Origin of the sequence: Streptomyces sp. NPDC057486 (genome assembly GCF_042802415.1) — a bacterium.
Taxonomy (GTDB): Bacteria; Actinomycetota; Actinomycetes; order Streptomycetales; family Streptomycetaceae; genus Streptomyces; species Streptomyces yanii.
Genome location: NZ_JBHVEE010000016.1, coordinates 1 through 57,671 on the forward strand (window position 1 = coordinate 1; position 57,671 = coordinate 57,671).

47 protein-coding genes and 1 riboswitch (1 of these 48 running past the window's edge) are annotated in these 57,671 nt (G+C 69.2%); of the genes, 16 read left to right on the forward strand and 31 right to left on the reverse strand.

Annotation, left to right across the window (positions count from 1 at the left end; genetic code table 11):
* Positions 1-46: 46 nt before the first annotated feature.
* The 9 genes from gatB to ACFU6I_RS10610 form a co-directional block, all read right to left on the reverse strand.
* Positions 47-1,555 carry an Asp-tRNA(Asn)/Glu-tRNA(Gln) amidotransferase subunit GatB gene (gene gatB / locus ACFU6I_RS10570; protein ID WP_345510193.1) on the reverse strand — a complete coding sequence of 503 codons (1,509 nt, stop codon included), beginning with the start codon at positions 1,553-1,555 and terminating at the stop codon, positions 47-49.
* A gap of 16 nt (positions 1,556-1,571) precedes the next feature.
* Positions 1,572-1,811 (reverse strand): hypothetical protein, encoded by a 240-nt coding sequence (locus ACFU6I_RS10575; protein WP_384363741.1) that lies wholly within the window; start codon positions 1,809-1,811, stop codon positions 1,572-1,574.
* On the reverse strand, positions 1,808-3,310 hold the full coding sequence (gene gatA / locus ACFU6I_RS10580) for an Asp-tRNA(Asn)/Glu-tRNA(Gln) amidotransferase subunit GatA (protein ID WP_266981238.1): 1,503 nt from the start codon (positions 3,308-3,310) through the stop codon (positions 1,808-1,810). The genes ACFU6I_RS10575 and gatA overlap by 4 nt, the downstream gene beginning before the upstream one ends.
* A gap of 5 nt (positions 3,311-3,315) precedes the next feature.
* Positions 3,316-3,612, reverse strand: coding sequence for an Asp-tRNA(Asn)/Glu-tRNA(Gln) amidotransferase subunit GatC (gene gatC / locus ACFU6I_RS10585; protein WP_327244220.1), 297 nt, complete (start codon positions 3,610-3,612; stop codon positions 3,316-3,318).
* A gap of 235 nt (positions 3,613-3,847) precedes the next feature.
* Complete coding sequence (locus tag ACFU6I_RS10590; protein ID WP_384363856.1) at positions 3,848-5,947, reverse strand: putative bifunctional diguanylate cyclase/phosphodiesterase; 2,100 nt, start codon at positions 5,945-5,947, stop codon at positions 3,848-3,850.
* Between the two features lie 371 nt (positions 5,948-6,318).
* Positions 6,319-8,514, reverse strand: coding sequence for an NAD-dependent DNA ligase LigA (ligA, locus tag ACFU6I_RS10595; protein ID WP_384363743.1), 2,196 nt, complete (start codon positions 8,512-8,514; stop codon positions 6,319-6,321).
* Between the two features lie 29 nt (positions 8,515-8,543).
* Positions 8,544-9,569 carry a methionine synthase gene (locus ACFU6I_RS10600; protein WP_384363745.1) on the reverse strand — a complete coding sequence of 342 codons (1,026 nt, stop codon included), beginning with the start codon at positions 9,567-9,569 and terminating at the stop codon, positions 8,544-8,546.
* Between the two features lie 84 nt (positions 9,570-9,653).
* Positions 9,654-10,343: an SDR family oxidoreductase gene (locus ACFU6I_RS10605; protein WP_327244223.1), complete on the reverse strand. Its 690-nt coding sequence runs from the start codon at positions 10,341-10,343 to the stop codon at positions 9,654-9,656.
* 28 nt (positions 10,344-10,371) lie between these two features.
* A complete protein-coding gene (locus tag ACFU6I_RS10610; RefSeq protein ID WP_384363747.1) occupies positions 10,372-10,911 on the reverse strand; it encodes a TIGR00730 family Rossman fold protein in 540 nt (179 codons plus the stop codon).
* Positions 10,912-10,989: 78 nt separating this feature from the next.
* Here ACFU6I_RS10610 and ACFU6I_RS10615 point away from each other — a divergent pair, with 78 nt between their 5' ends.
* Positions 10,990-11,325 (forward strand): DUF427 domain-containing protein, encoded by a 336-nt coding sequence (locus tag ACFU6I_RS10615; RefSeq protein WP_345510201.1) that lies wholly within the window; start codon positions 10,990-10,992, stop codon positions 11,323-11,325.
* Positions 11,326-11,746: 421 nt separating this feature from the next.
* On the opposite strand, the gene mnmA is transcribed toward ACFU6I_RS10615, so the two are convergent.
* Positions 11,747-12,883, reverse strand: coding sequence for a tRNA 2-thiouridine(34) synthase MnmA (mnmA, locus tag ACFU6I_RS10620; RefSeq protein WP_384363750.1), 1,137 nt, complete (start codon positions 12,881-12,883; stop codon positions 11,747-11,749).
* 61 nt (positions 12,884-12,944) lie between these two features.
* Between mnmA and ACFU6I_RS10625 the strand changes: the two genes are divergently transcribed.
* The gene (locus ACFU6I_RS10625) at positions 12,945-13,661 is read left to right on the forward strand and encodes an N-acetylmuramoyl-L-alanine amidase (RefSeq protein ID WP_384363752.1); all 717 of its coding nucleotides are present in this window, start codon (positions 12,945-12,947) and stop codon (positions 13,659-13,661) included.
* On the opposite strand, the gene ACFU6I_RS10630 is transcribed toward ACFU6I_RS10625, so the two are convergent.
* The 3 genes from ACFU6I_RS10630 to ACFU6I_RS10640 all read right to left on the reverse strand — a co-directional run bounded on the left by ACFU6I_RS10630 (position 13,654) and on the right by ACFU6I_RS10640 (position 15,507).
* Positions 13,654-14,823: a cysteine desulfurase family protein gene (locus tag ACFU6I_RS10630; RefSeq protein WP_384363754.1), complete on the reverse strand. Its 1,170-nt coding sequence runs from the start codon at positions 14,821-14,823 to the stop codon at positions 13,654-13,656. The genes ACFU6I_RS10625 and ACFU6I_RS10630 overlap by 8 nt on opposite strands.
* 145 nt (positions 14,824-14,968) lie before the next feature.
* Entirely contained in the window at positions 14,969-15,283 is a 315-nt protein-coding gene (locus tag ACFU6I_RS10635) for a DUF4190 domain-containing protein (RefSeq protein ID WP_384363756.1), read from the reverse strand.
* 62 nt (positions 15,284-15,345) lie between these two features.
* Positions 15,346-15,507 (reverse strand): hypothetical protein, encoded by a 162-nt coding sequence (locus ACFU6I_RS10640; protein ID WP_266981258.1) that lies wholly within the window; start codon positions 15,505-15,507, stop codon positions 15,346-15,348.
* 127 nt (positions 15,508-15,634) lie between these two features.
* Here ACFU6I_RS10640 and ACFU6I_RS10645 point away from each other — a divergent pair, with 127 nt between their 5' ends.
* Entirely contained in the window at positions 15,635-16,294 is a 660-nt protein-coding gene (locus ACFU6I_RS10645; protein ID WP_384363758.1) for a TetR family transcriptional regulator, read from the forward strand.
* A gap of 59 nt (positions 16,295-16,353) precedes the next feature.
* Here ACFU6I_RS10645 and ACFU6I_RS10650 read toward each other — a convergent pair whose 3' ends face one another.
* The 8 genes from ACFU6I_RS10650 to ACFU6I_RS10685 all read right to left on the reverse strand — a co-directional run bounded on the left by ACFU6I_RS10650 (position 16,354) and on the right by ACFU6I_RS10685 (position 25,528).
* The gene (locus ACFU6I_RS10650; protein ID WP_384363760.1) at positions 16,354-17,343 is read right to left on the reverse strand and encodes a helix-turn-helix transcriptional regulator; all 990 of its coding nucleotides are present in this window, start codon (positions 17,341-17,343) and stop codon (positions 16,354-16,356) included.
* Between the two features lie 20 nt (positions 17,344-17,363).
* Positions 17,364-18,230 (reverse strand): thioesterase family protein, encoded by an 867-nt coding sequence (locus ACFU6I_RS10655; protein WP_384363762.1) that lies wholly within the window; start codon positions 18,228-18,230, stop codon positions 17,364-17,366.
* Positions 18,231-18,425: 195 nt separating this feature from the next.
* A complete protein-coding gene (locus tag ACFU6I_RS10660; RefSeq protein ID WP_327244238.1) occupies positions 18,426-19,097 on the reverse strand; it encodes a trimeric intracellular cation channel family protein in 672 nt (223 codons plus the stop codon).
* A gap of 18 nt (positions 19,098-19,115) precedes the next feature.
* Entirely contained in the window at positions 19,116-20,393 is a 1,278-nt protein-coding gene (locus ACFU6I_RS10665) for a dipeptide ABC transporter ATP-binding protein (RefSeq protein ID WP_384363858.1), read from the reverse strand.
* Positions 20,394-20,437: 44 nt separating this feature from the next.
* Entirely contained in the window at positions 20,438-21,520 is a 1,083-nt protein-coding gene (locus ACFU6I_RS10670; protein ID WP_384363860.1) for an ABC transporter ATP-binding protein, read from the reverse strand.
* A gap of 23 nt (positions 21,521-21,543) precedes the next feature.
* The gene (locus tag ACFU6I_RS10675) at positions 21,544-22,545 is read right to left on the reverse strand and encodes an ABC transporter permease (RefSeq protein ID WP_384363764.1); all 1,002 of its coding nucleotides are present in this window, start codon (positions 22,543-22,545) and stop codon (positions 21,544-21,546) included.
* Positions 22,546-22,666: 121 nt separating this feature from the next.
* Positions 22,667-24,430: an ABC transporter substrate-binding protein gene (locus tag ACFU6I_RS10680; RefSeq protein ID WP_384363766.1), complete on the reverse strand. Its 1,764-nt coding sequence runs from the start codon at positions 24,428-24,430 to the stop codon at positions 22,667-22,669.
* A 105-nt stretch (positions 24,431-24,535) separates the two neighbouring features.
* Positions 24,536-25,528, reverse strand: a complete 993-nt coding sequence (locus ACFU6I_RS10685; protein WP_384363768.1) for an ABC transporter permease — start codon at positions 25,526-25,528, stop codon at positions 24,536-24,538.
* A 104-nt stretch (positions 25,529-25,632) separates the two neighbouring features.
* On the opposite strand from ACFU6I_RS10685, the gene ACFU6I_RS10690 reads away from it, so the two are divergent.
* Positions 25,633-25,764, forward strand: coding sequence for a hypothetical protein (locus ACFU6I_RS10690; RefSeq protein ID WP_266981277.1), 132 nt, complete (start codon positions 25,633-25,635; stop codon positions 25,762-25,764).
* A 155-nt stretch (positions 25,765-25,919) separates the two neighbouring features.
* On the opposite strand, the gene ACFU6I_RS10695 is transcribed toward ACFU6I_RS10690, so the two are convergent.
* The 3 genes from ACFU6I_RS10695 to ACFU6I_RS10705 form a co-directional block, all read right to left on the reverse strand.
* Positions 25,920-26,696 (reverse strand): enhanced serine sensitivity protein SseB C-terminal domain-containing protein, encoded by a 777-nt coding sequence (locus ACFU6I_RS10695; RefSeq protein ID WP_384363770.1) that lies wholly within the window; start codon positions 26,694-26,696, stop codon positions 25,920-25,922.
* 391 nt (positions 26,697-27,087) lie between these two features.
* Entirely contained in the window at positions 27,088-27,858 is a 771-nt protein-coding gene (locus tag ACFU6I_RS10700) for an enhanced serine sensitivity protein SseB (RefSeq protein ID WP_384363772.1), read from the reverse strand.
* 146 nt (positions 27,859-28,004) lie between these two features.
* The gene (locus tag ACFU6I_RS10705) at positions 28,005-28,700 is read right to left on the reverse strand and encodes an AAA family ATPase (RefSeq protein ID WP_384363774.1); all 696 of its coding nucleotides are present in this window, start codon (positions 28,698-28,700) and stop codon (positions 28,005-28,007) included.
* Positions 28,701-28,858: 158 nt separating this feature from the next.
* A riboswitch (glycine riboswitch) is annotated at positions 28,859-28,956 on the forward strand.
* A 141-nt stretch (positions 28,957-29,097) separates the two neighbouring features.
* Here ACFU6I_RS10705 and gcvT point away from each other — a divergent pair.
* From gcvT to ACFU6I_RS10745, 8 genes are all read left to right on the forward strand, one after another.
* Positions 29,098-30,213: a glycine cleavage system aminomethyltransferase GcvT gene (gene gcvT, locus ACFU6I_RS10710; RefSeq protein WP_384363776.1), complete on the forward strand. Its 1,116-nt coding sequence runs from the start codon at positions 29,098-29,100 to the stop codon at positions 30,211-30,213.
* A gap of 69 nt (positions 30,214-30,282) precedes the next feature.
* Positions 30,283-30,660: a glycine cleavage system protein GcvH gene (gcvH, locus tag ACFU6I_RS10715; RefSeq protein WP_037690095.1), complete on the forward strand. Its 378-nt coding sequence runs from the start codon at positions 30,283-30,285 to the stop codon at positions 30,658-30,660.
* 20 nt (positions 30,661-30,680) lie between these two features.
* Positions 30,681-31,940 carry a serine hydroxymethyltransferase gene (gene glyA / locus ACFU6I_RS10720; protein ID WP_037690096.1) on the forward strand — a complete coding sequence of 420 codons (1,260 nt, stop codon included), beginning with the start codon at positions 30,681-30,683 and terminating at the stop codon, positions 31,938-31,940.
* Positions 31,941-32,096: 156 nt separating this feature from the next.
* Positions 32,097-33,479, forward strand: a complete 1,383-nt coding sequence (locus ACFU6I_RS10725) for an L-serine ammonia-lyase (RefSeq protein ID WP_384363778.1) — start codon at positions 32,097-32,099, stop codon at positions 33,477-33,479.
* A gap of 1,877 nt (positions 33,480-35,356) precedes the next feature.
* Positions 35,357-42,589: a DNRLRE domain-containing protein gene (locus tag ACFU6I_RS10730; protein ID WP_384363862.1), complete on the forward strand. Its 7,233-nt coding sequence runs from the start codon at positions 35,357-35,359 to the stop codon at positions 42,587-42,589.
* A 50-nt stretch (positions 42,590-42,639) separates the two neighbouring features.
* A complete protein-coding gene (locus ACFU6I_RS10735; RefSeq protein WP_384363780.1) occupies positions 42,640-42,852 on the forward strand; it encodes a hypothetical protein in 213 nt (70 codons plus the stop codon).
* Positions 42,853-43,219: 367 nt separating this feature from the next.
* Positions 43,220-44,182 (forward strand): helix-turn-helix transcriptional regulator, encoded by a 963-nt coding sequence (locus ACFU6I_RS10740; RefSeq protein ID WP_384363782.1) that lies wholly within the window; start codon positions 43,220-43,222, stop codon positions 44,180-44,182.
* Positions 44,183-44,610: 428 nt separating this feature from the next.
* Positions 44,611-45,648, forward strand: coding sequence for a terpene synthase family protein (locus tag ACFU6I_RS10745; protein WP_384363784.1), 1,038 nt, complete (start codon positions 44,611-44,613; stop codon positions 45,646-45,648).
* On the opposite strand, the gene ACFU6I_RS10750 is transcribed toward ACFU6I_RS10745, so the two are convergent.
* Positions 45,636-46,901, reverse strand: a complete 1,266-nt coding sequence (locus tag ACFU6I_RS10750) for a PucR family transcriptional regulator (protein WP_384363786.1) — start codon at positions 46,899-46,901, stop codon at positions 45,636-45,638. The genes ACFU6I_RS10745 and ACFU6I_RS10750 overlap by 13 nt on opposite strands.
* 181 nt (positions 46,902-47,082) lie before the next feature.
* Here ACFU6I_RS10750 and ACFU6I_RS10755 point away from each other — a divergent pair, with 181 nt between their 5' ends.
* Together ACFU6I_RS10755 and ACFU6I_RS10760 are read left to right on the forward strand one after the other, a co-directional pair.
* Complete coding sequence (locus ACFU6I_RS10755) at positions 47,083-48,573, forward strand: long-chain fatty acid--CoA ligase (protein ID WP_384363789.1); 1,491 nt, start codon at positions 47,083-47,085, stop codon at positions 48,571-48,573.
* A gap of 371 nt (positions 48,574-48,944) precedes the next feature.
* Complete coding sequence (locus tag ACFU6I_RS10760) at positions 48,945-50,432, forward strand: carboxylesterase/lipase family protein (protein WP_384363791.1); 1,488 nt, start codon at positions 48,945-48,947, stop codon at positions 50,430-50,432.
* Between the two features lie 205 nt (positions 50,433-50,637).
* Here the strand turns inward: ACFU6I_RS10760 and ACFU6I_RS10765 are convergent, their stop codons facing one another.
* Entirely contained in the window at positions 50,638-50,853 is a 216-nt protein-coding gene (locus ACFU6I_RS10765) for an EF-hand domain-containing protein (protein WP_037690105.1), read from the reverse strand.
* 142 nt (positions 50,854-50,995) lie between these two features.
* Here ACFU6I_RS10765 and ACFU6I_RS10770 point away from each other — a divergent pair, with 142 nt between their 5' ends.
* Positions 50,996-51,634 (forward strand): GNAT family N-acetyltransferase, encoded by a 639-nt coding sequence (locus ACFU6I_RS10770; protein ID WP_384363793.1) that lies wholly within the window; start codon positions 50,996-50,998, stop codon positions 51,632-51,634.
* A 20-nt stretch (positions 51,635-51,654) separates the two neighbouring features.
* Here ACFU6I_RS10770 and ACFU6I_RS10775 read toward each other — a convergent pair whose 3' ends face one another.
* From ACFU6I_RS10775 to ACFU6I_RS10795, 5 genes are all read right to left on the reverse strand, one after another.
* A complete protein-coding gene (locus ACFU6I_RS10775; RefSeq protein ID WP_384363795.1) occupies positions 51,655-52,866 on the reverse strand; it encodes a beta-propeller fold lactonase family protein in 1,212 nt (403 codons plus the stop codon).
* The gene (locus tag ACFU6I_RS10780; protein WP_384363797.1) at positions 52,866-53,678 is read right to left on the reverse strand and encodes a polysaccharide deacetylase family protein; all 813 of its coding nucleotides are present in this window, start codon (positions 53,676-53,678) and stop codon (positions 52,866-52,868) included. Before ACFU6I_RS10780 ends, ACFU6I_RS10775 begins: the two co-directional genes overlap by 1 nt.
* Positions 53,679-54,102: 424 nt before the next feature.
* Positions 54,103-54,618: an ATP-binding protein gene (locus ACFU6I_RS10785; RefSeq protein WP_384363799.1), complete on the reverse strand. Its 516-nt coding sequence runs from the start codon at positions 54,616-54,618 to the stop codon at positions 54,103-54,105.
* 251 nt (positions 54,619-54,869) lie between these two features.
* Positions 54,870-55,637: an enoyl-CoA hydratase/isomerase family protein gene (locus ACFU6I_RS10790; RefSeq protein ID WP_266981313.1), complete on the reverse strand. Its 768-nt coding sequence runs from the start codon at positions 55,635-55,637 to the stop codon at positions 54,870-54,872.
* Between the two features lie 87 nt (positions 55,638-55,724).
* On the reverse strand, positions 55,725-56,975 hold the full coding sequence (locus tag ACFU6I_RS10795) for an Ig-like domain-containing protein (RefSeq protein ID WP_384363801.1): 1,251 nt from the start codon (positions 56,973-56,975) through the stop codon (positions 55,725-55,727).
* 616 nt (positions 56,976-57,591) lie between these two features.
* Here ACFU6I_RS10795 and glgX point away from each other — a divergent pair.
* Positions 57,592-57,671, forward strand: partial view of a glycogen debranching protein GlgX gene (glgX, locus tag ACFU6I_RS10800; RefSeq protein WP_384363803.1) — the start only. Its footprint extends 2,200 nt past the window's final position; only the first 80 of its 2,280 coding nucleotides appear in the window; its start codon is at positions 57,592-57,594; the stop codon falls past the right edge of the window.

The following is a 57,671-nucleotide window of genomic DNA, read 5'->3' on the forward strand; positions in this document are numbered from 1 at the left end:
CAACGGGTGCACCGCCCCTTCATCTGCGTGCGGCGGCAGGAAGGGCTCAGCCTTCGACGCCGAGCTTCTCCAGGATGAGTTCGCGGACGCGGGCCGCGTCCGCCTGGCCGCGGGTGGCCTTCATGACCGCGCCGACGAGCGCGCCCGCCGCCGCGACCTTGCCGCCGCGGATCTTGTCCGCGATGGCCGCGTTGGCGGCAATGGCCTCGTCGACGGCCGTGCCCAGCGCGCCCTCGTCCGAGACGACCTTCAGGCCGCGCTTCTCGACGACGGTGTCCGGGTCGCCCTCGCCCGCGAGGACACCCTCGATGACCTGGCGCGCCAGCTTGTCGTTGAGGTCGCCGGAGGCGACGAGCTCGGTCACCCGGGCGACCTGCGCCGGGGTGATCGCCAGCTCGTCCAGGGCGGTACCGGTCTCGTTGGAGTGACGGGCCAGCTCGCCCATCCACCACTTGCGGGCCTGGTCGGACGGGGCACCCGCCTCCGTCGTGGCGACGATCAGGTCGACCGCGCCCGCGTTGAGGATCGACTGCATGTCGAACTCGGAGACGCCCCACTCCTCGCGCAGCCGGTTGCGGCGTACGCGCGGCAGCTCGGGAAGTCCCTTGCGCAGCTCCTCGACCCAGTCGCGGGCAGGAGCGACAGGCACCAGGTCCGGCTCCGGGAAGTAGCGGTAGTCCTCGGCGTTGTCCTTGATGCGGCCGGCCGTGGTGGAGCCGTCCTCCTCGTGGAAGTGCCGGGTCTCCTGCACCACCGCGGCGCCGGAGTTCAGCACCGCGGCGTGGCGCTGGATCTCGTAGCGGGCGGCACGTTCGACGGAACGCAGCGAGTTCACGTTCTTCGTCTCGGAGCGCGTACCGAACGTCTCGGTGCCGTTCGGGCGCAGCGACAGGTTCACGTCGCAGCGCATCTGGCCCTGCTCCATGCGGGCCTCGGAGACGCCGAGCGCCTTGATGAGTTCGCGCAGCTCGGCGACGTACGCCTTCGCGACCTCGGGGGCACGCGCGCCCGCTCCCTCGATCGGCTTGGTGACGATCTCGATGAGCGGAATGCCCGCGCGGTTGTAGTCGAGCAGCGAGTGGGACGCGCCGTGGATACGGCCAGTGGCGCCGCCGACGTGCAGCGACTTGCCGGTGTCCTCCTCCATGTGGGCGCGCTCGATCTGCACCCGGAAGGTCTCGCCGTCCTCCAGCTGGACGTCCAGATAGCCGTTGTAGGCGATCGGCTCGTCGTACTGCGAGGTCTGGAAGTTCTTCGGCATGTCCGGATAGAAGTAGTTCTTCCGGGCGAAGCGGCACCACTCGGCGATCTCGCAGTTGAGCGCGAGACCGATCTTGATGGCGGACTCGACGCCGATCGCGTTGACGACCGGGAGCGAACCGGGCATGCCGAGGCAGGTCGGGCAGGTCTGCGCGTTCGGCTCCGCGCCCAGCTCGGTCGAGCAGCCGCAGAACATCTTGGTCTTGGTGCCGAGCTCGACATGGACCTCAAGGCCCATGACGGGGTCGTACGTCGCGAGGGCGTCCTCGTACGGCACCAGGTCAGTGACAGTCACGGTGAAACTTTCCCTCTCAACCCAGCAGTACGTCGTCGTCGCCCAGGCGCTTCAGCTCCCGGAAGAGCAGAGCGATGCCGGTGGCGATGGCGGCAGCGGAGACGACGGCGTCGACCAGCCGGAGCGTGTCGTGCTCGGAGCGTGCCTTCTTGGCCTGCTTGAGCACGCCGACCGCGCCGAAGGCGGTGGTGCCGATGGACAGGTACGTACCGGTCTTGGACTTCTTGAAGCCCTTGGCCTTGGTCAGTGCGCTCAAAGTGACGGAGCCTCCTCCAGCAGCGGGTGCCCCCACTTTTCCACGAAGGCGGCCTCGACTGCGGCCCCGACCTTGTACAGCCGGTCGTCCTTCATGGCAGGGGCGATGATCTGCAGACCGACGGGCAGGCCGTCCTCCGGTGCCAGACCGCAGGGCAGCGACATGGCGGAGTTGCCGGCCAGGTTGGTCGGGATGGTGCACAGGTCGGCCAGGTACATCGCCATCGGGTCGTCGGCACGCTCGCCGATCGGGAAGGCGGTGGTCGGGGTCGTCGGGGAGACGATGACATCCACCTGCTCGAAGGCCTTCTCGAAGTCCCGCGTGATGAGCGTGCGGACCTTCTGCGCCGAGCCGTAGTACGCGTCGTAGTAGCCGGAGCTCAGTGCGTACGTCCCCAGGATGATGCGGCGCTTGACCTCGTCGCCGAAGCCGGCCTCGCGGGTGAGCGCGGTGACCTCCTCGGCGGACTTCGTGCCGTCGTCGCCGATCCGCAGGCCGTAGCGCATGGCGTCGAAGCGGGCCAGGTTGGACGAGCACTCGGACGGCGCGATCAGGTAGTACGCCGACAGACCCAGGTCGAAGGACGGGCAGTCCAGCTCGACGATCGTGGCACCGAGCGACTTCAGCAGCTCGACCGACTCGTTGAAGCGCTGGACGACACCGGCCTGGTAGCCCTCGCCGGAGAACTGCTTGACGACACCGATGCGCATGCCGTCGACGCTGCCGTTGCGGGCGGCCTCGACGACGGGCGGGACCGGGGCGTCGATGGACGTCGAGTCCAGCGGGTCGTGTCCGGCGATCACCTCGTGCAGGAGGGCTGCGTCCAGGACCGTGCGGGCGCAGGGGCCGCCCTGGTCGAGAGAGGACGAGAAGGCGACCATGCCGTAGCGGGAGACGCCGCCGTAGGTGGGCTTGACACCAACGGTCCCGGTGACGGCGGCGGGCTGGCGGATGGAACCGCCGGTGTCCGTACCGATGGCGAGGGGGGCCTCGTACGACGCGAGGGCGGCCGAGGAGCCACCGCCGGAGCCGCCCGGGATGCGGGTGAGGTCCCACGGGTTGCCGGTCGGGCCGAAGGCGCTGTTCTCGGTGGATGACCCCATGGCGAACTCGTCCATGTTGGTCTTGCCGAGGATGACGACGTCGGCCGCCTTCAGCTTCTTGGTCAGGGTCGCGTCGTACGGCGGGACCCAGCCCTCGAGGATCTTCGAGCCGACGGTGGTCGGCATGTCCTTCGTGGTGAAGATGTCCTTGAGCGCGAGCGGGACGCCGGCCAGCGGGCCGAGCTTCTCGCCCGCCGCCTTCTTCGCGTCGACGGCGCGGGCCTGCGCGAGCGCGCCCTCACGGTCGATGTGCAGGAAGGCGTGGACCTTCTCGTCGACCGCGTCGATCCGGGCCAGGTGCGCCTCGGTGACCTCGACGGCCGTGAGTTCACCGGAGGCGATCTTCGCGGCGATCTCGGCGGCGGTGAGCTTGATGATGGAGCTGTTGTCCGTCATGACTTCTAGTCCTCCCCCAGGATCTGCGGCACCTTGAAACGCTGCTGCTCCTGGGCCGGGGCGCCGGAAAGCGCCTGCTCGGGGGTGAGCGACGGACGGACCTCGTCCGCGCGCATGACGTTGGTCAGCGGCAGCGGGTGGGAGGTCGGCGGTACGTCTTGGTCGGCGACCTCGGAGACGCGGGCGACCGCGCCGATGATGTCGTCGAGCTGACCGGCGAAGTGATCGAGCTCTTCGCCCTTCAGCTCCAGACGCGCCAGCCGGGCGAGGTGGGAGACCTCCTCGCGCGTGATGCCAGGCATGCAGCGATCCTCAGGGGTGAGTGTTGTGGTTTTGGCCCCAATCCTATGGGGTCCGCCGTGGGAGGGGCCGCCACCCGCGGAACACTCGGCTCCGTTCTGCGCGTATCGGGGCCGGTCGGGCCCGTCGAGAAGGTCCCCCGTGCGTGTGAGGCGTCCTCGATGCCGTGGGGGAGAACGAGGACAGGACGCCACCCGTGCGTTCCGGGTTCTCTTCTCCTGCCGCCGGCCCGCCCGCTCACGTCGTCGCCGGACGCGAGGGGACCCCTCGCCCGGGGGACCGCGGCTCAAGCCCGGCCGCCCCCGTCGCCGCGGCTGCGGCTGCGGCTGCTGCGGCGGCTGCTGCGGCTGCTGCGGCTTCCAGCTCGGCCGGCCGACGCCAGCCGTGCTCGCCGCGCGCCCTCAGCCAGGCCGTCGTCTCCTGCGGCGGCATTGCGGCAGCCACCAGCCACCCCTGCACCGCGTCGCAGCGCAGGTCCCGCAGCCGCTCCCACGTCTCGTCGTCCTCGACGCCCTCGGCGACGACCAGCAGGCCCAGTGAGTGGGCCAGGTCGATCGTGCAGCGGACGATCTCCGCGTCCTCCTGGTCGACAGCCAGCCGGGCCACGAACGACCGGTCGATCTTCAGCTCGCTGACCGGCAGCCGGCGCAGGTGGACCAGCGAGGAGTAACCCGTACCGAAGTCGTCGAGGGACATCTTCACGCCGTGCCCGGTCAGCCCGGCCAGCGTGTCCGCGGCGCGCTGCGGGTCCTCGAGCAGCACGTGTTCCGTGATTTCCAGCTGCAGGGAGCCGGGAGGAACGCCGTGCCGGGCGAGCCGGGCCGCGACGCCGCCCGCGAAGCCGGGGGTGTGGACGTCGCGCGGGGAGACGTTGACCGCGACGGGGACGAGCAGCCCCTGGGCCCGCCACCGGGCTACCTGCGCCAGCGCCGTCTCCAGCACGTACTCGGTGAGGTGCGGCATCAGGCCCGACGACTCGGCGATGGCGATGAACTCGTCCGGAGGGACCCGCCCGCGCTCCGGATGCACCCAGCGCACCAGCGCCTCGAGTCCGGCCACCTGACCGTCGAAGCGGACCTTCGGCTGGTAGTGGAGCTCCACCTCGCCGGCGTCCAGGGCGCGCCGCAGATCACCGAGGAGACCGAGCCGGTCCGGGGTGTTGCTGTCCCGCTTCGACTCGTACACCTCGACGCCCGTACGGTCCCGCTTGGCCTGGTACATCGCCACGTCGGCGCGCCTGAGCAGCCCTTCGGCGTCCAGTGCGTGCTCGGGGTATACGGCGACACCGGCACTGGCCTCCAGCACCAGGGTGAGTCCGTCGAGGTCCAGTGGTGAGGAGAGCTCGGCGACCAGATGGCGGGCGACACGCTGGGCACTGGTGGTGGAGTCCGCGGTCGGGAGCAGTACGGCGAACTCGTCGCCGCCGAGCCGCGCGGCCTCCGCTCCGCGCGGCAGGGCCAGCCGGAGCCGTTCCGCTATCTGCAGCAGCAGGCGGTCTCCCGCCAGATGACCGAGGGTGTCGTTGACGGCCCGGAACCGGTCGAGGTCGATCAGGACGAGGGCGGATCTGGCACCGATGCTCTCGGCGTCCTCCAGGGCCGTCCAGGTGCGTTCCAGCATCCACTGCCGGTTGGGCAGTCCGGTCAGCGGGTCCCGCAGCTGCTCCTCGGCTCTGGCCCGGGCGATCCAGAGGGTGGAGTCCAGGGCGATCAGCGGGACCGCGAAGAGAGGCAGCAGGACGGGGGCGGTCATCGCGACGACACAGATCAGCGGGGCGATGCCGAGCAGGGCGACCGCGACGAGCCCCTGCCGCAGCAGGGCCGTGCGTGCGACGGTCGGCAGTCCGCCGCCCTGGTGTGCCCGCGCGTACCACAGGAGGACCCGGGTGACGAGGAGGTAGGTGGCGGCGGCGAGGAGGACTTCCGGGGCTGCGTCGATGCCCCAGTCGAGTGGCTGCCAGGGCGACTCGACGGTCTGCAGCTCACCGAACGCGGCGAGGACCAGCGCCGCCGCCCCTATCCCCAGAATGTCGACCGCCCCGTGCAGCAACCCCTGCGACCAGCGGTGCCTTCGTGCCACACCGACGAGGACGACGACGACCATGCTGACGAGCCCGGCGGCCACCCAGCCGTAGAGCAGCAGGACGGCCAGGGTGAGAGCGGCACCGGACCCGGTCCCGCCCCACCAGCGGTCGCGCCCGAGGGCCACCAGATGGCCGACGATGATTCCGGTGAGGACGGCGAGCGACCAGCCGGCCGTGCCGTCCGGGAAGAGCGCGCGCCCGTCGCTCACAGTCCGGTAGAAACCGGTCGCGAGCTGGACAGTGGCGATCGCCATGACGACGGCACCCACTTTGGGGGTGAGGCCGACGAAACCTTGCAGCCGCGACACCGGTGCGGCGCTCTCGGTCGGTTTCATTCCGTCCCTCTCACAGCCGGCGGTGCCGATGTCACCTGTTGTCCCGCTCCCATGCCACCACGGCCACACGGCGGTCGTGCAGCCGGGGCTCGGCAGGCGCAGGACTCAACAGTAGGCCGCGAAACCCCCTACGGGCAGCGCTCTACAGCTCTTGCCCGAATGCAATCCGACTATCCGTCAGCGTCTGTTATGCGCCGAACGGGTGAACTCGGACGTTGCGACCGGGCCCCCTTGCCCGGACGGGCCCGTTCCGTATCACGTCCCGCCCCGTCCGGTGCCACCGCGGCCTGCTACTCCTCAACCGGTCCGGCGGCAGGCACAGCCGCCGCGCGCGCCGCTTCCGGCCCCTCTTCGAGCAGCACGGCGAAGCCCGCCCCGTCCAGAACCGGAACCTTCAGCTGCATGGCCTTGTCGTATTTCGAGCCCGGGTTGTCGCCGACCACGACGAAGGAGGTCTTCTTCGAGACGGAACCGGTGACTTTGGCTCCCCGGCTCTGCAGAGCCTCTTTCGCACCGTCCCTGGTGTGGTCGGCCAGCGTGCCGGTGACGACGACGGTGAGTCCTTCGAGCGGCCGCGGCCCCTCGTCCTCGCCCGCGGCCTCGTCCGCCATCCGGACCCCGGCCTCCCGCCACTTGCGCAGGATCTCCCGGTGCCAGTCCTCCGCGAACCACTGGGTGACCGAGGCGGCGATGATGGGTCCGACCCCGTCGGCGTCGGCCAGCTCCTGCTCCGTGGCCGCCTCGATGCGGTCCATCGAACGGAACTGACGGGCCAGCTCCGCGGCCGCGACCGGACCCACATGACGGATCGACAGCCCCGTGAGAATCCGGGCCAGGGGAGCCTCCTTGGCGGCGGCGACGGATTCCAGCATCGCCACGGCGTTCTTCTTCGGCTCGCCGTGCTGATTGGCGAAGACCAGGGCGGTCTTCTCCTCGCCGGTCCTCGGGTCGCGCTTGGGCAGTCCGCTGTCCATGTCGAGCACATAGGCCCGGATCGGCAGGAGCTGCTCGATGGTCAGTCCGAAGAGATCGCCCTCGTCGCTCATGGGTGGTTCCACGGGCTCCAGCGGCCTGGTCAGAGCGGCCGCGGCAACGTAGCCGAAGTGGTCGATGTCCAGACACTTACGGCTTGCGAGGTAGGCGACGCGCTCCCGCAACTGGGCCGGGCAGGAGCGCGCGTTGGGGCAGCGGACGTCGATGTCGGCCTCCTTCATGGGCCGCAGCTCCGTCCCGCACTCGGGGCAGTGGGTCGGCATCACGAACGCCCGCTCGGTGCCGTCCCGCAGATCGACGACCGGGCCGAGGATCTCCGGAATCACATCGCCCGCCTTGCGGAGCACCACCGTGTCGCCGATGAGGACGCCCTTCTCCTTCACCACGTTCTGGTTGTGCAGAGTGGCGAACTCGACCTCGGAGCCCGCCACCTCGACCGGCACGACCTGCGCGTACGGAGTGACCCGGCCGGTGCGTCCGACGCCGACCCGGATGTTCACCAGCTTGGTGTTCACCTCCTCCGGCGGGTACTTCCAGGCGATCGCCCAGCGCGGGGCGCGCGAGGTGGAACCCAGTCGGCCCTGGAGCGCGATCTCGTCGACCTTGACGACGACGCCGTCGATCTCGTGCTCGACGGAGTGCCGGTTGTCGCCGAAGTGCGCGATGAACTCCCGTACACCGTCGAGGGAGTCGACCACCCGGTTGTGTCCGGCAGTGGGCAGGCCCCACTCGTGCAACAGCTCGTAGGCGTGCGAGAGACGGTCGATCCCGAAGCCCTCACGGGCACCGATGCCGTGCACCACCATGTGCAGCGGACGGCCCGCCGTGACCTTCGGGTCCTTCTGGCGCAGCGAACCCGCCGCCGCGTTGCGCGGGTTGGCGAACGGCTTGTCGTCGGCCGCCACCAGCCGGGCGTTCAGCGCCTCGAAGGCCTCCATCGGGAAGAAGACCTCGCCGCGGATCTCGACCAGCTCCGGGATCCGGTCGCCCTTCAGCCGGTGCGGGATCTCGGCGATCGTACGGACGTTGGGGGTGATGTCCTCTCCGGTGCGGCCGTCCCCGCGGGTCGCCGCGCGGGTCAGCACCCCTCGTTCGTAGGTGAGGTTGACCGCGAGACCGTCCACCTTGAGCTCGCACAGGAAGTGGTAGCCGGTCGTGCCGATGTCCTTGGCGACGCGCTCGGCCCAGACCGCGAGCCCCTCGTCGTCGAAGGCGTTGTCCAGGGAGAGCATCCGCTCGCGGTGCTCGACCGAGGTGAACTCCGTCCGGTACGGCCCCGCGACCTTCTGGGTCGGCGACTCGGGCGTACGCAGCTGCGGATACTCGTCCTCCAGCTCCTGCAGCGAGCGCATCAGCCGGTCGAACTCGGCGTCGCTGACGACCGGCTGGTCGTTCACGTAGTAGCGGAAGCGGTGCTCCTCGATCTGCTCGGCGAGGAGCGCATGCCGCCCCTGTACCTCCGCGGGCACTTCCGACTGCTGTCCGCCGGCCATCGTCTCGTCCTCCCGTTACCCGATCCCCGTCACTCAGGGTTGTCTGCGAGCGATCTCGCGGCCCGGGCGCAATGGGCGAGCGCGGCGCGCGCGTACGCGGGCGACGCGCCCGCGAGGCCGCACGACGGGGTGATCACCGACGACTCGGCGAGAGTCCCCGGATTCAGCCCCAGCCTGCGCCACAGCGTCCTGACACCCATGACGCTACCGCCCGGGTCCGACAATGCGCCCGAAGCCGGGTCGGTGCCGGGCACCACACCGAGGAAGAGCTGGGTCCCGCCCTCGACCGCTTCCCCGATCGCCTCCTCCTCACGCTCGGTGAGCAAGGAGAAGTCGAACGAAATGCCGTCGGCCCCGGCGCGACGGAGAAGCGCGAACGGCACGTCGGGTGCGCAGGTGTGGACGACCGTGGCGCCGTCCCCGTTCGCCGCCAGCACATCGCGGAGCGTGCCCTCCACCAGCTGCCGGTCCACGGCCCGATAGGTGCGGTATCCGCTCGCCGTCCGGATCTGTCCACGGAGCACACCGGTCAGGGACGGCTCGTCGAGCTGCAGGATCACCTGCGCGCCGGGCACCCTGCGCCGTACGTCGGCGAGGTGGTTCCGCAGCCCCTCCGCCAGGGAGCCCGCGAGATCGCGGCAGGCGCCCGGGTCGCCGAGGGCTGCCTCGCCGCCCCGGCGCTCCAGCGCGGCGGCCAGCGTCCAGGGGCCGACGGCCTGGACCTTGAGCGGCCCCTCGTAACCCTGGGTGAACTCCTCCAGGGCGTCGAGGTCCTCGCCGAGCCAGGAGCGGGCCCGGCGGGTGTCGCGGCCCGGCCGGTCGCTGATCCGCCAGCCACTCGGCTCGACATGGCCGTACATGTCGACGAGCAGCCCGACGGTCCGCCCGATCATGTCCGCGCCGGGCCCGCGTGCCGGCAGTTCCGGCAGATGGGGCAGGCCTTCACCGTCCGCGAAGGACCCGGTGACGGTCTTCGCCGCCTCCCGCGCGTCTCCCCCGGGCATCGACCCGATCCCGGTGGCCCGGCACCCGCTGAACTTGCTTTTCTCGCTCACGCAGGAAGCCTACGGTCCGGGTCGCCGGGCCCGTCGCGGGGCGGGCCTGGCACAGCGCTTGCGCCGGGCCCTGTCCGGGGCCGGTCAGTGCCCCGGGCGGACCGTCAGGTCGTTGACCTCGGCGTCCCGGGGCAGATCGAGTGCCATCAGCAGCGTGGTGGCCACGGACTCCGGGTCGATGAACCGGGAGGCGTCGTACTCCTTGCCCTCCTGCCGGTGGACCTTTGCCTGCATGGGGCTGGCGGTGCGCCCGGGGTAGACGGAGGTCACCCGTACCCCGTTCTCGTGCTCCTCGTGGCGCAGCGAGTCTGCGAGCGCCTTCAGGCCGTGCTTGCTCGCGGCATACGCACTCCACTCCGCGTGCGCGCTGAGCCCTGCGCCCGAGTTGACGAAGACGACATGCCCCTGGGCGACCCGTAGCTGCGGCAGGAAGAGCCGGGTCAGCTCAGCGGGGGCGACCAGGTTGGCATTGAGCTGGAAGTGCCATGCCTTGGGCGTGAGGTCGCCGACCCGGCCGAGCTCCACGACGCCCGCGATGTGCAGCAGCGAGTCGAGCCGCTCCGGCAGGGACTGCTGGGCGAAGGCCCAGGAGAGCCGGTCCGGGTTGCCGAGGTCACCGACCAGCGTGCGGGCGCCGGGGTGGAGCGCGGCGAGCTCCTTGGCGCGGCCCGCGTCACGGGCCAGCAGCACGAGCTCGTCGCCCCGTTCCAGAAGACGGCGTGCGACAGCTGCGCCGATGCCGGAGCCGGCGCCGGTGATGAGATGAGTGGACATGGCCCCATGGTCGCATCCACCCGCCCGCCTACTGCAGCCCGGACCATTCCTCGAGGTACGCCAGGGCCCCGACCCCGTCCTTCGCGAAGAACACCAGCTCGGCGAGCGGAAGCGGCAGGAAGCCCTCGTCCTCCATGCGCTGGAACTGCTGCCGGAGCCCGTCGTAGAAACCCGCCGTGTTCAGCAGGACGACCGGCTTGTTGTGCTTGCCGTGCTTCTTCAGCTCCAGGATCTCGGTGGCCTCGTCGAGCGTCCCGGTGCCGCCCACCATGATCACGACGGCGTCGGCCTTCTCGAGGAGCAGCGCCTTGCGCTCGGCGAGATCGCGCGCGATCACCATCTCGTCGGCGTCGACCCGCGCCTTCGCGGCGAGGAAGTCCACCGACACCCCGACGAGCCTGCCGCCCGACTCCTGCACCCCGTCGGCGACGACCTTCATCAGCCCGCTCTCCGAACCGCCCCAGACCAGGGTGTGCCCGCCGCGGCCGAGCAGTTCGGCGAACTCACGGGCGGGCTGGGTGTAGCGGTCGTCGAGGTCGGCGGCGGAGAGGAAGACGCAGATGTTCATGGATCCACCGTATGCGGCGCCACTGACACTCGACGGAGGCGGGGGAAGAAATCGGCGTACGGAGCGGCTGCACCTGACATGACTTCCACCTCAGGACACCGCATCACCGTCGAACCCGGCACCGAGCACGTGCGCGTGGTGCGCGACGGTCAGCTGCTCGCCGAGAGCCGCCGTCCGCTCGTACTGCGCGAGACGGGCTGTCCGGTGCGCTACTACCTGCCGCCGGCCGACGTCCGTACGGAACTGCTGACGGCGTCGGACACCCACACCCACTGTCCGTTCAAGGGAGACGCCTCCTACTGGTCGCTGCCGGACGCGGCCGATCTCGTCTGGGCCTATCCGGACCCGAAGCCCGAAGTCGCCGCGATCAAGGACCACTTCTGCTTCTACGACACGGAGACCGTCTCCGAGTGACCGTCAGGCTCCGTTGCCACGTGCCGAATTGAACATTCCCGGAAGTTCTCGGCGGGATCGATGAGTTCGGCGATGCGCACCCTGATCGCCTACCCGCGTCGGGGTGACGGATCGCCCGTGACCGGCATCGCGCCGGAGACGGTCGCCCGGATGCGGCGCGCCCCGCTGTGACACGCCGCGGAATCGACGGCGCAGACCCTCGCGTACGACGATGCGCTGCTCGGCGACGGCTCGGGTGTTCGCGGAGCGGTTCGTGTCCGTGACGGCACGCACGACGACGGTCCGCGGCGGCTTCGGCACCACCCCGGCCCGGCCGGCGACCCGCGCGCCCCCGCGGACGCGATCCCGCGCGCCGGGCGTCCCGGCACCAGGAGTGTCCGGCCCTGACCCGCCGGACACTCCCGCGCGTGTTCGCCGGGGGTCAGCCCTGGCCCACCGCTGCTTCGGTGCGCCGCACCGTCGTCGCGATCGTCGCCGAGCCGACCACCCGCGTCCCGTCGTACAGCACGACCGCCTGGCCGGGGGCCACGCCCCGTACCGCCTCGGTGAAAGTGACGTTCAGTGTCCCGTCCACGAGCTCGGCGGTCACCTCGGTCTCGCCTCCGTGGGCGCGGAGCTGGGCGGTGTAGGTGCCGGGGCCGACCGGGGCGGAACCGCACCAGCGGGGCTTGATGGCGGTCAGCGCGGTGACGTCGAGTGCCTCGACCGGGCCGACCGTCACCGTGTTGTTCACCGGGGAGATGTCCAGGACGTAGCGCGGCTTGCCGTCGGGGGCCGGGTGACCGATGCGCAGGCCCTTGCGCTGGCCGATGGTGAAGCCGAAGGCGCCCTCGTGGGTGCCGAGCCTGTTGCCGGACTCGTCGAGGATGTCGCCCTCGGCCTTGCCGCCGAGGCGGTCGGCCAGGAAGCCCTGGGTGTCGCCGTCGGCGATGAAGCAGATGTCGTGGCTGTCGGGCTTCTTCGCGACGGCCAGGCCGCGGGCCTCCGCCTCGGCGCGGATCTCTTCCTTGGTCGTGAGGGTGTCGCCGAGCGGGAACATCGCGTGGGCGAGCTGCTTCTCGTCCAGGACGCCGAGGACGTACGACTGGTCCTTGGCCATGTCCGAGGCGCGGTGGAGCTCACGGCTCCCGTCCTCGTTCAGCACGACCGTGGCGTAGTGGCCGGTGCAGACGGCGTCGAAGCCGAGGGCGAGCGCCTTGTCGAGCAGCGCCGCGAACTTGATCTTCTCGTTGCAGCGCAGGCACGGGTTGGGGGTGCGGCCCGCCTCGTACTCGGCGATGAAGTCCTCGACGACGTCCTCGCGGAAGCGTTCCGCCAGGTCCCAGACGTAGAACGGGATGCCAATGACGTCCGCGGCACGGCGGGCGTCGCGGGAGTCCTCGATGGTGCAACAGCCGCGCGCTCCGGTACGGAACGACTGCGGATTCGCGGAGAGGGCGAGGTGCACACCGGTCACGTCGTGGCCCGCCTCGGCGGCGCGGGCCGCTGCGACGGCGGAGTCGACACCGCCCGACATGGCGGCGAGCACCCGGAGGGGGCGCGGAGAAGTCTGGTTCATAGCTCCACCAGGGTACGGGTCACCGGGAACCGAATGCTCGCGGATATGCGTTGTCGATCACATGGGGACCAAGGGGACGGCGGGCGCCAAGGGCTCCGCGGGGGCGAAGTCGGAGCACGGCATCAGCCGGCGCGGGCTGCTGATCGGCGCTGCCGTCACAGCCGTGGGCACGGCCGCGCTGGCGCGGACGAAGCTGGAGCACGCCTGGTGGCGGCTGCCGGGAGTCGACAAGCCCCGGAAGCCGGGTGAGCTGGATTACGCCCGGGCGGAGTGGATAGAGGCCTCCCCGGCGAACTGGCGGCGGGCGGACCGCCCCGCCGACTACGACATCGACCGGGTCGTCATCCATGTCACTCAGGGCAGCTACCGCAGCGCGGTCAAGGTCTTCCAGAGCCCGGACCACGGTGCGGCGGCGCACTACGTGGTGCGCCGGGACGGCCATGTGGCGCAGATGATCCGTGAGCTGGATGTGGCGTTCCACGCCGGGAACAGGTCGTACAACGAGCGCAGCGTCGGCATCGAGCACGAGGGGTTCGTGGACCGGCCGCAGGACTTCACGGCGGCGATGTACGCGTCGTCGGCGCGGCTGACGGCCTCGATATGCGGGCGGTACGGGATTCCGGTGGACCGCGAGCACATCATCGGGCATGTGGAGGTGCCGGGCACGGACCACACCGATCCCGGTCCGCACTGGGACTGGGACCGGTATCTCACGCTGGTACGGACGGCGGCTGCCGGCCCGACGAAGGGCCCCGGGGGCCCGACACCCCCTAGCTGAGCCCCGCCGTCCTGGCGCGCTCGACCGCCGGCCCGATCGCCCGTGCCACGTCCTCGACGTCCTGCTTGGTCGACGTGTGGCCGAGCGAGAACCGCAGCGTGCCGCGGGCCAGGTCCGGATCGGTGCCGGTGGCCAGCAGGACATGGCTGGGCTGGGCGATGCCCGCCGTGCAGGCGGAGCCGGTGGAGCATTCGATGCCCTGGGCGTCCAGCAGCAGCAGGAGGGAGTCGCCCTCGCAGCCGGGGAAGGTGAAGTGGGCGTTGGCCGGGAGCCGGCCGCCGGGGGCCGGGTCGCCACCGAGGATGGCGTCGGGGACCGCGGCCAGCACGGACGCGACCAACTCGTCGCGGAGCCCGCCGATCTCGCGGGCGAACTCCTCGCGCCGTTCGGCGGCAAGCCGTCCGGCCACCGCGAAGGCGGCGACGGCGGGCACGTCGAGGGTCCCCGAGCGCACGTGCCGCTCCTGGCCGCCGCCGTGCAGCACGGGTACGGGGGTGTGTTCGCGGCCGAGCAGCAGCGCGCCGATACCGAACGGGCCGCCGATCTTGTGCGCGCTGACGGTCATCGCGGCCAGCCCCGAGCCGGCGAAGTCGACGTCCAGCTGACCGAAGGCCTGGACCGCGTCGGCGTGCATCGGCACGCCGAACTCGTTGGCCACGGCGGCCAGTTCACGGACCGGCATGATGGTGCCGATCTCGTTGTTGGCCCACATGACGGTGACCAGTGCGACATCGTCGGGGTTGCGCACGATCGCCTCGCGCAGTGCGTCCGGGTGGACGCGCCCGTACGTGTCGACGGGGAGGTATTCGACGGTCGCGCCCTCGTGCTCGGCGAGCCAGTCGACGGCGTCCAGCACCGCGTGGTGCTCGACGGGACCGGCGAGAACGCGGGTGCGCCGTGGGTCGGCGTCGCGGCGGGCCCAGTAGAGGCCCTTCACGGCGAGGTTGTCGGCCTCGGTGCCGCCGGAGGTGAAGACCACCTCGCTGGGGCGTGCTCCGAGGGCGTCGGCGAGGGTCTCTCTCGACTCCTCGACGGTACGGCGGGCCCGGCGCCCGGCGGCGTGCAGTGATGACGCGTTGCCGGTGACGGCGAGCTGGGCGGTCATCGCCGCGATCGCCTCCGGAAGCATCGGCGTGGTCGAGGCGTGGTCGAGGTAAGCCATGGTGGGCTCGATTCTACGAGCCTGTGGCGGGGCGCATGCCGGGCGCATGGCGGTCCGGTACCCGTGCACGGTGGACGGGCGCTGTGCCGCCTGTCCCGGTCCGGAGCCCGATCCGGTCGGGAGGGGCGCCGGGGCGCGCCGTAGGTCAGCTGCCGAAGCTCCAGGAGACGGTGCCGTTTCCGGTGACCAGGAAGGCCAGGACGACGAGATCGGCGATACCGAGGGCGAGCCCGAGGACGGCGCGGCCGCGGCGGGCGGTGGAGCGGGCGAGGGCGATGACCGCCATCACGATGGCGACCGGGCCGAGCAGGATGTTCATCACCAGGAGCCCGATCAACCCGAACACGAAGGAGGCGATGGCCAGACCGTCGGCGTCCCGGGTGGAGCGGGCGGCGTCGCCCTCCTCGGTGGCCGTTTCCGTACCGGACGTGGTGCGGCGGGCGAATGCGGCGAGGGTCATGGTGCGGGCTCCTTCGTCTCTGTCGTGGGTGCGGACCGGCCGCGGGTACGGACGTGCCGGGGTCAGCGGGACCGGCGCTGCGTGCTCAGCCGTTCGCGCATCGCGAAGACCAGCAGCCAGCAGCCGATCGCGGCGGCGAGGACGAGGGTCAGCGGGAGCGGGATCTGGACCACCGCTCCGAGGACGACCCCCAGCAGAAGCAGGGCGGCAACGAGGACGATCATGTCCGGCCTTTCCGTGAGCTCTCTCCGGCTCACGAGGAGCAGTTGAGAGTACGAATGTTCACTGACTTGTCAGTCTAGACCCGCTCGAAGCTTCCCCGCTCTGGAGAACAGTTGTTTACTGAATGGCATGAGTCACACCGTCGGCATCCGCCGGACCCAGAAACTGAGAACCCGTCAGGCCCTGCTGGACGCCGCGCTTCAGCTGCTGGAGCACCAGAGTCTGAGCAGCCTGGGCCTGCGTGAGGTGACCCGGGCGGTGGGCGTCGCACCGACCGCCTTCTACCGGCACTTCGAGGACACCGCCGCGCTCGGGGTGGCGCTCGTCGAGGAGGCGCTGGGCAGCCTGCACGGGATGATCGGCGAGATTCTCGCAGCGACGGGCGACAGCGAGGTCCGGCTGGACCGCAGCGTGGATCTGATCATTCGTCATGTGCGCGAGCAGCCCGCCCACTTCCGCTTCGTCGCCCGCGAGCAGCACGGCGGCGTCGGCCCGGTTCGCGAGGCCATAGCGGCTCAACTGCTGAGCTTCGCCGAGGAGGTGGCCGCGGCTCTCGCCGAGGATCCGGATTCGCGGGGCTGGAGCGACGAGGATCTGCTCATGCTGGGCGGCCTCTATGTCGACCACATGGTGCTCACGGCCTCGGCGATGCTGGAAGCGGGTCCGGCGGGCGAGCACCGGGTCGCCGAGGTCGCCCGCCGGCGACTGCGGCTGGTCGCCCTCGGCAGACTCCACTGGCTGGACGACACGAATCCCGCGGGCACGCCCGGGATTTCCGTGCACGAGTGACGACGACTGAGCACTGGACCGCAGCTTCAGCAGTCCCTAGGAAGAACCGACCGCCGCGCTCACCCGCTGTCCGCGGGCGGACCGGACGGATCCCCGTACAGCCGGGTGACGGCCGCCGCATGCCGGGCGACCACAGTCCGGGCCTCGGGCGGTGAGAGCACTTCGAGGTTCGGGCCGAACGCGAGCAGGGAACGGGCCCATTCGACGGAGGGCACGGCCAGCTCGGCGAACAGCCACTCCCCCTCGTCCGGATCGGGGTGCGGCCCGCCCGCCAGCACCCCCGCATGGAGACGTACGAACAGGTCGAGCCGGGACCGGCGCACCCGCACCCGCAGGCGTACGCCCCCGGGCCGCTCCTCGACCTGTCTGCGCAGCCCCTCCCAGACCTCGGTCAACTCCACCCCCGGGCGGCGCACGACCGGGTCGTCGGTCGCAGTGGCCCGGCGGATCCGGTCGGCACGGAAGAGCTGCGGCGTCCCGTCGCGGTCCGCGACCAGGTACCACACACCCGCCTTCACGACGAGGCCGTACGGATCGACGACATAGGTGCGGGCGGTGTCCGTGCCGCTGTGCCGGTAGCGAAGCCGCAGTCGGCGGTCGGCGAACACGGCGTCGTGCAGCTCGGCGACATCGACGGCGACCTGTGGTCCGCTCATCCAGCGGACCGGGTCGACGAGGATCCGCCGGCTGGTCAGCTCGGCCGCGGGCCGGTGCGGCGCGGGCAGGGCCGCCATCACCTTGCGCAGCGCGGAGCCGAGCGCCGCGTCCAGACCGAGTGCGGTATGGGCGCCCCGCGCGGCCAGCACGAACAGGGCGCGCGCCTCGTCGGTGGTCAGGCCGGTGACATCCGTCCGGAAGCCGGGCAGCAGGGCGATACCGCCGTGCCTGCCGCGTTCCGCGTAGACCGGGACGCCCGAGGCCGAGAGCGCCTCGATGTCGCGGTAGATGGTGCGCACGGAGACGTCGAGGCGCTCGGCGAGCTCGCCGGCGGGGATCAGACCGCGCGTCTGGAGCAGCAGCAGGATCGAGAGCAGCCGGTCGGATTTCACGCCGCCCAGCGAACCACGGGTCAGCTGCGCGGGGCGCGGGCCAGCTGGCGGGACTGGGCGACCAGCCGGTCGGCGCTGTCCCAGACGTCCGCGTCCTCCTCCAGGAAGCCGCCCGCGAGGTTGCGGGTGGTGATGGAGACACGCAACGGGCCGGGGGCCGGGCGGCAGCGGATATGGGTGGTGAGCTCGATGGTCGGCGTCCATCCCTTGAGCCCCAGCTCGAACGAGGTGGGCGGCAGTGCGTCGACGGTGAGCAGGAGCGAGAGCGAGTCGGCGTCGCGGCCGTCCGCCAGACCGAACCAGCCGCGCATCTCGCCCTTGCCGGAGGGAGCGCCGACGGCCCAGCCGATCGTCGCCGGGTCGAGCTTGATGTCGAGCCGCTCGGTGATGGCGGAGCTGCCGGGGATCGGGGCCGGGCCGTCGCCCGGGCCGAGGCAGTGCTCCAGCGGCGGGATGGCCGGCGGCTTCGCCGATGTGCGTACCTCGTCGGACAGCGCGTCCAGATCGCCGTAGGTGGCGATGACACGGATGCGCTCCACCTCGGTGCCGTCCTCCGCGTACTGGAAGAGGGAGGCCTGGCCGGTGGAGAGGGTGCGGCCGGTTCGGACCGTCTGGGTGCGGATCACCGCGGGGCCCGGGACGGATGCGGTGAGGTAGTGCGCGGAGACCGAGAAGGGGTCCGGGTGCGGCAGGGCCTCACCGAGCGCACGGCCGAGCATGGCCAGCAGATAGCCGCCGTTGACGGCGTGGATGATCGTCCAGCCGGCGGAGAGTTCGGCGTCATAGACGCCCTCTTCGCGAAGGGTGACGGCGGTGTCGCGGTCGAACTCGCTGTTCCCGATGGTTGCCTGCGCGGCCTGAGCCGTCTGCGCTGCTGCCTGTGCCATGCGATGCACCGTACACCGATTACATTACTAAGCGGTAGCTTTTAAATGCCCGGAAGATGTCGGCGCACGGCGTGGAGCCCATTCCCGACTCACCTCGCGAAGCCCTGCCTCAGCGCGCCTCGCGTACTCGGCCGGAAAGCCCGGTTCGGCAGGGACTTCGCGCCTGCCCTGGTCCCGGGCGGGTGCGAAGTCGCGTCAGGCGGCCGCGGGGCCCTCCTCGGCCGTCGCCGACCGCCGGTTGTAGGCGCGCGGCGCCCGCCAGTGGTAGCGCATCGCCAGCAGCCGCAGCACGAAGGCCAGGATGACCGCGGTGCCGCTGGTGAACGCGTTGAGCTCGTCGAAGCGGATACACATCACGATCATGGTGGCGCCGACCATCGCGGGTACCGCGTACAGGTCCCGGTCCCAGCGCAGCAGCGAAGGCACCTCGTTGGCCAGTACGTCGCGCAGCACACCGCCGCCGACCGCGGTGGCCAGCCCCAGGGCCGCCGACGCGGTGAGGCCGAGGCCGTAGTCGTACGCCTTGACCGTGCCCGTGACGCAGAACAGCCCGAGGCCGGCCGCGTCGAAGACATTGACACCCACCTGGATCCGTTCGACCTGCGGATGCAGGAAGAACACCAGGCCTGCGGCGAGGAGTGGGGTGGTGAAGTAGCCGAGATCGGTGAACGCCGCGGGCGGGACCGCCCCGATGACGATGTCACGGAACAGCCCCCCGCCCAGCGCTGTCACCTCGGCGAGTACCGCGATGCCGAAGACATCGAAGTTCTTGCGTACGGCGAGCAGTGCGCCGGAGATCGCGAAGACAAAGATGCCGACGATGTCGAGCGCATGCTGGACGGAGGGCGTGAACAGTTCGTTGAGCACCGGGCAATTGTGCCGGTACTACTCCTTGGGGCTGTCCTCCGAGGTCCCGGAGGGTGTCGTGGCGTCGTCCGAGGACGATGCAGCGATGTCGTCGGCCGCTTCGCCGGCCACCGGAGCCTCAGCGGCCTCGGTGGCCTCCGAGGACTCGGTGACCTCAGCAGGCTCCGCGACCTCGGCCGGCGCAATGTCCTCCGAAGGCTCCACGGCCTCGGCCGGCACCGCCTTCGTCACCGAAACCACCTCGACCACCTCCCGCGCCGCGGCCGACACCGTCTCGCCCGGCACCTGGTCCGGCGCGTTCTCCGGATGGTGGCAGGCCACCTGGTGACCGGTCTTCAGCGCGATCAGCGGGGGTTCCTGCGTCTTGCAGACCTGCGTCGCCTTCCAGCACCTCGTGTGGAAGCGGCAGCCGCTCGGCGGCGAGATCGGCGACGGCACATCGCCCTGGAGGAGAATCCGCTCGCTCTTGACGCCGCGCCGCCGCGGGTCCGGTACCGGCACCGCGGACATCAGGGCCTTCGTGTACGGGTGCATGGGCGCCTCGTACAGCGACTTGCGGTCCGTGAGCTCGACGATCTTGCCCAGGTACATGACGGCGATGCGGTCCGAGACATGGCGAATGACCGAGAGGTCGTGCGCGATGATCACGTACGTGAGCCCGAGCTCGTCCTGGAGGTCGTCGAGGAGGTTCACCACCTGTGCCTGGATCGACACGTCCAGCGCCGAGACCGGCTCGTCCGCCACCACCAGCTTCGGCTTGAGCGCGAGAGCGCGGGCGATGCCGATGCGTTGGCGCTGCCCGCCCGAGAACTCGTGCGGATAGCGGTTGTAGTGCTCGGGGTTGAGTCCCACCAGCGAGAGCAGGTCCTGGACCGCCTTCTTGACCCCGCCCTCGGGCGTGACGCCCTGGAGCTTGAAGGGCGCGCTGACGATCGTGCCGACCGTGTGCCGCGGGTTCAGCGAGGAGTACGGGTCCTGGAAGATCATCTGCACGTCGCGGCGCATCGGTCGCATGGCCGAGACGCCCAGGTGCGTGATGTCCTTGCCCTCGAACTCGACCTTGCCACCGGTCGGTTCGAGCAGCCGGGTGATCAGTCGGCCCATCGTCGACTTGCCGCAGCCGGACTCACCCACGACACCCAGGGTCTCCCCCGGACGCACGTCGAAGGAGATGCCGTCCACGGCCTTCACCGCGGCGACCTGACGCTGCAGCAGCCCCTTCTTGATGGGGAAGTGCTTGACCAGGTTGTCGACCTTGAGCAGCGGCTCGGGCGAGCTGGTCGCCTGGGTCGGGATCGCCGTCGCGGCGGCGCTCTTCTCGGTCTTCTCGCTCTTGTCGCTCACAGCTTCGGCGCAATCTCTTCGGTCCAGATCCGGGTCCGATCCTCCGGCGACATGTGACAGGCCGCGAAGTGGTCGCCGTCGACCTGCTGCAGCTCCGGGCGCGTGGTCCGGGTGATGCCGCCCTTGGGCACATCCGCGTACGGGCAGCGCGGGTTGAAGGCGCAACCGGACGGGATGTTGATGAGGCTGGGTGGGGAACCCTTGACCGGGACCAGCCGGTCGGACTCCTCCTTGTCGATGCGCGGCATCGACGTGAGCAGACCCCAGGTGTACGGGTGCCGGGGCGCGTGGAAGACCTGCTCGGCGGTGCCGCGCTCGACGCAGCGACCGCCGTACATGACCAGGATGTCGTCGGCCATCTCGGCGACGACGCCCAGGTCGTGGGTGATCATGATGACCGCGGAGCCGAACTCCTTCTGCAGATCGCGGATCAAGTCGAGGATCTGTGCCTGGACGGTCACGTCCAGGGCGGTCGTCGGCTCGTCGGCGATGAGCAGTTCCGGGTTGTTGACCAGCGACATCGCGATCATCGCGCGCTGGCGCATACCGCCGGAGAACTCGTGCGGATAGGCGTCGACGCGCTTGGCGGGCTCGGGGATGCCCACCCGGTCGAGCATCTCTATCGCGCGCGCACGGGCCACCTTCTTGGTGACGTCGTGGTGGTTGCGGTACGCCTCGACGATCTGCGCACCCACCGTGTAGTACGGGTGCATCGCCGACAGCGGGTCCTGGAAGATCATGGACATCTGTCGGCCGCGGAGCTTGCGCACATGGTCGTCGCCGGCGCCGACCAGCTCCTCGCCGTCCAGCCAGATCTCACCGCTGATGTCGGGGCGGCTGCGCGCCTGACCGGATCGGTGCAGGCCCATGACGGCCAGCGAGGTGACCGACTTGCCGGAGCCGGACTCGCCCACGATGCCGAGGGTCTTGCCCTTCTCCAGTTGGAAGGAGAGCCCGTCGACGGACTTGACGATGCCGTCGTCGGTCGGGAAGTGCACCTTCAGATCGCGTACGGAGAGGAAGGCCTCGGGCCGTGCGCCGCCCTGCTCGGGAACACCGACCGGACCGGCCGACTGCACGTCCTGGGTGGGGATGTTGTCGGTCACGTCAGCCTCACACGCGGGTCGACGACCGCGTACAGCAGGTCGACAATCAAATTGGCCATGACTACGAAGAACGCCGCGATGATCGTGACGCCCATGATGACCGGCAGGTCACCGGAGTTGATCGCGTCGACTGCGGCCTTCCCCATGCCGGGCAGACTGAAGGTCGACTCGGTCAGCACCGCGCCGCCGAGCAGGGCGCCCAGGTCCAGACCGAAGACCGTGATGATCGGAGTCAGGGTGGACCGCAGCGCGTGCTTGCGGATGACCACCTGCTCCTTGAGACCCTTGGCGCGGGCGGTACGGATGTAGTCCTCGCCCAGGATCTCCAGCATGGTGGCGCGGGTGAGCCTGGCGTAGGTGGCCGCAAAAAGGAAGGCCAGGGTGATCCAGGGGAGGATCATGCTGTTCAGCCAGGCCGCCGGATCATCCGTGAGCGGCGCGTAGTTGATCGTCTCCATCCATTCCAGGCTGTAGATGAAGACGGCCGAACAGACCAGTCCGGTGAAGTAGATCGGTAGTGAGACCCCCGCCAGTGCGGTGATCATCGTGACCCGGTCGAGCACAGTACGTCTGCGCAGTGCGGAGATCACTCCGGTGGCGACACCGCCGATCAGCCAGAGCACCGAAGCTCCCGCGGCCAGCGACAGGGTGACCGGGATGCGCTGCTTCAGGTCCGGCCACACGGGTTGCTCGTTCTTGAACGAGTAGCCGAAGCAAGGCGCCGGGCAGTGGGTGATCTGGGAGCCCTGGTCGTAGTCCCGGCCGACCACGATGCCCTTGAGGAAGAGGCCGTACTGCGTGGTGATGGGCTTGTCGAGGCCCATCTTCTTACGGATGCCCTCGATGGCCGTCTTGTTGGTCTCACGGCCGGCATAGAGGAGTGCGGGATCGCTTCCGGTGATCTTCGGCACCATGAAGAAGATGCCGAAGGTGACCATGGAGACGATCACCAGCATGACGACGACATTGACGAGTCGCCGGAGGAGGTAGACGAGCACTGCAGTCGGCCTGGTCGGCGGGCGGCTGCCGTCCCTTGTGGGGACCACAACCGCCCGCCCGCGGCCTTCACCTGCCCTTCGAACTAGCGCATGCGAGGTGAAGGACCCGCATGTCCAACTGCTACTTGACGACGCCCATGACCGCGAGGTCGAGACGGCCCATGGATTCGTTGTAGAAGACGTTGGTCAGCCGCGGGTTGCGGTAGACGAGCGCCTTGTCGAAGTTGATCGGGAGATAGAGGGCCTTCTCCATGATCGCCTTGTTGATCTGGGTGTAGAACGGCGCGGCGGCCTCGGGCGACGCCGCGGAGGCGGCCTGGTCGAAGAGACCGTTGACCGTCTTGTCGTTCAGCATCGTGTAGTTGTTGTTGCCGTTCTTCAGGATGAAGGAGCCGTCAACCAGCGGCTGCAGGAAGCCCGCACCCGAGTTGTAGTCGGCGCCCCAGCCCATCACGATGATGCCGTAGCCCTTCTTCTTCACGTTGTCGGGAGCACCGATCACGGAAGCAGAGTTCTTGCCGTCGTACTGGTCGATGGAGGCGTCGATACCGACGGCCTTCAGCGAAGCCTGCAGCGACTCGGCGGTGGCCACCTCGGGCTTGCGGTTGTTGCGGACCGCGATGGTGGTCTTGAAGCCGTTCGGCTTGCCACAGGCCTTCAGGGCCTCCTTGGCCTTGTCGACCTGCGGCTTGCCCTGGGTCAGGCCCCACGGGTCGTAGGACTTGTCCGAGCCCGGGATGCCCGGGGGCAGCATGTTGGCGCCGAGGTCACCGCTGGTCGGGCCGCCACGGGCGGTCTGCAGCGACTTCGGGTCGGCGGCGTAGATGACCGCCTTGCGGCACTCGATGTTGTCGAACGGCGCGACCGTCTGCGGGAACGCGAAGTACCGGATGTAGCCGCTGAACGGGTCGTCGGCGTTGGCCTTGTACTTGGCGTCCTGCAGGATCTTGATCTTGGCGGCCTGCTGGACACCGGTGCCGTCGACCGCGTAGTCGACGTCGCCCGAGAGCAGACGTGCGTCCATGTCGTCCGGGTTCGAGGTCACGGTGAAGGTGACCTTGTCCGGCAGCCCCTTGCGGATCGGGTCGGTCTTCGGGTCCCAGTTGGGGTTCCGTACGAAGACCGTCTCCTTGCCGGCGACGAAGGACTGGACCTTGTACGGGCCGGTCGCGACCGGGTGGTTCGTGTACTTCGCGCCGTCGTCCTTGGCGGCCGGGACCGGCGAGGAGTCGGCCATCGCCATCAGGTACGAGAAGTCCGAGTTCGGCTTCGCCAGGTTGAAGACGATCGTCTGGTCGTCCGGCGTCTGGACCGACTTCAGACCCAGCTTGTTGGGGTCCTTGTCCTTGTAGGGGCCGGGGTACTTCTGGCCCTGGTCGAGGAGATCGATCAGGTAGGTCGGACCGCCGGAGAGGACGTCCTGCGCGAAGACGCGCTCGATGCCGTACTTGATGTCCTTCGAGGTGATCGGCGTGCCGTCCTCGAACTTGACACCGGCCTTCAGCTTGAAGGTGTACGTCTTGCCGCCGTTGCTCAGCGTCGGCAGCGACTCGGCGAGGTCGGGGACCAGCTTGGTGCCGGCCTCACCGGGCTTCGCGTCGTACGCGAGCAGCTGGCGGATGTACAGCCGCTGCATGTTCCAGACGAAGCCGTAGTAGGCGCGGGCCGGGTCCAGGAAGTCGACGTCCTGAGGGGACATCAGCTTCAGCGTGCCGCCCTTCTTGTCGGACGCGTTGATGACCTTGCCCTTGGTGGCCGCGTCGTAACCGGCACCCTGGTTCGAGGAGGACTTGTTGTCGCTGCCTCCTCCGCCACAAGCGGTTGCGGTCAGCGCAACCGCGGCCGCGAGGGCCGTGAGGGCAACTGCCTTCCGTGAGCGATTCACTGTCGTGCAACCTCCGTGATGTGGTGTGGCCCGTGGGTACGCAGTCCGCGCCCGACGGTCGATCGAGTGCCAACCGGCTCGCGCCGGAGACCTTGTGGGGTCGGCTCAGCTGCCCTTCGGGTCGAGGGCGTCACGCAGCCCGTCGCCGAAGAGATTGAATGCCAGAACGGTGATGAAGATCGCGATTCCGGGGACCACCATGTATGTCGGGTCCGCCTGGTAGGTGTTGATCGCGTCGGAGAGCATCTTGCCCCACGAGGCGGTCGGCGGCTTCACACCCGCACCCAGGAAGCTGAGCGCGGCCTCGCTGAGGATGTTGGTCGGAATGATCAGCGTCGAGTAGACGAGGATCGGCGCGACCAGGTTGGGCAGCAGCTCCTTGAAGAGGATGTAACCCCGCCCGGCGCCGAGGCTGCGGGCCGCCTCGACGTACTCCCGCTCGCGCAGGGACATCGTCTGTCCCCGGACGATACGGCCGATATAGGGCCAGCCGAAGAAGCCGATCACCACGATCAGCACGCCCATCCTGACGCCCGAACCGGTGAGCCCCCAGAGGGAGTTGGGCACGACGGAGACGAGGGCGATGGTGAACAGCAGCTGCGGGAAGGCGAGCAGCAGGTCCATCAGCCGGCTGATGAGTGCGTCGACCCAGCCGCCGAAGAAGCCGGCCACCGAGCCGAGGACGCTGCCGATGACCACGGAGACCACCGCGGCGAGGAAGGCCACCAGGAGCGAGATGCGCGCGCCGTAGACGATGCGGCTGAACACATCGCGGCCGTTGGTGGGTTCGACACCCAGCAGGTAGTCCGAACTCATCCCGCCGAAGGAGCCCTTGGGGATGCCGAGGTCGGGGTCGAGCAGATCCTCGTGGAATTCGTTCGGCGGGTGGCCGAGGAGATTCACGATCAGGGGTGCGAACACCGCGATCAGGATCAACAGGAGCACGACCACACCGCCGGCGAGCGCCACCTTGTCGCGCTTCAGCCGCGTCCAGGCGATACGTCCTGGCGAACGGCCTTCGATGTCCTTGGCCGAAACATCGGTCGTGACATCGACGGTCGCAGTCTCGGCCGCGCTGTCGTGCAGTGGTGCCGTCATCGTTGTGGGGACCCCTCTCGGCTCGACCGACTGTGGCCGGCCCGTGCCCGCCGCTGTAGCGGCTTGTTCACATCACAGGTGCAAGTCGCACTTTGGTGCAGGTGGTGCGGAAGAAGCAGGTGGTGCGAGTGGAGCAGTTCAACTGGTCCAACCAGAAGCCGCAGGTCGCGCAGGGCGCCGAACGCTTCTTGTTCCGGGGAGTCTTCAACGCGTCGCGGATCACCCGCCAGCCCTGACGGGGAATGGATGCGCAACCGTGATGTGGCCTGTCGGCTTCCGTTATCCGGACGCCGTGATCGTCCCAGCGAACCGAGTCGGCACTCTTCGCCCAGATCGGACAGGTGCCCCAACAGGGTTCATGCTGGGGTCAATTGACAGGCGTCCAGGCGGATCAGCCGTGAACAGGGGGGTAGCCGTAACCCACGGCGGGAGCGGGCGCGACGTGCGCCTCGCGGTCGTAGAACGGGCGGGCGTTGGCGCGGAGCCACATCGCGACCGGGTCGTACTCGTCGGACATCGCGACGGTGGAGACGGGCAGCCCGTCCGGGACCGCGCCGATCGACTGCTGCATCATCGCGCGCACCGCGTCGACGGAGGTCTGGCTCGTGTCGTAGAGATCGAGACCGATGGCGAGGTACGGCACCCCGAGCGCAGGCTGCACCCAGGCCCGGCGCAGGGAGCGGATCGCGGGGGTGTGATGGGCGTTCTGCGAGAGCAGGGCGTAGAACTGCGGGATCTCGATGGCCGGCTCGGTGAGCCGGAGCGGTCCCGCCGGCATCCGGTCGAGGCCGGTGGCGATACGGCGCAGATCCAGCCACGGGATGCCGACGCCGCCACCGGGGGCGTGCGGGTTGAGCCAGATGCCCCAGCGGTCCGGGAAGAGCGCGCGGGCGATGTCGACTCCGGTGACCACTTCATGGGCCCGGTTCCAGCCGCTGGCCGAGAGTTCCTGGGCGGAGGTCACACAGGGCGCGTAGCCCAGTCCGTCGACCTCCATGTTCCCGTACTGGGCGTCGGGCGAGCCGGCCCGGCCGTGCCAGAGCAGCATCCAGATCCGGTCCCCGGCGAGCGCTCGGAGGAGTGCCTCGTACGCGTCGTAGCGCCCGGGCGTCACTTGGCGCAGCATGTGCTCGACCTGCCCGGCCGCCGCGGTGCCTGACGCACTCACCCTGGGTCCCGCCCCTCTTCGATCCACTGTGTCGGCCTGCCGCTCCCGGGGCACGCGGGTGCGGCTCGGTGGCCGAGGCACTAGCCATCAAACCAGCTTATGCGGCACCCCTGACACCGACTTGACGCCACAGGTCGACGGTGTCACGCCCGTCCTCCCCGGAGTCGGGGACTCCGCGCTCCTGTGCCCGTGACCGGCAGAGGAGGGAGGGGCCCTGGGGCGTGTGTCGGGAGTCCCGCCGTCCGCCCGAAGGGTGGGCCCGGCGGCGTCCGGTGCGTGCGATCGCAAGGCGGAGGGTCGCCCTCGTACCGGACGTACTCGGACGACCCCGACAACGCAGCGAGCGTGCGTGCCGGGCGTCGCCGGGCAGGCGGGACTTCCGACACACGCCCTAGTGACCCTCGCGCTGGTAGAACGGCCGGATCCTGGCCCGCATCCAGTCGGCGACCGGATCCTGCGCCACATCGAGCAGGACCAGATTGACCGGCCAGGGCACCTCGACACGGCCCAGTGCGCGGCCCAGGGCGTCCATCGGGGCGTTGCGCCCCGCGCCGTCCCAGGTGGAGAACTCGACGCCTATGAAGAGAACGGGATCGCCGCCCTCGACGCTGGCCAGTGTCCGGCGTGCGGTGCGCACGACCCCGCTCTCCTCGAATTCCCCGGCCGCGGCCGCGAGGAAGTCGACGGGCTCCTCCTGCCAGTCCGGCTCGTACAGCCGGACCCGTCCGCCGGTGGCCGGCCCGTCCAGCGAGGTGCGTCCGGCACGGCAGAGTTCGGCGACGGCGGGCGGTGGCAGCGGCATGCCGACGGCGCCGCCCGGGTTGACCGCGATGCCGAGCTGCGGGGGCAGCCCGCGGGCGAATTCGACGGCGGGCGCCACGGTGAAGGACATGTGGGTACCGACGCACTGCAGGAACTGCTGTTCGGAGCTGAAGACGGGGACGTACGGAGCGCCCTCGATCTCCACCGTCGGCAGGTCGAGCGACGGGACATCGGGGCCCCCGCCGTTGGGAAGCGGCACCCAGACGTGACTGCGGCCGAGCACTTCGACGAGCCTGCCGCCCGCCTCCGGGCTGCCCAGCGAGGCGACCAGCACCTCTTCGAGCTCATTGGCCGGCCATCCGCTCTGCGGATGGTTCTGGACCGGTGCCGGAATGTCCACTGCGCTGCTTCCCCTTCTCACCCATGCCTTGCCGCAGAACAGTAACTCCGGCGCGCCCCTCCGCGCTGACGGACGACCGGGGGATGTCAGGGCCTCTCTTGCGGATCATGCCGGGCGCGTGGGGCCCGATCCGAAGAGAAGGACCCTCAGGGCTGTCCCGTCGTCCCCCGGGCGTCGGCGAACGTGATCCGCGCCAGCATCCCGGCCGCCTCCCGGTCCAGCAGCACTGCCGAGGAGCAGCCGAGCGGCAGGGCGCCCGCCTCGGTGTCCCGCACCAGCCGGCCGACGGCCCTGCGGTGCCGGGCGAAGGCGTATCCGGAGACTCCGCGCCCGCGCTCGCGCTGGCCCTCCCTGGCCTCCTGCGGGGTGACGTCGAGCAGCACGAGGTGGAGCGTGCGGGCGCGACGCCGTGCGTGCCGGGCCAGCCAGCCCCGCACCCATGCCTGGGTCCCGCAGTCGTGGACGACGACTGACTCACCGGAGCGCAGCGCCCGCCACAGCCCCCAGTAGTGGGCGACGCGGACCAGCGGGCGGTAGAGGGCGTACGGGAGTAAGCGGGGCACCCGCTGCGCCCAGCGGTCCCGGGTGTCCTGGGAGTCGACGGCCCGTGCGGCCACCGCCCGCCGGATCAGTGTCGACTTTCCGCCTCCCGGCAGCCCGGAGACCACCACCACATCGCCTGCCTCGAAATGCAGCCCGCGCGGGCTGCGCCCGGCGCGCTCGCGCAGGTCCCGCACCACGGGCGCGTGCGTGCCCGGAAATTCCCGGGCGGGTGCGCCCGGCTGCGCGGGCATCGCGCCGTGCGCGGCCCCCGCGGTCGTCGCGTACCGCTGCAACGTCATCGCCCTCCCCTGTCGGGTCACCCACGTCTGCCCAAGAAGTGTAAAGAAAAGGTAATGCGAGACAACCGTCCCACTACTCGCCCTGTGCATGGGGTACCGACGCCCCACTCTTCCGCAATGCGTGCAATGATGACCCGGCCAACTGCATAAAGGCCGCTTGAATCCGCGCGGGAGAGCTCCGGCCACAGTGTGTGCCGGGCGCCGAAGGAGCAAGATCCTCCCTTGAATCTCTCAGGCCCCGTACCGCGTGGATGAGGCAGATCTGAAAAGCGAGTCGCCCGGCGGCTCCACCCAAGGTGCAAGCCGAACCCCCCGGGGGTCTCTCGGCGAACCTCTCAGGTTCCGATGACAGATGGGGAGGGATCGTCATCGTCGTCATGCCCTGGGAGCCACACCTATGAGCAACGCCCCCCGTCTCACCGCCCTCGACGCCCTGCATCGCTCGCTGGGCGCGACCATGACCGACTTCGCGGGCTGGGACATGCCGCTGCGGTACGCCAGCGAGCGCGACGAGCACAACGCGGTGCGCACGAAGGCGGGTCTCTTCGACCTGTCGCACATGGGTGAGATCACCGTCACCGGTCCGCAGGCCGCTGCGTTCCTGAACTTCGCGCTGGTCGGCAACATCGGCACCGTCGCCGTCGGCCGCGCCCGCTACACGATGATCTGCGCCGAGGACGGCGGCATTATGGACGACCTGATCGTCTACCGGCTGGACGAGACCGAGTACATGGTCGTCGCCAACGCCGGGAACGCCCAGATCGTGCTGGACGCGCTGACCGCCCGCGTCGACGGGTTCGACGCCGAGGTGCGCGACGACCGCGACGCGTACGCGCTGCTCGCCGTCCAGGGCCCCGAGTCCCCCGCCATCCTGGCCTCGGTCACCGACGCCGACCTGGACGGTCTGAAGTACTACGCGGGTCTGCCCGGCACCGTCGCCGGTGTGCCCGCACTGATCGCCCGTACCGGTTACACCGGCGAGGACGGCTTCGAGCTGTTCGTCGCCCCCGAGCACGCCGAGCAGCTCTGGCAGGCCCTCACGGCGGCGGGCGCCTCCCGTGGCCTGATCCCGTGCGGTCTGTCCTGCCGCGACACGCTGCGCCTGGAGGCGGGCATGCCGCTGTACGGGCACGAGCTGACGACCGAGCTGACCCCGTTCGACGCCGGTCTCGGCCGGGTCGTGAAGTTCGAGAAGGAGGGCGACTTCGTCGGCCGCAAGGCCCTGGAGGCCGCCGCCGAGCGCGCCGAGACCGCCCCGCCGCGCAAGCTCGTCGGTCTGATCGCCGAGGGCCGCCGGGTGCCGCGCGCCGGCTACCCCGTTGTCGCCGAGGGCCAGGTCATCGGCGAGGTCACCTCCGGCGCCCCGTCACCGACGCTGGGCAAGCCGATCGCCATCGCGTACGTGGACGCCGCGCACGCCGCGCCCGGGAGCACGGGCGTCGGAGTGGACATCCGGGGCAGCCACGAACCGTACGAGGTCGTCGCCCTGCCGTTCTACAAGCGCCAGAAGTGACGCAGTCGCGTCTCACACCGTAAGACCACCGTTCATCAGCACTCCCCCGCGTACAGGAGAATTCAGGTCATGAGCAACCCCCAGCAGCTGCGTTACAGCAAGGAGCACGAGTGGCTGTCGGCCCTCGAGGACGGTGTGGCCACGGTCGGCATCACCGAATTCGCGGCCAACGCGCTCGGTGACGTCGTCTACGCCCAGCTCCCGGAGGTCGGTGACACGGTGACCGCGGGCGAGACCTGCGGCGAGCTCGAGTCGACCAAGTCCGTCAGCGACCTGTACTCGCCGGTGACCGGCGAGGTCACCGCCTCCAACCAGGACGTCGTGGACGACCCGTCGCTGGTGAACTCCGCTCCCTTCGAGGGCGGCTGGCTGTTCAAGGTACGCGTCGCGGAGGAGCCGAAGGACCTGCTCTCCGCCGACGAGTACACCGAGTTCTCCGGCAACTAAAGACTCCAAGGGACCACCTGATGTCGCTTCTCAACTCCTCCCTCCACGAGCTGGACCCGGACGTCGCCGCCGCCGTCGACGCCGAGCTCCACCGTCAGCAGTCCACCCTCGAAATGATCGCCTCGGAGAACTTCGCTCCGGTCGCGGTCATGGAGGCCCAGGGCTCCGTCCTCACCAACAAGTACGCCGAGGGCTACCCGGGCCGCCGCTACTACGGCGGCTGCGAGCACGTCGACGTGGTCGAGCAGATCGCCATCGACCGGATCAAGGCGCTGTTCGGTGCCGAGGCCGCCAACGTCCAGCCCCACTCGGGTGCGCAGGCCAACGCCGCCGCGATGTTCGCGCTGCTGAAGCCGGGCGACACGATCATGGGTCTGAACCTGGCCCACGGCGGTCACCTGACCCACGGCATGAAGATCAACTTCTCCGGCAAGCTCTATAACGTGGTCCCGTACCACGTCGACGACACCGGCGTCGTGGACATGGCCGAGGTCGAGCGTCTGGCCAAGGAGTCCAAGCCGAAGCTGATCGTCGCCGGCTGGTCCGCGTACCCCCGTCAGCTGGACTTCGCCGCCTTCCGCCGCATCGCGGACGAGGTCGGCGCGTACCTGATGGTCGACATGGCGCACTTCGCGGGCCTGGTGGCCGCGGGTCTGCACCCGAACCCGGTCCCGCACGCCCACGTCGTCACGACCACCACGCACAAGACCCTCGGTGGTCCGCGCGGTGGCGTCATCCTGTCGACGCAGGAGCTCGCCAAGAAGATCAACTCTGCCGTCTTCCCCGGTCAGCAGGGTGGCCCGCTGGAGCACGTGATCGCGGCCAAGGCGGTCTCGTTCAAGGTCGCGGCGACCGACGAGTTCAAGGAGCGCCAGCAGCGCACCCTGGACGGAGCCCGCATCCTCGCCGAGCGTCTGGTCCAGCCGGACGTCACCGAGGTCGGCGTCTCCGTCCTCTCCGGCGGCACGGACGTGCACCTGGTCCTCGTCGACCTGCGCAACTCGGAGCTGGACGGCCAGCAGGCCGAGGACCGGCTCCACGAGCTCGGCATCACGGTCAACCGGAACGCCATCCCGAACGACCCGCGGCCGCCGATGGTCACCTCGGGTCTGCGGATCGGCACGCCGGCCCTGGCCACCCGCGGCTTCCAGGCCGAGGACTTCACCGAGGTCGCCGAGATCATCGCGTCGGCCCTCAAGCCGTCGTACGACGCCGACGACCTCAAGGCCCGCGTGATCGCGCTCGCCGAGAAGTTCCCGCTGTACCCCGGCCTGAAGTAGTCCGGGTCACTTTTCGCACGTTTGGGGCGGGGCACCGCGCACACTGGACAGTGAGCACGGTGCCCCAACCCTTGTCCCGCTGCTCTTCGGCCCAACCGGTCCGTACCGCACCACCCGGCAGACAACGGCGTCTACCAACCCCTTAGGAGTCACACCGTGGCCATCTCGGTCTTCGACCTGTTCTCGATCGGCATCGGCCCGTCCAGCTCCCATACGGTCGGCCCGATGCGCGCCGCCCGTATGTTCGCGCGCCGCCTGAAGAACGAGGGCCTGCTCGCCCACACCGCTTCCATACGCGCCGAGCTGTTCGGCTCGCTCGGCGCCACGGGCCACGGCCACGGCACGCCCAAGGCCGTCCTGCTCGGTCTGGAGGGCGACTCCCCCCGTACCGTCGACGTGGAGTCCGCCGACGACCGGGTGGCCGAGATCCGCTCCTCGGGCCGGCTCAACCTGCTGGGCATGCACGAGATCGACTTCGACGCCGACGAGCAGCTGGTCCTGCACCGCCGCAAGGCGCTCCCGTACCACGCCAACGGCATGACGATCTTCGCGTTCGACCGCGACGGCGCCCCGCTGCTGGAGAAGACCTACTACTCCGTCGGCGGCGGCTTCGTCGTCGACGAGGACGCGGTGGGCGAGGACCGGATCGTCCTCGACGACACCGTCCTGAAGTACCCCTTCCGCACCGGCGACGAACTGCTGCGGCTCTCCCGCGACACCGGCCTGTCGATCTCCTCCCTCATGCTGGAGAACGAGCGGGCCTGGCGGACGGAGGAGGAGATCCGCTCCGGTCTGCTGGACATCTGGCGGGTCATGCAGGCATGCGTATCGCGCGGCATGGCCCGCGAGGGCATCCTCCCCGGCGGCCTGAAGGTCCGCCGCCGCGCCGCGAACACCGCGCGCCAGCTGCGCGCCGAGGGCGACCCGCAGGCCCACGCGATGGAGTGGATCACCCTCTACGCGATGGCGGTCAATGAGGAGAACGCCGCAGGTGGCCGCGTCGTCACCGCCCCCACCAACGGCGCAGCCGGCATCATCCCGGCCGTGCTGCACTACTACATGAACTTCGCCGCGGGCGGCGCCACCGAGGCCGAGAAGGAGGACGGCGTCGTCCGCTTCCTCCTCGCGGCCGGCGCCATCGGCATGCTGTTCAAGGAGAACGCCTCGATCTCCGGCGCCGAGGTCGGCTGCCAGGGCGAGGTCGGCTCCGCCTGCTCGATGGCCGCGGGAGCACTCGCCGAGGTCCTCGGCGGCTCCGCCGAACAGGTCGAGAACGCCGCCGAGATCGGCATGGAGCACAACCTGGGCCTGACCTGCGACCCGGTCGGCGGCCTCGTCCAGATCCCCTGCATCGAGCGCAACGGCATGGCGGCGGTCAAGGCTGTCACCGCGGCGAAGATGGCGCTGCGCGGCGACGGCAGCCACAAGGTCTCCCTCGACAAGGTCATCAAGACCATGAAGGAGACGGGCGCGGACATGAGCGTGAAGTACAAGGAGACCGCGCGCGGCGGGCTCGCGGTGAACATCATCGAGTGCTGATCGTGTAGGCCCTGATCAGCGCCTTCGAATCTTTCGGCGCTGATCAGGGCCTTCCCTGCTTGCACGGCGGAAGGTCCCTGAAACGCCCCGGGACCTTTCGTACCTGATCAGGGGCGGTCCAGCCGGCTCTCAGCCGCCCGGTGAAGCTCGGTCCGGCCGCTGCTTCCCTGTCGTCTCACGCCTCGCTCACGCACGGGCTGCCTCTCCTGTCTTCGCAAGCACGACCGTGCGGGGACGCCCCCAGGGGCGCAGCAGCCACCAGCGCCGTCATGCCCCCGCCCTGGAGGACCGCCTGCCCTGTGGTGGCGTATCAGCGCCGGGTCGGCGACGAATTCCGCACCCATGGCGTCCCGCACCGCCGGCCGCGCGAATCGCGAGGGTGCAGCCGACCACCCTGCGCGTCGAGAACGATGCCGACGGCCGGATCCGGCCGTCACGCACCCGCACGGTCTTCGTCCACGGCAGCCTGACGCCGTGCCCGAGCGTCGCATCACCGGACTCGCCGCGTGAGAGATGCGGGCGACTGCGGGGGCCTGGGCGGCCCCGGGAAACTCGCGGCATGGAATTCCGGCTTGCGATGGTGCGCATTCATTCGGTGCAGATCTGCGGGTCATACACGAAGTGATTCGCTTCGGTCGAGTGAGCGGAAATAATGGACGAACCGCCACCTGAAAGCGAGTCACCTGTCCCTAATGTCCCATCGGTTGACGTGTCACATGAATACCGGTTAGGAATCACACCGCTACGGCCAACTCCCGTCGGAGTGAGGGGGCAGGTGTCTCTCGGTGCACCCCCGACGGGTGGTTCGCCCTGAACTCACACCAGCCTCTTTCGGCCTTGCTTTCGCGCGCCAATCATGCGCGCAGAAACGGAAAGGCGTAGGTGTGAAAGTTCCGTACAGGAGATATCTCTCCTGCCTGATTGTGTCGGCGGTGGCAGGTACGTTACTGCCGCAGGTTGCGTATGCGGCCCCGGTGTCGTCGGCGAAGGATGATGACAAGGGTGTCGTGGACACCATCGCCGGGTGGTTCTCCGACGATGATCACGAAGACCGCAAGGCGCCTGTCGGCGGCAAGCTGGAGATACCCAGCCGTCAGAAGCTCCCCAAGGCGACGAAGCTTCCGAAGCCGGAGCGGGTCAAGGAGCTGACGGAGCGGCGTACGTCGCAGGCGCGGTTCTGGCAGTTGTCGGACGGCCGGGTGGAGGCCGAACTGTCGGCGGTTCCTGTGTCGTACCGGTCCGGGACGTCGTGGAAGCCGATCGACACATCGGTGCGTGCCACGCAGGACAAGGGTTTCGATTTCGCGAACACGGCCAACACCGGACGTACGTGGTTCGGTTCGGACGCGAAGAAGCTGGTGCGTTTCAAGGCTCCGGACGGGCGTTCGGTCACCTTGGGCCTGGAGGGTGCGAAGGCCGGGCTGACGCCGAAGGCCGAAGGCGACACCGTCACGTACAAGGGCGCGGCTGCCGGTGCGGATCTGCAGTATGTGGTGGGCCGGGGGCAGGTCAAGGAGAACATCGTTCTGGACGCCGCGCCGTCGGGGCCGGTGTCGTACACGTTCACGCTGGACACCGAGGGTCTGGTCCCGAAGGCCCGTAAGGACGGGTCGGTGGCGTTGTTCGGTGAGCTGCCGAACACTCCGGTGCTGGTGATTCCGGCGCCGTACATGACCGATGCCAAGAAGGACGCGCTGTCGCCGACCGGTGGCACATACTCGACGAAGGTCCGTCAGAAGCTGAGCCGGGACGGCAAGGGCTGGAAGCTGACGGTCACCCCGGACGCGAAGTGGCTTGCGGCGAAGGGCCGTCAGTACCCGGTGGTGATCGACCCGACGATCACGATCGCGCCGTCGCCGGCGGCTTCGCAGGACACCATGGTCCTGTCGGACCAGCCCGCGGTGAATTTCAACAACACCTGGAAGCTCTCGGCGGGCAAGACCGACACGGGTATCGCACGGTCGCTGGTGAAGTTCCCGCTGACGGAGATCCCGTCGGGTGTAAAGGTCGACTACGCGCGGCTGAACATGTACTTCGACCAGTCGCACACCACCAATGCCAACGATGTCACCATCGAGGCGCACCGGGCGACCGGTGCCTGGGACGAGACCACGGCGACGTGGTCCAACACGTCGGCGCTGGTGGGCGAGCTGTCCGGCACCACCGTTTCGATCGACGACGGTGACACCGGCACAGCCGCGGTCGGTGAGTGGCCCCGGGGCACCACCACGGGCGGGGCGGCGACCAACGACGACTTCGCGTACAACAAGAACACCGCGACCGGTGAGACGTACACCTGGCAGCCCCAGGTGGCCGAGACCGGGACCTACCGGGTGGATGTGCATTACCCGGCGGCCTCGGACGCGGCGACCGCGGCTCCGTACACGGTGACGTACAACGGCGGCACGAAGAACTACACGGTCAACCAGACCGGGACCGCCGGTACGTGGAAGACCCTGGACACCACCCAGTACGACTTCACCAAGGGCAACACCGGCAAGATCGTCCTCGGTGACACCGGTTCGTCGACGACGCGGACGCTCGCCGACTCGATCCGTCTGGTCAACCCCGGCCAGATCGTGAAGAACACCGGTGAGTACAACCAGTGGCACAACTTCCCGGTCACCGACACCGTCCAGAAATGGGTGTCCGGCACCGCGACCAACCACGGCTTCGTGCTGCAGGCCAAGGACGACACCCTGGCCGCGACGCCGACCGGCGGTCCGCGCTACGAGGCCGGTGACGGCAGCGTGTACGGCGGTGAGACCTCGACGATCCCGCGGCTGACGGTGACGTACGGCAAGGTCGGCACCACCCTCAACTCGCCGACCGTGGTGCACTCCACCGGTCCCGAGCTGTCGTGGCCGAAGTACACCAACACCACCGGCGACACGAACCTGGACATCGTCGAGTACCAGCTGCACCGCTCCACGCAGCAGGTCTTCACCCCGTCCGCGGCCACCCTGGTCGCACCGGTCGCCAAGGCCGCGACCGCCTACACGGACACCACCGCGGTACCGACCCCGGACTCCAGCTCGGCCGAGATCGGGAAGTCGTACTACTACCAGCTCGCGGTCAAGACCAAGGACGGCCAGCTCCTCGGCTCACCGACCAGGACGGTCGGCATCCCGAAGGCCGGCCGCACGATGAAGATCATCCAGGGCGGTCAGGGAGGTGTCACCGACACCACGCTGTCCTCCCAGCAGCCGACCGTCAACCAGGACAAGATCCAGTCCTTCGGCATCGGCCAGACCTGGCTCAGCGTCGGCAACAACTCCACCACCTACGGCAAGACCCGCTCCGTCCTGAAGTTCCCCACCACCGGCATCCCCTCCACCGCCACCGTGCTGGAGAACAAGATGTACATGTGGGGCGCGGAGACCACCACCGGCACCGACGGCGCGATCTACGAACTCCACGCCCTGACAAAGGACTTCGACGAGACCACCGCCACCTGGAACAACGCCGACGCCACCACCGCATGGACCGCGGCAGGCGGTGACATGTCGGCCGCCGTGTCCGGCACCGTCGCCACCGTCAGCGACGTCGGCCGCCACTGGTGGGACGCCACCGCACTCATGCAGTCCTGGGTCAAGACCCCCACCTCCAACAAGGGGGTCGCGGTCAAGCTGAAGGACGAGACCACCACCGGACCCCAGGAACGCACCCTGTTCCTGTCCGGCGAGGCAGCCGACCCGCAGCTGCGGCCGTACATGCAGGTCATCTACGTCGACTCGACCACCGAGGACACGTACTACGCACCGACCACCCCGGCGCGGATGACCCCGAACACCACCTACACGGTGGACTTCACGGTCACCAACACCACCGCGACCGCGTGGGCGGCCGGTGAGCGCGAGCTGTCCTACACCTGGAAACTGCCCGACGGCACGGACGTCACCACCGGCGGCAACCAGCTCAAGACCGCCATCCCGGCCCTGCTGCCGGGCAAGTCCGCGACGATCAAGGCGCAGGTCTCCACACCGATCAATTCGGACTCCGGCAACAAGCGCACCGAGTACGTGCTGGGCTGGGACGTCCGCAAGATCTCCGACGGCACCTGGCTGTCGGCGGGCACGGGCGGCATCCCGCCGCTGAAGCAGAACGTGGCGGTCGAGGACCCGACGTCCAACTCGCTGGGCCTGGAGAAGTTCTACGGGTATTCCGGCAAGAGCACCGGCGCCGGCTCCTCGCTGATGAACAACCTGTCGGCGGGCAACGTCGTCTGGCAGTACAACCCGTTCACCAACCCGGGCCGTGGGCTGACCACGTTCTTCCGGATGGCGTACAACTCGCTGGACACCAGTGACACCGTCTCCGGTCACGGCTGGTCGATGCAGGCCGCCGGGCCGATCCGGATGGGTGCCCCACTGGAGTTCCACCCGAAGCCGAACCCGACCGAGGTGCGACTGCCGGACGGCGACGGCACCACTCACGTCTTCCGCAAGCAGGGGGACGGCACGTGGAAGGCGCCGGCGGGGGTTCACTACAAGCTCACCCCGAAGACGGGCCTGGACTGCACACCGTCCAAGGACCCGATCCCCGACGCCTGGACGATGACCCGTCCCGACGGCACGCGGTTCCTGTTCGGGTGCGACGGATACCTCACCTCGACGGTGGACCAGAACGGCAACACCCAGACGTTCACCTACGAGGAGCGCAAGTCCAACAACAAGCCGACCAAGTTCCTGAAGTACGTCACCGACCCGTCCGGCCGTCAGTCACTGACCGTCGACTACTGGGACAAGGGCCAGAGCGGCTACCAGTACGTCAATGACGCGGGCGTCCTGACCACCGACACGGGGTCGCTGAACAACTCCAAGATCTACGATCACATCCGCTCGGCGACGGACATCTCCGGCCGGAAGATCGAGTTCTACTACACCACCAAGGGCCTGCTCGGGCAGATCACCGACGGCGTGGGTGCCGCCCAGCCCAAGGTGTTCAAGTTCACCTACGACGCCACGCAGGGCAACAAGAACGTCAAGCTGGTCAAGGTCACCGACCCGCGCGGCAACGGCACATCGCTGGCGTACTACGCGCCGCAGACCGGGGACGACCCGAAGTTCCACTGGTGGACCAAGTCCGTCACCGACCGCCTGACCAACGCGACGTCGTACGCGTACAAGGCGAACACCGCCAACCCCAAGTTCACGGACACCAAGGTCACGGACGCGGAATCGCACGCCACCGACTATGTGCTCGACGACTTCGGCCGTCAGGTGCAGGTGACCAATGCCAAGTCCGAGACCACCAGGATGAACTGGGACGCGGACAACAACGTCACGTACCTGGAGGAGGCGAACGGCGCCAAGTCGGCCTACTGCTACGACCAGAAGACAGGCTATCCGCTGCGGGAATGGGACGCGGAGACGACCAAGTCCTGGACGTCGGAGCAGACGATCGCGACGTACTACTGCGATCCGGCGAACGACGGGAATCTGCCGAACTCCTCGAAATTCACGTACCAGACGCGCCTGGACGGCTTCTCCGCCGACCTGTTCACCAAGACCTCCCCGGAGGGCCGCACGTGGCAGTTCGGCTATGACGCGTTCGGCAACCTGAAGTCGGTCACCGATCCCAAGGGTGTCGCCACCGCGGCCGCGAACGACTACACCACCACGTACGAGTACAACGCGTACGGCCAGCAGACCAAGGCCACCGACGCCAACGGCAACCCGACGTCCAACAGCGGCTTCGACGCCAGTGGCTATCCGCAGACGATCACGGATGCGGAGAACCACGCGACGAAGTTCGTCTACGACGAGCGGGGCCAGGTCACCTCGGTCACCGACGCGCTGAACAAAACCACCACGCAGACCTACGACACCTTCGGCCGCCCCCTGGTCAGCAAGGTGCCGAAGGACCAGGCGGCAGGGGTCTACATCAGTGCGCCGGCGCCGGAGTACGACGCCAACGACAACGTCACCAAGTCCACCAGCCCGGTCGGCGCCGTCGCCACAGCCGTCTACGACGCCGCGGACCAGGTCAAGGAGTCCACGGGGCCGGACAACAACATCACCGGCCGCAGGACCAGCTACACCTACGACAAGGTCGGCAACCTCAGGACGACGACCGAGCCGAAGGGCGTGGCGACCACCACGGATGCCACGGACTACGTCACCACCAACCACTACGACGCGATCTATCAGCTCACCAGCGTGGTCGACACGACGGGCGACAAGCTCTCCTACGAGTACGACAACGTCGGCAATCTGACGACGGTCGTCGACCCGAAGAAGAACGCCACCGCCGACACGACCGACTACACGGCCAAGACGGCATACGACCTCAACCACCGGCTCGTCAAGGGAACCGATGCGGCGGGCAAGTACACCACCACGGTGTACGACAAGGACTCGCTGGTCCTCGCGGCCACCGACAAGGAGCGCAACAAGACCGAGGTCGCCTACGACGAGCGCGGCATGCCGGTCGAGAAGAAGGAACCGTACGAGGGCACAACGGTCCGGTCGACGAAGTTCGAGTACGACCAGGTCGGCAACCGCACCAAGGTCATCACCCCGCGCGGTGCGAACACCTCCGGCGCCGACGACTTCACCCTTCGTACGGAGTACGACAAGCTGAACCGGGCGGTGAAGCAGTACCAGCCGTACGACCCGGCGGACTCGCGCTACAACAGCCCGAACGTCTACACCCAGACCGTGTTCGACGCGGTCGGCCAGGTGAGCAAGGTCTCGGCGCCGCCGTCGTCGGGTGAGTCGGTCCGCAACGACACCGACTACACCTACTTCGACAACGGCTGGGCCAGGACGTCCACCGACGTGTGGGACATCCGCACCTCGTACGAGTACGACGACGCGGGACAGCAGACCAAGCGCACCCTCACCGGTGCGGGCGGCTCGCCGTCGCGGACCATGACCACCGCGTACTGGCCGGACGGGTCGATGAAGACCCGCACGGACGCGCCGTCCGCGGGCACGGACCGCAAGTCCTTCGCCTACGCCTACGACGCCAACGGCAACACCACGTCGATCGACGACACCTCCGCGGGCGCCAAGATCGACGCGTACACGATGACCTACACCGGCCTCAACCAGGTCGAGAAGGTCACCGAGGCGCTGGCCGGCGAGGCGAAGAAGACCACGTCGTACGTCTATGACGACAACGGCCGGCCGGAGACCGTCACCCACCCCGATCAGTACTCCGCCTTCACCTACGACCCGCGCGAGCTGGTCAAGACCGTGAAGGTCGGCGAGTCCGCGACGGACACCGATCCGGAGGTGTCGGAGTACACCTACACGGACCGCGGCCAGATGCTGAGGGAGACCAAGGCCAACAAGAACACGGTCGATTTCGCGTACTACCTGAACGGGGCGGTCAAGAGCACCACGGAGAAGAAGGCCGGCGGCACGCTGGTCGCCTCGCACGTCTACGCCTACGACGCCAACGGCAACAAGGCGCAGGACGTCGCACGGAAGATGAACGCCGACAACCATGCGGCGTACCTCGACTCCACCAGCGATTACACCTACGACCCGTCCGACCGGATCTCCAAGGTCACGAAGACCGGCGACGGCGCCGGCACCGAGACCTACGTCCACGACAACAACGCCAACGTCATCAGCCAGACGGTGAAGGGCGTCTCCTCCACCTTCGACTACGACCGCAACCGGCTGACCACGGCGACCTCCGGCGGCACCTCCGCGACGTACAACTACGACGCGTACGGCAGGCTGGACACCGTCATCTCCGGCGGCAAGACCGTGGAGGACAACACCTACGACGGCTTCGACCACGTCACCGAGCACACCAAGCTGCAGAGTGACGGCACGTCGAAGACGACGAAGTACACCTTCGATCCGCTGGACCGCAAGACGGCCAAGACCGAGGGCACCAAGACCACCGACTACAACTACCTCGGTACCGGTGGCGAGGTGCTCGACGAGCGCGTGGCCGGCGAGATCACCAAGTCCTACCAGTACAGCCCGTGGGGCAAGCGCCTGTCGCAGATCACGCACAAGAGCGACGGCACCGAGGAGCTCGGGGTCTACGGCTACAACAGCCACACCGACGCCGAGATCCTCACCGACAGCGTGGGTGACACCAAGGCGACCTACGGCTACACCGCCTACGGCAAGGACGACGAGGCCGAGTTCACCGGCATCGACAAGCCCGAGGCGACCGACCCCGGCAAGGAGGCGTACAACCCCTATCGCTTCAACTCCAAGCGGTGGGATGCCAGTTCGGGCACGTACGACATGGGATTCCGGGACTACAGCCCGGGCCTGAACCGCTTCACCACCCGGGACATGTACAACGGCGCCCTGGCCGACATGCGGCTCGGCAGCGACCCGTACACCGGCAACCGGTACGCCTTCTCGGGCGGCAACCCGGTGAGCAATGTCGAGCTCGACGGACACTGCTTCGGCTGGGACTGGTGCGAGAGCGCGGTGGACGCCACCGGTGACGCGATCGCGGACACTGCCAGTGGCATCTACATGGGCACCGGGGAGATCTTCTACGGCCTGGTGTCGAACGTTCCGGACACGGCGTCGTACGCCGGCTGGATGTTCGACGGTGACTGCTGGAACGGCGGCGCCGGTGCTCCGGGTTGCGACTACGGCGCCTCGTTCGACCAGTGGGCTGCGGACCAGGGGTACAACACCGACAAGTGGACATACACCCTGCCCAGCATGGTGGCCGACCTGGTGGGGCGGAAGCCCTCCCCCAGGCCGTCGCCGGGCTTCATGCCCAAGAAGAAGACGCCGCCGGCACCCAAGCCCAAGGAGCCGCCGTCGCCCAAGAAGGAGAAGTACGGCGACCGCGACGGCTACATTTCCCTGTTCAAGGCGCCACAGCCGGGGCTGGGGGAGCATCAGTACAAGAACGGCTACCAGGCGGCGGACTTTCCCTCCACAAACGGTAATGACGGCCAGGCGTACTTCGGCCGAAAGTACAGCTTCGTAGAGGAGAAGTACGCGAAGTACTTCGGGGAAGGAGTGATCGAGATCCGCATTCCCGAAGACGAATACAATAAGTACTTCAAGGGCTACGAACAATCCTATGAGGGCGGAAATGAAATCGAAGTTCCGATCCCCAACACCGCGTTCGGTCGACTCAATTCCTACGAGAGGAACTGGTACCAGTGACTGTTGACGAATGGGCCGCCACGAAGCGGAGATTCCCCGTCGGATCACAGGTGGCAGGCACCGTTGAGCGCGTCGCCGGCTTCGGTATCTTCGTCGCCGTCGAAGGCCTGGACCCCTTCGGTGTCGTCGCCGATGTCGCCGGGATGCACAAGGATGCTGCTGACGATGCGGTGGTGATCTGGCCCGAGGTGGGTGAGTCAGTCACAGGCGTCGTGGTGCAGCACATGGAGAACAACGGCAAAGTGAAGATCCACCTGACCTGATCGGACCTGATCCGATCAGGTCGAGGTCCCGGACCGAAACACAGGTGGGTGAGCCCCGAGGGGGCTCACCCACCTGTTGCCGGTCCTGATCGGGGCGCCTCACCGCTCGCCGCGGACACGTGTGGTCGAGGTGGGCGTCGAAGTGCCGTGTGCCGTGGCTGACGGCCGGGAATTCTCCCCACTCGCTCGCCTCGTCCAGGAAGTCGGTCCACCGGCGGTTGGCGACGTCCCATTCGCCCACCAGGAAGTCGAAGTCCGTCGATACGGGGGTGGCGGTGCGGGTGGAGCTGGTCATGAGTGGGGCCTTCCGTGTCCGGTGTGTGCCGACCCCGGGAAACCAGGCGCACTTCACTGACATCCTGTGTCAGTGAAGTCCAGCCGCCTGCTCGCGATCCTCCTGCTGCTCCAGACCAGGGGCCGGGTCACCGCCGACGAGCTCGCTCGGGAATTCGAGGTCTCCGTACGGACCGTGTACCGGGACATCGAGGCTCTCCACGCCGCAGGTGTCCCGCTCTACGGCGACGCCGGGCATCACGGCGGTTACCGACTCCTCGGCGGGTACCGCACGAGGCTCACCGGGCTGAGCGAGGACGAGGCGCAGAGCCTGTTCCTCGGCGGGCTGCCCGGGCCGGCCGCCGCGCTGGGGCTCGGGTCCGCGCTCGCCTCCTCCCAGCTCAAGCTGCGTGCAGCGCTGCCGCCCGACCTGCGCGCCGAGGCCGACCGGATGCGGGCCCGTTTCCATCTGGACGCTCCCGGCTGGTACGCGGAGGTGGACGACCTGCGCCACCTTCCCCAGGTCGCGGAGGCCGTGTGGACCGGGCGGAGACTGATGGTCCGCTACCGGCGGTGGAAGGCCCCGACCGAGGTCGACCGCACGCTGGACCCGTACGGCCTGGTACTCAAGGCCGGGCGCTGGTACCTGGTCGCCGGGCCCGGCCCGCGCACCTTCCGGGTCGACCAGATCCTGGAACTGCGCGTTTCGGACGACACGTTCGAGATACCGGGCGGATTCGATCTCGCCGAGCACTGGCGCCTGGCGCAGGAGGACTTCCACGCCCGGCTGCACCAGGGCGAGGCAGTCGTTCGGGTGGCTCCCGGCGCGTCCTCCCGGTTCACCGGGGCCGCCGCGCAGGCCTTTGCCGAGACAGCCGTGCCCGAGCGGGACGGCTGGTCGCGGGCCGTGCTGCCCACGGAGTCGCTCGAGCACGCGATCGGGATGTTCCTCGCCCTCGGCCCGGACGTCGAGGTGCTGGAGCCCCCACAACTGCGGGACGGGTTGTACGAAGCGGCGCGCACCCTGGCCGACGTGTACCGGCCACGGAGTTCCTGAGGAGCCGAGGACCGCCCTCGCAGGGTCCTGCGCCGACGACGTCGGACGACGTCGCCGAACCGACCGTCTCCGCACCCTCGACCGACGGTGCCACTCGATCAGGAGTTCGCCAACTACGCGTAAGCGAACAGGTGTTCATTGAGATCATGCCCTTTCGGTCAGAAACAGCTTCCCTCGGCCGCGCTCCAGGGGTTCACTGGACGTGACGAGTGGTGACGCGATCGCCATCATGGCGTCGTCCGCTGCCGAGGGCCCACGGCCCCGCTCGGACGCCCGGCCCCGGCGGAGGAAAGAAGACAGCGAGGAACTCCCCGAGAATCGGCCACCCGCCACCTGCATCGATTCGCGAATTCGACTCATTCCCATTCCCTGTTCTTAACGTTCAGACGAGGGGCACCATGAGCAAAATTGCGCTTCCAGAGTTTCATATGCCGTTCGAGAGCACGGGCTGCAACCCAGGGATTCAGAAGACCAAACAGGCCGCCTGGGAGTGGGCGGACGACAATGATCTGGTCCTGTCTCCGGCGGCTCAGAAGAAAATGATCCGCACGCGCCCCGAGCTCTGGATATCACTCATATTCCCGGCCGCATCGCAGGAACACCTCGATCTCTTCTGCCAGTGGCTGTTCTGGGCTTTCCTGGTCGACGACGAGTTCGACGACGGGCCCGCCGACCGCGACCCGCACCTGTGCGAGGAGGCGATCGCCCGGCTGGTGGACGTGCTCGACGGCACCAGCGCGCCGAACGGCCCCATGGAGCACGCGCTCGACGGCCTCACGCGGCGGACCTGCGAGGGGCGGTCGCCGCGCTGGGTCCGGCAGTTCCGCCGGGACACGGTCGCCTGGCTGTGGACGTACTACGCGGAGGCCGTCGACCGGGCCGCAGGTCATGTACCGAGCATGGCCGACTTCGTGAAGCACCGCCGCGATTCGGTGGCCATGCAGCCGTTCCTCGATCTGCACGAGATCACTGCCGGAATAGATCTCCCGGAATCCGCCCGATCCCTTCCCGCATATATCGCGCTACGCAATTCGGTGGCCGATCACTCGGGGCTCTGCAACGACATATGCTCGTTCGAGAAGGAAGCCGTGCTCGGATACGAGCACAATATGGTCCGGCTCATTCAGCGGGACCGCCGCTGCTCGGTCCAGGAGGCCGTGGACGAGGCCGGGACATGGCTGGCGGGTATCGCCGACCGGGTGCAGCGATCGGAGAAGGAACTCGTCGAGGAGATAGAGGCGGCTCATATCGACGGCCCTGCGCGCGCCGCGCTGGAGCGCTGTATCCAGGACTACCGGGGGCTCGTTCGCGGGGACTTCGACTACCACGCACGGGCGGAGCGGTACACCCGCCCCGACCTGATGGAAATCGACGAACAGCACTCCCTGTCCCGGAACTTCGCCGCCCGACCCGCTCAGGTCCGGAGGGCTGGATCCAGCCAGTCGTGCACCGTTCAACCGAAGTAGCCGTCCAGGGGCGCCGGCTCGTCACCGGCGCCCATCAGCGGCAGGGCGCGCAGGGCCAGTGCCCAGCCGAGCCTGGCCTCGCCCGACTCGGCGGAGCGACCGGTGAGTTCGGCGATGCGGCCGATCCGGTTGAGGACCGTGTTGCGGTGGCAGTACAGCAGCTCGGCGGCGCGCGCCGCCGAGCACCCGTTGTCGAGCCAGACCCGCAGCGTGGAGAGCAGCGCCTCGCGTTCGGCCACCGTGTCCAGGACGGCGCCGAGATGGGTGGTGACGATGCGTTCGGCGATCTCGGGCCGGCCGACGAGGAGCACCTCGGCGAGTCGGTCGTCGAACGCCGCCGCCCCACCGCTCTTGGCGGGCAGCGTGCGCAACGCCTGTTCGGCGAGGCGCAGGGCCCTGCCCGCGCCGGCGAGCCGGTCGAACTCCGGGGAGACCCCGGCGGTGGCGCCGGTGCGGTGACGCAGCAGGCCGATCAGCACGTCGGACTCCCCGGCGGCCAGCCGCACAATGCCCGCGTACCGCCCCGCCCGTGGCCGCCAGAACGACCAGATCCCGTGCTCCTCCAGGACGGGCGCCGGGTTGGGCGGGGCGGCCGGGTCCTGGGCGGCGACCACCATGACGTACCGGTCCTGGACGGGGACGCCGAGCGCGGCGGAGGCGGCAGCGGCGACGGCGGGGTCGTCGCCGCGCCCGTCGAGCAGGGCCTCGAAAAGGGCGACGCGGCGGGTGTCCTGGCGCCCCTGCATCTCCAGCTGGGTCAGCCGGTACGACTCGGCCATGACCAGTGAGTAGCGGTCGATGGTCTCCCAGACGGCGCCCGCCATGTCGAGCTCGCGGTCCCGGTCGGTCGCACCGTGACCGCCGCCCGCCCGGGTGGCGCGCAGATGCTCGGCCATCACCTGCCACATCACCCGGCCGCCACGGCGGTATGCCTGCAGCACGGTGTCCAGCGGCACGCTCTGCTCGGCGCGACGCCGCCCTGTCTCGCGCGCGGCGTTCTCGAAGTCGCCCCCGGTGGGCGGCAGTCCGCCGAAGTCCTCCAGGGCGCGCAGCAGGTTGTCCCGGCAGATCTCCCACAGGTCCTCGCGGCTGACCGGCGTGCCGGAGGCGTACGTGCCGCTGTGGGCGTGGATGTCGTCGACGACCCGCCGGGTCAGTTCGTCGATCCCCGGCACCATGGCCGAGGCCAGGGCCCGGCGCAGCTCGCCGTCGCCGCCGGTACGAGGAGCGGGGGCTCCCGGTTTCTCCGCCATGGCGGAAGGTTAGCGCCGCGCACCGTTTAGGCGGATGCCCCGCACTGTGCGTCTTCGAGGGGCTGCTGCCCAGGCAGGTACGGCACATGGTGGGCATCTGCACATTGTGCCCGGATGCGCGCACGGCCGATGCTGAGCAGCAAGAGCCGCCGCGTCGACGCCATGTTTCCTGGAGCGTGTCATGTTTCTCAGCGTTGCCACTGTCCTGCGTGAGTCGGCCCGCAGGTACCCCGAGCGCGTCGCGGTGGTCGACTCGGGTGCGCGGATCACCTACCGGGACCTGTGGGCGCAGGCACTGAGCTGCGCGGGGGCGCTGCGCGAGTCCGGGGTACGGCCGGGCGACCGGGTGGCGGTGCTGCTGCCCAATGCGGTGGAGTTCCTGTACGCGTACTACGGGGCGCTCGCCGCCGGTGCGACGGTCGTGCCCGTGCATGCGCTGCTGGTCGCCGACGAGGTGGCGTACGTGCTGCGGCACAGCGGTTCCGTGGCCCTGATCAGCGACGGTCCGCTGTGGCCGGTGGCCGAGGAGGGGGCGCGCGCCGCGGGCGTACGGGCGGTGCACGGTGTACCGACGGGTGGCACACCGCTGCCCGCGCCGGAGCCCGTCGCGCCGGACGACACCGCGGCGATCCTCTACACCAGCGGAACGACCGGCCGGCCCAAGGGAGCCCGGCTGACGCACCTCAACATCGTCATGAACGCGTCCGTGATCGCCACCGACCTGCTGGGCACGGGCGTCGACGACGTGATCCTGGGCTGTCTGCCCCTGTTCCACAGCTACGGGCAGACCTGCGCGATGAACGCGACGCTGCGGGCCGGGGCGACGCTCGTCCTGATGCGGCGGTTCAGCGGTGCGGGCGCGCTGGAACTGCTGGCCGCCGAGAACGTCACGGTCTTCATGGGAGTACCCACGATGTACCACGCGCTCGTCGAGGCCGCGGCGCAGCACGGGACCGGGCCGAACATCGCCCTGCGGGCCGCGGTTTCGGGCGGCGCCGCACTCCCCGTAGCTGTGCTCGAACGCTTCGAGAAGACGTTCTCGACCCAGGTCCTGGAGGGCTACGGGCTGACCGAGACGTCCCCCGCCGCCACGTTCAACCAGCCACAGACCGGCCGCCGGCCCGGCACGGTCGGGCACCCCGTCTGGGGTGTCGAGGTCGGTGTCGCGGACGCGGCGGTCGACGACAGGGTGCGACTGCTGCCGGACGGCGAGACCGGCGAGATCGTGGTGCGCGGACACAATGTGTTCGCGGGCTATCTCGACGACCCCGAGGCGACGGCGGCGGCGATGGTGGACGGCTGGTTCCGCACCGGGGATCTCGGAGTGCGGGACGCGGACGGCTTCCTGTCGATCGTCGACCGGAAGAAGGAACTGGTCATCCGGGGCGGGTTCAACGTCTATCCGCGCGAGGTCGAAGAGGTGCTCGTCCGGCATCCGGCGGTCTCCGAGGTGGCGGTGATCGGAGTGCCGGACGAGAAGCGCGGCGAGGAGATCTGCGCGGTCGTCGTGGTGCGCACGGACGCCGGCCCGGTGACGGCGGACGAACTCATCGCCTGGTCCCGGGAGCGGCTCGGCCGTCACAAGTACCCGCGGATCGTCCGGTTCACCGAGACGCTGCCGCTCGGCCCCACCGGCAAGGTCCTCAAGCGGGCCCTGACCGCCTCGTCCTGATCGCGTCCCGCCCGCCCGGAGGCAGAATCCGCCATCACCGCCCCCGCACGCCCAGGACCGCACCCGCAGCCCGCACCGGACCCGGTGAACACCTCTCCGTCACCGAGAAGTTGAGCTTCGTCGCCCGACGGCCCGGTGGACTCTCCGGGGGGCGGGGTGCGGTACCGGCCCCGTACGGCCTGGTCCAGGTGGATGCGGCACCGGAGCGGGTACGTATCGACTCACCGGTCGAGGTGGACGTGCCCCGACGGGTCCGTCACCCGTCATCCGGCCGGAGCTTCGGCCGTCGCCCTGTCCCTCTCCGCAGTCCCGACCACCACCCCGTCGGCGAAACCGCCACCGCCGCGCCGCAGAAGGGCTGAAGCCACCTCATGACTGCCGCACCTCCCCCGATAGCCGGGACATCTCCGCTGGTCAGTACGGTCCACGGCGTGGTGCGCGGTGCGCTCGAACAGGGCGTCGCCGTCTTCCGCGGCATCCCGTACGCGGCCGCTCCGGTCGGTCCGCGCCGCTTCCGGGCGCCGGAGCCGCCGGAGCGCTGGGACGGCGTGCGGGAGGCGGTGGCGTTCGGGCCCACCGCCCCCAAGCGGCCCTACTCCCCTCCGCTGGACGAGTTGCTGCCCGACCCCGAAGTGCCGGGCGACGACTGCCTCAACCTCAATGTGTGGACGCCGTCCCCCGCCCGGGCCGGGCTGCCCGTGCTCGTCTGGATCCACGGCGGTTCGCTGCTGCACGGTTCGTCGGCCGTGGAGCTGTACGACGGGGCGGCGTTCGCCCGTGACGGCGTGGTGCTCGTGTCGGTCAACTACCGTCTCGGTATCGAAGGGTTCGGCGTCTTCCCCGACGCCCCCGCCAATCGCGGTCTGCTCGATCAGTTGGCGGCCCTGGAGTGGGTGCGGCAGAACATCGCGGCGTTCGGCGGCGATCCGCGGCAGGTCACGGTGTGCGGCGAGTCGGCAGGCGCGATCTCCATCGGGGCGCTGCTCGCCGCGCCGCGCTCACAGGGACTGTTCCGGCGGGCGGTGCTGCAGAGCGGTGCGCCGGCCGCGCTCTCCCCGGAGGCCGGCCGGGGTACCACGGAGCTGATCGCGAAGCGGCTGGGCGTCGCTGCGACGGCCGAGGCTCTGGCCGCGGTCGACCCGGCCGGACTGCTGGCTGCGCAGACCGAGGTGACGGGCGGCGGCACCCCGCTGACCGGCGGGAACTCCTTCCAGATCGTGGTGGACGGCGATCTGCTGCCCCACGACCCTGCCGAGGCCCTGCGCGAGGGTGCTGCCGCCGGGATCGATCTGCTGATGGGGACGAACACCGAGGAGTACCGGCTCTGGTTCGTCCCCAGCGGGCTGACCGAACGGTTGAGCCGCTTCACACTCCGTCTGGCGCTGCTGAAGTTCAAGGTGCCGGGCGCCACGGCGCGTACGTACCGTGCGAACCGCCCCGGGGCCACTCCTGGTGAACTGCTCGGTGCGCTCGCCACCGATCTTCTGCTGCGCGTGCCTCTGAACCGGCTGGCGGACGCCCGCAGCGGCAGTTCCGGCCGTACCTTCCTGTACGAGTTCGGCTGGCGGACGCCGGTACGACAGCTCGGTGCCTGTCACGCACTGGAGATCGGCTTCGTCTTCGACACCCTCGACCGGCCCGAGGCCATGGCCCTGACCGGCGAGAACGCCCCGCAGGAGCTGGCCGACGCGATGCATGCGGCCTGGGTGCGGTTCGCCGCGACCGGCGACCCCGGCTGGCCGTCCTGGGACGCGTCCCGCCCGGTGATGGTCTTCGGCCCCGGTGCGCCCACTGTGGTGCACGCCCCGCGCAACGACGAACTGCGCGGCTGGGCGCCTTACCGGAAGGAGAGGCCGTAGGGTCCCCACGGGCCCGGCGGCGTGCGCAAGGAGCGGCCCCGGCTGATCCGCGGCTGCCCGAGGGTGCTGCGGCTACCGCGGGCCGGACAGGTGCGTGACCGGTTCCGCTCCGTTGCCGCTCCGGCGCAAGCCGTCCGCCCGGAGGGTGGGGCGGCCGGTGGTCCGGCGGCCCCCGGCCGGGCGGGGCCGGGGGTCCTTCCGGCGATCAGCCCTTGTTCTGGGCAGCCCAGAACTCGTCGAAGGTGAGGAGACCGTCACCGTTCGTGTCGTGGGAGTTGATGACGGCCTGGGCCACCGGCTCGGTGACGTAGGGGTCACCCAGCTGAGCCATCACGCTCTTGTACTCGGCGGCCGAAATCAGACCGTCGCCGTTCAGGTCGTACCGCTCGAACGCCTTGCGCGCCGACTCGATGTCCGCCACTGTTCCGCCCCTTCGTAATGCCTAACTGACGGAGGTCAGATTAACGGGCGCGAGGGGCACCGATTGCGGCGGCCGGTCGTCGATCATGGGTGGGTGTCCGCGGACGGCGGACAGGACCGGGAACCCGGGAGGGGAACACATCATGACCGACGCACTGGCCCAGATCCTGACGGCTGCCGCACACGGGCGGTTCCCGCCGCCGGACGGCTCCACGACCGTGGTGGCACAGCCGAACGCACGGGACGCCGGGGTGCTGGCCTTCACCGCGCACTCGGTGGTGTTCACCGACGAGGATCCGGACTGGGTGAGGGCCACGCTGGCCGGCACCCCGGGCGACGCGCTCGCCGCGACGATGAACCCGCACTTCCTGGGCGCGTTGCTGGCCCGTACCGGCCGGCACATGAACACCATCGATCTGCTGACCGTCGCGAGCGCGCTGCCGGGCGAGCCGGGGATCGGGCTCCGGGAGATCGAGGACCCGGAACACCCGCGCGTGGCGCGGGCGATGAAGTTCCGCGACGAGGTCCGGGTCTGGGCGGCCGACGGCGGGGTGCTGATCCTCGGCCGTGGGGTCGCCGGCCGCTGGGAGACGGCGATCGAGGTGGCGGAGGAGGCGCGCGGCCGCCGCCTCGGGGAGCACCTGGCGCGGGCGGCCCGGCACCTGGTGCCCGACGAGGTGGTGTGGGCGCAGCAGTCGCCGGGGAACGCCCGCAGTGTGCGGACGTTCCAGGCGGCGGGCTACCGTCCGGTGGGCTCGGAGGCGCTGCTGGTCGCGGGCTGAGTCACGGACTCTGCGGTGGGTCAGCGGAAGACGCCGGTGTGGCCGAGCGAGTAGCGGCCCGGCTGCGGGTAGACGGCGAGTCCGTGCGGTCCGCTGCCCACCGGGATCCGGGCGAGCTGCTTTCCGGTGGCCGTGTCGATCGCGTACACCTCGGCGTTGTAACGCCCCGACAGCCAGAGGACCTTGCCGTCCGGTGAGACACCGCCCATGTCCGGGCTGCCGCCGTTCGGCAGGCGCCACTTCTTCGTCAGCTTGTTCCGTGCGAAGTCGAAGACGGAGATGGTCCCTTCGCCGCGGTTGGAGACGTACATCACCTTGGAGTCCCGGCTGATGTAGAGCCCGTGGGCCCCCTTGCCGGTGGGCAGCAGCTTCGGGGTGGTGAACTTCTTCCCGTCCAGCACCCACATGCCGTTCGCGATCATGTCCGCGATGTAGAACGTACTGCCGTCCGGCGACAGCTTCACGTCCTGGGGCATGGCGCCCTTGAACGGCAGCTTCTGCTGGCCGATGATCTTCATCTTCGCCGTGTCGACCTTGAGGAGTTCGCCGGAGAACTCGCAGGAGACGATGAAGTACCGGCCGTCCATGGAGAAGTCGGCGTGGTTGACGCCCGAGCAGTCGACCGGAACGGTCTTGGCCGTCTTCATGGTGTGGGCATCGCGGAAGACCAGCTCGCGGTCCATCGAGGCCATCACGACGGCGTACTTGCCGTCCGGCGTGAAGTACAGGTTGTACGGGTCGGAGACGGGGACCGGCTTTCCGGGCTTCCCGGTGGCGGGGTCGATGGGCGTGAGACTGTCGCCGAGGTCGTTGTTCACCCAGAGCGTCTTCAGGTCCCAGGACGGGACGACGTGCTGCGGCTGGTGTCCGACCGGGATGGTCTTGATGACCTTGTACGTCTTCGGGTCGATCACCGACACCGTGTTGGAGTTGGTGTTGGGTACGTAGATCCGTGCCGGGAAGCCCTTGACGGCCGGCGACATATTTCCTGGCCGGTCGGCCGCGTACACGTCCTTGGGATCGAGTACCGGCGGCATCCCGGCGAGCCCGGGCGACGTGACGCGTCCGGGGACGGCCTGCTCCGGTGTGGCATTCCCCGGGACGGGGCGGGGTGCGGCGGCCTCGGTGCCGGCGGCCTCGGGCGCCCCCTTCTCGGCCGGACTGCCACAGCCCGTGAGAACGGCGATGAGGATGCCACCGAGCAGGGCCGCGGTGCGCGTGGTGGTGAGCATCAGGTCAGCAGCTCCGTGGTCGTCACCGCGCGCAGTCCGCGGCGGTCGATTTCGGTGAGGAGGACCGGCAGTGCGGCGACCGTGTCCGCGTAGCCGAAATGCAGGCTCACCACCGATCCGTTGCGGATCTCCCCGGCGACCTTGCGGGTGACGGCCGTGGCGCCGGGAGAGGTGAAGTCGAGGGAGTCCACGTCGTACGAGAGGACGTGCGGGTAGCCCGCCCGGTGGGCGAGGCGCTGGACGAGCGGGGTGGCGTACTGGGCGCGCGAGGGCCGGAACCAGGTGCCGATGGAGCCGGTGAGCCGGCGCAGCCGTTGGGCGCAGCCGGTGATCTCCGCGTATGCCTCGGACTCGCCCATCGCCGAGATGTCGGCGTGGTGCTGGGTGTGATTGCCGAGGTCATGGCCGCCGTCGAGGATCCGGCGGGCCATGTCGGGGTGCTCGTCGAGCCAGCTGCCGACGGCGAGGACGGTGATCCGGGCGTGGGCCCGTTCCGCCTCGGCGAGCACGGTCCGGGCGATGGCGGGGTCGCCCTGGCCGTGAAAGGTGAGGGCGACGCGGGCGCGGTTACGGGGCCCGTGGTCGATCTGGACCGGCTGCCCGGGGAAGCGGTGCGGGGCGGGTGCGGGGTGCGTGGCCGTGGGCTTCGCACCCCCGGGTGTCGTCGCGGGGGTGGTGGCCGGGGTCTTCGCCGAGGTGTGGAGAGCGCCGCCTTCGTCCGAACATCCCGCCGCAAGGACGCCGGCCAGGGCTGCCCCTGCACCCGCACGCAGTGTGCTGCGGCGGTGGACCGGCGTCTCGGAGGCCTTCATGGGCAGAACAGTAGGTGCGAAATGTCAGAAAACTAACAATCGCCCACATTCGCACTCCTTCCCGAGTCACGAAGGAAGTGCCGCCAATGGCTCGATTACTCGATGATTCACCCGTCGAATCACATAATCATTCACTCATTGCCAGGCCAGTGACCCATCACACCTACGATTCACTAGCGAAGAGTCACGATCTGACCATATTTATCCGATTAGCCCCTTTGGATCCTGGGTCGCCCATCTGCCATAGTCGGTTCCACGACCCCCATTGACCCGGGCCAGGTCGTCCAGAGCGGCCGTGAACACACCCCCCATTTCACGGCCCCCACACAGAAGCCCCCGCAGCGCCGCACCACGGCCGACCGGGGGCTTCTGTGCGTCGTGCCGGGTGTCGTCACAGAGGGCGCAGGGGCGGGGCCGGATCGGCTCAGCGGTCGGAGATCCGCATCTCGAACCAGGTGGTCTTGCCGCGCGGCAGAAGATCCACTCCCCAGCGGTCGGAGAGTTTGTCGACGAGAAAGAGCCCGCGGCCGCTGATGTCCATCTCCTGGACCGGCATGAGGCACGGCAGCCCGCGCGAGGGATCGCGCACCTCGATCCGGATCCAGCCGCGACGGCGCAGCAGCCGCAGCCCGAAAATGCGCGCACCTGTGTGCCGTACCGCATTGCCGACGAGTTCCGAGACGAGCAGAACGGCATGCTCGGCGGTCTGCGGGGAAAGCGCCCACTGACGCAGCACCACGCAGGAGGTGAGCCGCCGGGCGGTGGCCGCGGACTCCGGACGGGAGGGCAGCCGGACTTCTTCCTCCGCCGGATTTCCGAACAACTCCAGCGCCTTGAACGCCTGTTCGTCCTCGACAGCCGGCATCCAGCGTGCCGCAGTCGCGCCGCCGCGTTGCCGCGGCTGTTCCACACCCTCCAGGCCCGCCATGTCCACCATCATGGCCGCACAGCGGGCACTCCGGGGCCGTTCCGAGGGAATCCCTACCCCGGAATGGGACATTCCGTAGTGGTCGTCAGGCATATGCCAGCGGCAGAATGCGACGCTCGATACCGCCGCTGGCCTGCGCGTATACCCCGTCCGCGCGGGGTTGCCGGGGTCATCCGAGCGCTGAGCCTCAAGGTTCCCTCAAGGCTCAGCCAATCCGCTCGCACGGATGAATCCGCGGCAGTCTGTACCCAACTGGCATTCGGTCAGAGGAACTTGGCTTTGCCCGGACCCTCTTCGACAAAACTGCGCATACCGCGCTCACGGTCCTCGGTGGCGAACAGACCGGCGAACCAATTGCGCTCGATCGTGAGACCGGTGTCGATGTCCGTCTCCAGCCCCGCGTCGACCGACTCCTTCGCCGCGCGCAGCGCGAGAGCCGGCCCCTTGGCCAGCCGGGCTGCCCAGGCGTGCGCCTGCTCGTACACCTCGGCCGCGGGCACCACCCGGTCCACCAGGCCGATCGCCAGCGCCTCTTCGGCCTTCACGTGACGGCCCGTGAAGATCAGGTCCTTGGCCTTGGACGGGCCGACGAGCCGGGCCAGTCGCTGGGTGCCGCCCGCGCCGGGAATCAGGCCGAGCAGGATCTCGGGCTGGCCCAGCTTGGCGTTGTCGGCGGCGATCCGGAAGTCGGCACAGAGCGCCAGCTCGCAGCCGCCACCGAGCGCGTAACCGGTGACGGCGGCGACGACAGGCTTGGGGATGCGGGCCACCGCGGTGAAGGAGTCCTGCAACGCCTTGGACCGCACGACCATCGCCGTGTGGTCCATCGCCTGCATCTCCTTGATGTCCGCGCCCGCCGCGAACACCTTCTCACCGCCGTAGAGGACGACGGCGCGCACGTCGTCGCGCCGCGTCGCCTCCTCGGCGAGTTCACGCAGCCGGTCCTGGGTGGCGACGTCCAGGGCGTTCATGGGCGGACGGTCCAGCCGGATCGTGCCGACGCCGTCGCTTGCTTCGAGGGTTACGGTCATGAGAGGCAGGTTAACCGCCGCTAACGACGGCGGGCCCGGTGCTGTTGGTCACAGCACCGGACCCGCCGTCATGTCGCGCTTCGCGAACTACTTGGTCCACTCCGCCCAGGCCATGTTCCAGCCGTTGAGGCCGTTGTCCGGCTGGATGGTCTTGTCGTGGGATTTCTTCACGATCACGACGTCGCCGATGAGCGAGTTGTCGAAGAACCAGGCAGCCGGGGTCTTCTTGCTCCACGCGCCGCGCACGTCCTGCAGACCGACGCAGCCGTGGCTGGTGTTGGTCGAACCGAAGACATAGGGCGCGCCCCAGTAGTTCCCGTGGATGAAGGTGCCCGACGTGGACAGACGCATCGCGTGCGGCACGTCCTTGATGTCGTACTCGCCGCCGAAGCCGACGGTGTCACCGTTCATCCGGGTCACCTTGAGCTTCTCGCTGATGACCATCTGACCGTTGTACGTGGTGGTCGCAGCGGCGCCCGCGGAGATCGGGATGTTCTTGATCTGCTTGCCGTCACGGACGACCTTCATCCGGTGCGTGCTCGCGTCGACATGGCTGACCTGGCTGCGGCCGATGGTGAACGAGACCGTCTTGGCCTGCTTGCCGTAGACCCCCGGGCGTCCCTCGACGCCGTCGAGGTTGAGCTTCACGGTCACCTTCGTGCCCGCGGCCCAGTACTTCTCCGGGCGGAAGTCCAGGCGGTCGTTGCCGAACCAGTGGCCCTCGACCTGTACCGCCGGCTCCGCCGTCACCTCGATGGCCTTCTCGACCGCTTCGGGGTCGGTGATACCGCGGGTGAAGTGGATCGAGACCGGCATGCCGACGCCGACCGTGGAACCGTCCTCCGGCGTGTACTGCCCGATGAAGGTGTTCTTCGGGACCAGCGTGGTGAACGTGGTGTCCTTGGCCGACTCACGGCCCTTGGCGTCCTTGGCGATCGCGTGGACCGTGTACTTCGTCGCCGCGGCCAGGTGCTGTTCGGGCTCCCAGCTCGCGCCGTCCGCCGCGATCTTGCCCTCGACCTCGACTCCCTTGGGGTCCGCGACCTCGACCGTGGTCAGCTTGCCCTGCTCGGCGGAGATCTTCAGCGCCCCGCTGGTGGCGACCGAGTCGGCACCGTCCTTGGGCGCGACGGTCACCACCGCCTGTGAGGCGGTCGTGTCCGCGCTCCTGCCGCCGCTCTTCCCACCCTTGTTCCCGGCGTCGGTGTCTCCCCCGCCGCACGCCGTCACCAGCAACAGCAGCGCACCCAGTACCAGGGCCGGCAGTTTGGTGGTCCCCCGACCACGCCGTCCGTTGTCCGCCCCGGCCGATGTCCCCGATATCGGCTGCCCGTTCAATGTGGTCGTCTCCCCTCACACGGCCTGGCCCCGCCATGGCCCCGGGAGCCTGCAGGCTCCTACCCCCGCGCGCTGCACATGCGCGCTAGCGAAAGGAAATCACACGGACCTTTGAGAGATCCCCCCAAGGATGTCACCGTTCAGTCCCAAGTTGTCCCAGGACTCCACCAGGTGACGCCTGGTAGGGACGCGATGGCGCCCGCCGGCCCGTCCCGGTTCGGAACACCCTCGGGCGGTCCCGGGGAGCTTCGGCGCGGACGCGCTTCAACGGACCGCGGAGGCCGCCTTCCACCGGGTCCGGTTCAGGTTCCGTCCGTCGAGCCCGTTGTCGGGCGCCACATGCCTGTCCTTCCGTTGTCAGGTCAACCGGTCGGTACGAACGGCGCGGCCAGTACGGCGAGCGGTCCCGCCCATGTCAGCGCGGTGACCGTGCTCGCCCCTGCCTTCCTCGCGTTGTGGTTCACGCCCTGCAACGACCAGGGCCGGCCGGGGGAAACGTGAGTGCGGGCCCCGCTGTGGGCAGAACAGAGGGAAGGACCACATTCGGGGAGCCGCGGCCGGGACGCCGTGCGCTCCTCTTCGGCGCCGGGTCCGATGAGCCGCGGGAGGCTGAGAGGTGTCGAGCGCAGCCGAGCAGGAGGCAGTGCGGGAGTCGGTCGGGAAGGTTCTGGAGCGGACGTCGAAGGAGGCGGGGGC

Excerpts from the sequence above, each read along its gene's own strand:
- ACFU6I_RS10760 (WP_384363791.1), top strand. The coding sequence starts at position 48,945 with ATGACTGCCGCACCTCCCCCGATAGCCGGGACATCTCCGCTGGTCAGT.
- ACFU6I_RS10745 (WP_384363784.1), top strand. The coding sequence starts at position 44,611 with ATGCCGTTCGAGAGCACGGGCTGCAACCCAGGGATTCAGAAGACCAAA.
- ACFU6I_RS10635 (WP_384363756.1), bottom strand. The coding sequence starts at position 15,283 with ATGACCCTCGCCGCATTCGCCCGCCGCACCACGTCCGGTACGGAAACG.
- ACFU6I_RS10730 (WP_384363862.1), top strand. The coding sequence starts at position 35,357 with ATGGTCCTGTCGGACCAGCCCGCGGTGAATTTCAACAACACCTGGAAG.
- ACFU6I_RS10640 (WP_266981258.1), bottom strand. The coding sequence starts at position 15,507 with ATGATCGTCCTCGTTGCCGCCCTGCTTCTGCTGGGGGTCGTCCTCGGA.
- ACFU6I_RS10645 (WP_384363758.1), top strand. The coding sequence starts at position 15,635 with ATGAGTCACACCGTCGGCATCCGCCGGACCCAGAAACTGAGAACCCGT.
- ACFU6I_RS10610 (WP_384363747.1), bottom strand. The coding sequence starts at position 10,911 with ATGAACATCTGCGTCTTCCTCTCCGCCGCCGACCTCGACGACCGCTAC.
- ACFU6I_RS10630 (WP_384363754.1), bottom strand. The coding sequence starts at position 14,823 with ATGGCTTACCTCGACCACGCCTCGACCACGCCGATGCTTCCGGAGGCG.
- ACFU6I_RS10785 (WP_384363799.1), bottom strand. The coding sequence starts at position 54,618 with ATGATGGTGGACATGGCGGGCCTGGAGGGTGTGGAACAGCCGCGGCAA.
- ACFU6I_RS10705 (WP_384363774.1), bottom strand. The coding sequence starts at position 28,700 with ATGACGTTGCAGCGGTACGCGACGACCGCGGGGGCCGCGCACGGCGCG.
- glyA (WP_037690096.1), top strand. The coding sequence starts at position 30,681 with ATGTCGCTTCTCAACTCCTCCCTCCACGAGCTGGACCCGGACGTCGCC.
- ACFU6I_RS10590 (WP_384363856.1), bottom strand. The coding sequence starts at position 5,947 with ATGGCGATCGCCACTGTCCAGCTCGCGACCGGTTTCTACCGGACTGTG.
- ACFU6I_RS10615 (WP_345510201.1), top strand. The coding sequence starts at position 10,990 with ATGACTTCCACCTCAGGACACCGCATCACCGTCGAACCCGGCACCGAG.
- mnmA (WP_384363750.1), bottom strand. The coding sequence starts at position 12,883 with ATGAACCAGACTTCTCCGCGCCCCCTCCGGGTGCTCGCCGCCATGTCG.
- ACFU6I_RS10625 (WP_384363752.1), top strand. The coding sequence starts at position 12,945 with ATGGGGACCAAGGGGACGGCGGGCGCCAAGGGCTCCGCGGGGGCGAAG.
- ACFU6I_RS10790 (WP_266981313.1), bottom strand. The coding sequence starts at position 55,637 with ATGACCGTAACCCTCGAAGCAAGCGACGGCGTCGGCACGATCCGGCTG.
- gcvT (WP_384363776.1), top strand. The coding sequence starts at position 29,098 with ATGAGCAACGCCCCCCGTCTCACCGCCCTCGACGCCCTGCATCGCTCG.
- ACFU6I_RS10750 (WP_384363786.1), bottom strand. The coding sequence starts at position 46,901 with ATGGCGGAGAAACCGGGAGCCCCCGCTCCTCGTACCGGCGGCGACGGC.
- gatA (WP_266981238.1), bottom strand. The coding sequence starts at position 3,310 with ATGACGGACAACAGCTCCATCATCAAGCTCACCGCCGCCGAGATCGCC.
- ACFU6I_RS10755 (WP_384363789.1), top strand. The coding sequence starts at position 47,083 with ATGTTTCTCAGCGTTGCCACTGTCCTGCGTGAGTCGGCCCGCAGGTAC.
- ACFU6I_RS10780 (WP_384363797.1), bottom strand. The coding sequence starts at position 53,678 with ATGAAGGCCTCCGAGACGCCGGTCCACCGCCGCAGCACACTGCGTGCG.
- ACFU6I_RS10605 (WP_327244223.1), bottom strand. The coding sequence starts at position 10,343 with ATGTCCACTCATCTCATCACCGGCGCCGGCTCCGGCATCGGCGCAGCT.
- ACFU6I_RS10775 (WP_384363795.1), bottom strand. The coding sequence starts at position 52,866 with ATGCTCACCACCACGCGCACCGCGGCCCTGCTCGGTGGCATCCTCATC.
- gatC (WP_327244220.1), bottom strand. The coding sequence starts at position 3,612 with ATGCCTGGCATCACGCGCGAGGAGGTCTCCCACCTCGCCCGGCTGGCG.
- gcvH (WP_037690095.1), top strand. The coding sequence starts at position 30,283 with ATGAGCAACCCCCAGCAGCTGCGTTACAGCAAGGAGCACGAGTGGCTG.
- ACFU6I_RS10655 (WP_384363762.1), bottom strand. The coding sequence starts at position 18,230 with ATGGCACAGGCAGCAGCGCAGACGGCTCAGGCCGCGCAGGCAACCATC.
- ACFU6I_RS10685 (WP_384363768.1), bottom strand. The coding sequence starts at position 25,528 with ATGACGGCACCACTGCACGACAGCGCGGCCGAGACTGCGACCGTCGAT.
- ligA (WP_384363743.1), bottom strand. The coding sequence starts at position 8,514 with ATGGCCGGCGGACAGCAGTCGGAAGTGCCCGCGGAGGTACAGGGGCGG.
- ACFU6I_RS10770 (WP_384363793.1), top strand. The coding sequence starts at position 50,996 with ATGACCGACGCACTGGCCCAGATCCTGACGGCTGCCGCACACGGGCGG.